Origin of the sequence: Qipengyuania qiaonensis, from assembly GCF_019711515.1 — a bacterium.
Taxonomy (GTDB): Bacteria; Pseudomonadota; Alphaproteobacteria; order Sphingomonadales; family Sphingomonadaceae; genus Qipengyuania; species Qipengyuania qiaonensis.
The window spans coordinates 1-53,372 of record NZ_JAIGNO010000003.1 but is presented as its reverse complement, the minus strand read 5'-3'; the positions used below and the strand labels follow the sequence as shown (position 1 = coordinate 53,372).

64 protein-coding genes (1 of these 64 running past the window's edge) are annotated in these 53,372 nt (G+C 62.2%); 36 read left to right on the top strand and 28 right to left on the bottom strand.

The window, feature by feature from the left end; genetic code table 11:
• The 8 genes in view from traC to K3174_RS05910 are tightly spaced (at most 31 nt apart) and all read right to left on the bottom strand, a layout consistent with a single transcriptional unit that may run on beyond the window.
• On the bottom strand, positions 1–707 hold the beginning of the coding sequence (gene traC / locus K3174_RS05945; protein ID WP_221556777.1) for a type IV secretion system protein TraC. It extends 1,837 nt beyond the left edge of the window; only the first 707 of its 2,544 coding nucleotides appear in the window; the start codon lies at positions 705–707; its stop codon lies off the left edge, out of view.
• The gene (locus K3174_RS05940) at positions 704–1,276 is read right to left on the bottom strand and encodes a hypothetical protein (RefSeq protein ID WP_221556775.1); all 573 of its coding nucleotides are present in this window, start codon (positions 1,274–1,276) and stop codon (positions 704–706) included. The genes traC and K3174_RS05940 overlap by 4 nt, the downstream gene beginning before the upstream one ends.
• Positions 1,273–2,145 carry a DsbC family protein gene (locus K3174_RS05935; protein ID WP_221556765.1) on the bottom strand — a complete coding sequence of 291 codons (873 nt, stop codon included), beginning with the start codon at positions 2,143–2,145 and terminating at the stop codon, positions 1,273–1,275. The genes K3174_RS05940 and K3174_RS05935 overlap by 4 nt, the downstream gene beginning before the upstream one ends.
• Entirely contained in the window at positions 2,142–3,458 is a 1,317-nt protein-coding gene (locus K3174_RS05930; protein ID WP_221556763.1) for a TraB/VirB10 family protein, read from the bottom strand. Before K3174_RS05930 ends, K3174_RS05935 begins: the two co-directional genes overlap by 4 nt.
• Entirely contained in the window at positions 3,458–4,273 is an 816-nt protein-coding gene (locus K3174_RS05925) for a type-F conjugative transfer system secretin TraK (RefSeq protein WP_221556761.1), read from the bottom strand. Before K3174_RS05925 ends, K3174_RS05930 begins: the two co-directional genes overlap by 1 nt.
• Positions 4,270–4,839: a type IV conjugative transfer system protein TraE gene (locus K3174_RS05920; protein ID WP_221556758.1), complete on the bottom strand. Its 570-nt coding sequence runs from the start codon at positions 4,837–4,839 to the stop codon at positions 4,270–4,272. The genes K3174_RS05925 and K3174_RS05920 overlap by 4 nt, the downstream gene beginning before the upstream one ends.
• Positions 4,840–4,851: 12 nt before the next feature.
• Positions 4,852–5,139, bottom strand: a complete 288-nt coding sequence (gene traL / locus K3174_RS05915; protein WP_006834208.1) for a type IV conjugative transfer system protein TraL — start codon at positions 5,137–5,139, stop codon at positions 4,852–4,854.
• A gap of 31 nt (positions 5,140–5,170) precedes the next feature.
• Positions 5,171–5,503, bottom strand: a complete 333-nt coding sequence (locus tag K3174_RS05910) for a hypothetical protein (RefSeq protein WP_221556756.1) — start codon at positions 5,501–5,503, stop codon at positions 5,171–5,173.
• Between the two features lie 367 nt (positions 5,504–5,870).
• On the opposite strand from K3174_RS05910, the gene K3174_RS05905 reads away from it, so the two are divergent.
• The 5 genes from K3174_RS05905 to K3174_RS05885 all read left to right on the top strand — a co-directional run bounded on the left by K3174_RS05905 (position 5,871) and on the right by K3174_RS05885 (position 11,146).
• The gene (locus K3174_RS05905; RefSeq protein ID WP_221556755.1) at positions 5,871–6,362 is read left to right on the top strand and encodes a hypothetical protein; all 492 of its coding nucleotides are present in this window, start codon (positions 5,871–5,873) and stop codon (positions 6,360–6,362) included.
• Complete coding sequence (locus tag K3174_RS05900) at positions 6,355–6,570, top strand: helix-turn-helix transcriptional regulator (protein ID WP_221556753.1); 216 nt, start codon at positions 6,355–6,357, stop codon at positions 6,568–6,570. Before K3174_RS05905 ends, K3174_RS05900 begins: the two co-directional genes overlap by 8 nt.
• Before the next feature lie 107 nt (positions 6,571–6,677).
• Positions 6,678–7,829 carry an NYN domain-containing protein gene (locus K3174_RS05895; protein WP_221556751.1) on the top strand — a complete coding sequence of 384 codons (1,152 nt, stop codon included), beginning with the start codon at positions 6,678–6,680 and terminating at the stop codon, positions 7,827–7,829.
• A 547-nt stretch (positions 7,830–8,376) separates the two neighbouring features.
• On the top strand, positions 8,377–9,714 hold the full coding sequence (locus K3174_RS16805; protein WP_425594421.1) for a DUF6946 family protein: 1,338 nt from the start codon (positions 8,377–8,379) through the stop codon (positions 9,712–9,714).
• Positions 9,715–9,913: 199 nt separating this feature from the next.
• The gene (locus tag K3174_RS05885; RefSeq protein WP_221556742.1) at positions 9,914–11,146 is read left to right on the top strand and encodes an NYN domain-containing protein; all 1,233 of its coding nucleotides are present in this window, start codon (positions 9,914–9,916) and stop codon (positions 11,144–11,146) included.
• A 367-nt stretch (positions 11,147–11,513) separates the two neighbouring features.
• On the opposite strand, the gene K3174_RS05880 is transcribed toward K3174_RS05885, so the two are convergent.
• Together K3174_RS05880 and K3174_RS05875 are read right to left on the bottom strand one after the other, a co-directional pair.
• Complete coding sequence (locus K3174_RS05880) at positions 11,514–12,704, bottom strand: copper resistance protein B (RefSeq protein ID WP_221556740.1); 1,191 nt, start codon at positions 12,702–12,704, stop codon at positions 11,514–11,516.
• Positions 12,704–14,527: a copper resistance system multicopper oxidase gene (locus K3174_RS05875; protein ID WP_221556738.1), complete on the bottom strand. Its 1,824-nt coding sequence runs from the start codon at positions 14,525–14,527 to the stop codon at positions 12,704–12,706. The genes K3174_RS05880 and K3174_RS05875 overlap by 1 nt, the downstream gene beginning before the upstream one ends.
• Before the next feature lie 93 nt (positions 14,528–14,620).
• Between K3174_RS05875 and K3174_RS05870 the strand changes: the two genes are divergently transcribed.
• From K3174_RS05870 to K3174_RS05835, 8 genes are all read left to right on the top strand, one after another.
• Entirely contained in the window at positions 14,621–14,896 is a 276-nt protein-coding gene (locus K3174_RS05870) for a metal-sensitive transcriptional regulator (RefSeq protein ID WP_221556736.1), read from the top strand.
• Positions 14,893–15,522: a DUF2231 domain-containing protein gene (locus K3174_RS05865; protein WP_345719595.1), complete on the top strand. Its 630-nt coding sequence runs from the start codon at positions 14,893–14,895 to the stop codon at positions 15,520–15,522. The genes K3174_RS05870 and K3174_RS05865 overlap by 4 nt, the downstream gene beginning before the upstream one ends.
• Positions 15,523–15,533: 11 nt before the next feature.
• On the top strand, positions 15,534–15,929 hold the full coding sequence (locus tag K3174_RS05860; protein ID WP_221556734.1) for a hypothetical protein: 396 nt from the start codon (positions 15,534–15,536) through the stop codon (positions 15,927–15,929).
• A complete protein-coding gene (locus K3174_RS05855) occupies positions 15,929–16,393 on the top strand; it encodes a DUF411 domain-containing protein (RefSeq protein WP_247711948.1) in 465 nt (154 codons plus the stop codon). The genes K3174_RS05860 and K3174_RS05855 overlap by 1 nt, the downstream gene beginning before the upstream one ends.
• A gap of 39 nt (positions 16,394–16,432) precedes the next feature.
• Positions 16,433–18,799, top strand: coding sequence for a heavy metal translocating P-type ATPase (locus K3174_RS05850; protein ID WP_221556732.1), 2,367 nt, complete (start codon positions 16,433–16,435; stop codon positions 18,797–18,799).
• 59 nt (positions 18,800–18,858) lie between these two features.
• Entirely contained in the window at positions 18,859–19,212 is a 354-nt protein-coding gene (locus K3174_RS05845; protein ID WP_247711975.1) for a potassium channel family protein, read from the top strand.
• Positions 19,213–19,836 (top strand): DUF305 domain-containing protein, encoded by a 624-nt coding sequence (locus tag K3174_RS05840; RefSeq protein WP_221556728.1) that lies wholly within the window; start codon positions 19,213–19,215, stop codon positions 19,834–19,836.
• A gap of 447 nt (positions 19,837–20,283) precedes the next feature.
• On the top strand, positions 20,284–21,519 hold the full coding sequence (locus tag K3174_RS05835; RefSeq protein WP_221556726.1) for a tyrosine-type recombinase/integrase: 1,236 nt from the start codon (positions 20,284–20,286) through the stop codon (positions 21,517–21,519).
• Here the strand turns inward: K3174_RS05835 and K3174_RS05830 are convergent.
• Complete coding sequence (locus tag K3174_RS05830) at positions 21,511–21,723, bottom strand: helix-turn-helix transcriptional regulator (protein WP_221556724.1); 213 nt, start codon at positions 21,721–21,723, stop codon at positions 21,511–21,513. The genes K3174_RS05835 and K3174_RS05830 overlap by 9 nt on opposite strands.
• Before the next feature lie 288 nt (positions 21,724–22,011).
• On the opposite strand from K3174_RS05830, the gene K3174_RS05825 reads away from it, so the two are divergent.
• Positions 22,012–23,205, top strand: a complete 1,194-nt coding sequence (locus K3174_RS05825; RefSeq protein ID WP_221556722.1) for a DUF932 domain-containing protein — start codon at positions 22,012–22,014, stop codon at positions 23,203–23,205.
• 70 nt (positions 23,206–23,275) lie between these two features.
• On the opposite strand, the gene K3174_RS05820 is transcribed toward K3174_RS05825, so the two are convergent.
• Complete coding sequence (locus tag K3174_RS05820) at positions 23,276–23,983, bottom strand: helix-turn-helix transcriptional regulator (RefSeq protein ID WP_221556720.1); 708 nt, start codon at positions 23,981–23,983, stop codon at positions 23,276–23,278.
• A 72-nt stretch (positions 23,984–24,055) separates the two neighbouring features.
• Between K3174_RS05820 and K3174_RS05815 the strand changes: the two genes are divergently transcribed.
• Complete coding sequence (locus tag K3174_RS05815) at positions 24,056–24,478, top strand: PaaI family thioesterase (RefSeq protein WP_221556718.1); 423 nt, start codon at positions 24,056–24,058, stop codon at positions 24,476–24,478.
• 3 nt (positions 24,479–24,481) lie between these two features.
• Here K3174_RS05815 and K3174_RS05810 read toward each other — a convergent pair whose 3' ends face one another.
• Positions 24,482–24,793, bottom strand: a complete 312-nt coding sequence (locus K3174_RS05810) for a putative quinol monooxygenase (RefSeq protein ID WP_221556716.1) — start codon at positions 24,791–24,793, stop codon at positions 24,482–24,484.
• Between the two features lie 258 nt (positions 24,794–25,051).
• Between K3174_RS05810 and K3174_RS05805 the strand changes: the two genes are divergently transcribed.
• The 3 genes from K3174_RS05805 (at position 25,052) to K3174_RS05795 (ending at position 29,485) form a co-directional block, all read left to right on the top strand.
• Positions 25,052–27,154, top strand: a complete 2,103-nt coding sequence (locus tag K3174_RS05805; protein ID WP_221556714.1) for a ParB/RepB/Spo0J family partition protein — start codon at positions 25,052–25,054, stop codon at positions 27,152–27,154.
• An 82-nt stretch (positions 27,155–27,236) separates the two neighbouring features.
• Positions 27,237–28,271 carry a DUF7146 domain-containing protein gene (locus K3174_RS05800; RefSeq protein ID WP_221556712.1) on the top strand — a complete coding sequence of 345 codons (1,035 nt, stop codon included), beginning with the start codon at positions 27,237–27,239 and terminating at the stop codon, positions 28,269–28,271.
• Between the two features lie 293 nt (positions 28,272–28,564).
• Complete coding sequence (locus tag K3174_RS05795; RefSeq protein WP_221556710.1) at positions 28,565–29,485, top strand: DUF2493 domain-containing protein; 921 nt, start codon at positions 28,565–28,567, stop codon at positions 29,483–29,485.
• A 64-nt stretch (positions 29,486–29,549) separates the two neighbouring features.
• Here the strand turns inward: K3174_RS05795 and K3174_RS05790 are convergent, their stop codons facing one another.
• A complete protein-coding gene (locus K3174_RS05790) occupies positions 29,550–30,428 on the bottom strand; it encodes a hypothetical protein (RefSeq protein WP_221556708.1) in 879 nt (292 codons plus the stop codon).
• Between the two features lie 284 nt (positions 30,429–30,712).
• On the opposite strand from K3174_RS05790, the gene K3174_RS05785 reads away from it, so the two are divergent.
• From K3174_RS05785 to K3174_RS05770, 4 genes are all read left to right on the top strand, one after another.
• The gene (locus tag K3174_RS05785) at positions 30,713–30,871 is read left to right on the top strand and encodes a hypothetical protein (protein WP_221556706.1); all 159 of its coding nucleotides are present in this window, start codon (positions 30,713–30,715) and stop codon (positions 30,869–30,871) included.
• 133 nt (positions 30,872–31,004) lie between these two features.
• On the top strand, positions 31,005–31,202 hold the full coding sequence (locus K3174_RS05780) for a hypothetical protein (RefSeq protein ID WP_221556704.1): 198 nt from the start codon (positions 31,005–31,007) through the stop codon (positions 31,200–31,202).
• Positions 31,199–32,380, top strand: a complete 1,182-nt coding sequence (locus K3174_RS05775) for a nucleoside triphosphate pyrophosphohydrolase family protein (protein ID WP_247711947.1) — start codon at positions 31,199–31,201, stop codon at positions 32,378–32,380. The genes K3174_RS05780 and K3174_RS05775 overlap by 4 nt, the downstream gene beginning before the upstream one ends.
• Positions 32,377–33,078, top strand: coding sequence for a uracil-DNA glycosylase (locus K3174_RS05770; protein ID WP_221556703.1), 702 nt, complete (start codon positions 32,377–32,379; stop codon positions 33,076–33,078). The genes K3174_RS05775 and K3174_RS05770 overlap by 4 nt, the downstream gene beginning before the upstream one ends.
• Here the strand turns inward: K3174_RS05770 and K3174_RS05765 are convergent.
• Genes K3174_RS05765 through K3174_RS05745 form a run of 5 tightly spaced genes read right to left on the bottom strand, consistent with a single transcriptional unit; the run spans position 33,048 to position 36,221 of the window.
• Positions 33,048–33,773, bottom strand: coding sequence for a thymidylate synthase family protein (locus K3174_RS05765; protein WP_425594420.1), 726 nt, complete (start codon positions 33,771–33,773; stop codon positions 33,048–33,050). The genes K3174_RS05770 and K3174_RS05765 overlap by 31 nt on opposite strands.
• 34 nt (positions 33,774–33,807) lie before the next feature.
• Positions 33,808–34,488, bottom strand: a complete 681-nt coding sequence (locus tag K3174_RS05760; protein WP_221556701.1) for a C1 family peptidase — start codon at positions 34,486–34,488, stop codon at positions 33,808–33,810.
• A 6-nt stretch (positions 34,489–34,494) separates the two neighbouring features.
• Positions 34,495–35,505 (bottom strand): ImmA/IrrE family metallo-endopeptidase, encoded by a 1,011-nt coding sequence (locus tag K3174_RS05755; RefSeq protein ID WP_221556698.1) that lies wholly within the window; start codon positions 35,503–35,505, stop codon positions 34,495–34,497.
• 3 nt (positions 35,506–35,508) lie between these two features.
• Entirely contained in the window at positions 35,509–35,886 is a 378-nt protein-coding gene (locus tag K3174_RS05750; RefSeq protein WP_221556696.1) for a helix-turn-helix domain-containing protein, read from the bottom strand.
• Positions 35,883–36,221 carry a hypothetical protein gene (locus K3174_RS05745; RefSeq protein WP_221556695.1) on the bottom strand — a complete coding sequence of 113 codons (339 nt, stop codon included), beginning with the start codon at positions 36,219–36,221 and terminating at the stop codon, positions 35,883–35,885. Before K3174_RS05745 ends, K3174_RS05750 begins: the two co-directional genes overlap by 4 nt.
• Positions 36,222–37,097: 876 nt before the next feature.
• Here K3174_RS05745 and K3174_RS05740 point away from each other — a divergent pair.
• Complete coding sequence (locus tag K3174_RS05740; RefSeq protein WP_221556693.1) at positions 37,098–37,427, top strand: DUF736 domain-containing protein; 330 nt, start codon at positions 37,098–37,100, stop codon at positions 37,425–37,427.
• A 68-nt stretch (positions 37,428–37,495) separates the two neighbouring features.
• On the opposite strand, the gene K3174_RS05735 is transcribed toward K3174_RS05740, so the two are convergent.
• Positions 37,496–37,720 carry a helix-turn-helix domain-containing protein gene (locus K3174_RS05735; protein ID WP_221556691.1) on the bottom strand — a complete coding sequence of 75 codons (225 nt, stop codon included), beginning with the start codon at positions 37,718–37,720 and terminating at the stop codon, positions 37,496–37,498.
• A gap of 289 nt (positions 37,721–38,009) precedes the next feature.
• Between K3174_RS05735 and K3174_RS05730 the strand changes: the two genes are divergently transcribed.
• From K3174_RS05730 to K3174_RS05680, 11 genes are all read left to right on the top strand, one after another.
• On the top strand, positions 38,010–38,276 hold the full coding sequence (locus K3174_RS05730; RefSeq protein ID WP_221556689.1) for a DNA -binding domain-containing protein: 267 nt from the start codon (positions 38,010–38,012) through the stop codon (positions 38,274–38,276).
• A 51-nt stretch (positions 38,277–38,327) separates the two neighbouring features.
• Positions 38,328–38,642 carry a transcriptional regulator domain-containing protein gene (locus tag K3174_RS05725; protein ID WP_345719594.1) on the top strand — a complete coding sequence of 105 codons (315 nt, stop codon included), beginning with the start codon at positions 38,328–38,330 and terminating at the stop codon, positions 38,640–38,642.
• Between the two features lie 13 nt (positions 38,643–38,655).
• Positions 38,656–39,204 carry a DUF2285 domain-containing protein gene (locus tag K3174_RS05720; protein ID WP_345719593.1) on the top strand — a complete coding sequence of 183 codons (549 nt, stop codon included), beginning with the start codon at positions 38,656–38,658 and terminating at the stop codon, positions 39,202–39,204.
• 117 nt (positions 39,205–39,321) lie between these two features.
• On the top strand, positions 39,322–39,585 hold the full coding sequence (locus tag K3174_RS05715) for a helix-turn-helix transcriptional regulator (RefSeq protein ID WP_221556686.1): 264 nt from the start codon (positions 39,322–39,324) through the stop codon (positions 39,583–39,585).
• On the top strand, positions 39,585–40,082 hold the full coding sequence (locus K3174_RS05710; protein WP_221556683.1) for a DUF2840 domain-containing protein: 498 nt from the start codon (positions 39,585–39,587) through the stop codon (positions 40,080–40,082). Before K3174_RS05715 ends, K3174_RS05710 begins: the two co-directional genes overlap by 1 nt.
• The gene (locus K3174_RS05705) at positions 40,079–40,636 is read left to right on the top strand and encodes a S26 family signal peptidase (RefSeq protein WP_221556681.1); all 558 of its coding nucleotides are present in this window, start codon (positions 40,079–40,081) and stop codon (positions 40,634–40,636) included. The genes K3174_RS05710 and K3174_RS05705 overlap by 4 nt, the downstream gene beginning before the upstream one ends.
• 37 nt (positions 40,637–40,673) lie before the next feature.
• The gene (locus K3174_RS05700) at positions 40,674–41,009 is read left to right on the top strand and encodes a DUF736 domain-containing protein (protein ID WP_221556680.1); all 336 of its coding nucleotides are present in this window, start codon (positions 40,674–40,676) and stop codon (positions 41,007–41,009) included.
• A gap of 4 nt (positions 41,010–41,013) precedes the next feature.
• Positions 41,014–41,766, top strand: a complete 753-nt coding sequence (locus tag K3174_RS05695) for a lytic transglycosylase domain-containing protein (protein WP_221556678.1) — start codon at positions 41,014–41,016, stop codon at positions 41,764–41,766.
• Positions 41,767–42,004: 238 nt separating this feature from the next.
• Positions 42,005–43,762, top strand: coding sequence for a DUF3363 domain-containing protein (locus tag K3174_RS17075; RefSeq protein ID WP_221556675.1), 1,758 nt, complete (start codon positions 42,005–42,007; stop codon positions 43,760–43,762).
• A 20-nt stretch (positions 43,763–43,782) separates the two neighbouring features.
• A complete protein-coding gene (locus K3174_RS05685) occupies positions 43,783–45,756 on the top strand; it encodes a conjugal transfer protein TraG (protein ID WP_221556666.1) in 1,974 nt (657 codons plus the stop codon).
• 9 nt (positions 45,757–45,765) lie between these two features.
• Positions 45,766–46,197 carry a ribbon-helix-helix domain-containing protein gene (locus K3174_RS05680; RefSeq protein WP_221556664.1) on the top strand — a complete coding sequence of 144 codons (432 nt, stop codon included), beginning with the start codon at positions 45,766–45,768 and terminating at the stop codon, positions 46,195–46,197.
• A 248-nt stretch (positions 46,198–46,445) separates the two neighbouring features.
• On the opposite strand, the gene K3174_RS05675 is transcribed toward K3174_RS05680, so the two are convergent.
• The 4 genes from K3174_RS05675 to K3174_RS05660 form a co-directional block, all read right to left on the bottom strand.
• Positions 46,446–47,585: an alpha/beta fold hydrolase gene (locus tag K3174_RS05675; RefSeq protein WP_247711946.1), complete on the bottom strand. Its 1,140-nt coding sequence runs from the start codon at positions 47,583–47,585 to the stop codon at positions 46,446–46,448.
• A gap of 42 nt (positions 47,586–47,627) precedes the next feature.
• Positions 47,628–48,731 (bottom strand): alpha/beta hydrolase family protein, encoded by a 1,104-nt coding sequence (locus K3174_RS05670; RefSeq protein ID WP_221556662.1) that lies wholly within the window; start codon positions 48,729–48,731, stop codon positions 47,628–47,630.
• An 86-nt stretch (positions 48,732–48,817) separates the two neighbouring features.
• Positions 48,818–49,045: a DUF4287 domain-containing protein gene (locus K3174_RS05665; RefSeq protein ID WP_221556659.1), complete on the bottom strand. Its 228-nt coding sequence runs from the start codon at positions 49,043–49,045 to the stop codon at positions 48,818–48,820.
• Positions 49,046–49,084: 39 nt separating this feature from the next.
• Positions 49,085–49,504, bottom strand: a complete 420-nt coding sequence (locus tag K3174_RS05660; RefSeq protein WP_221556657.1) for a DoxX family protein — start codon at positions 49,502–49,504, stop codon at positions 49,085–49,087.
• A gap of 67 nt (positions 49,505–49,571) precedes the next feature.
• Here K3174_RS05660 and K3174_RS05655 point away from each other — a divergent pair, with 67 nt between their 5' ends.
• Entirely contained in the window at positions 49,572–50,093 is a 522-nt protein-coding gene (locus K3174_RS05655) for a MarR family winged helix-turn-helix transcriptional regulator (protein WP_221556655.1), read from the top strand.
• On the opposite strand, the gene K3174_RS17140 is transcribed toward K3174_RS05655, so the two are convergent.
• From K3174_RS17140 to K3174_RS05635, 4 genes are all read right to left on the bottom strand, one after another.
• Complete coding sequence (locus K3174_RS17140) at positions 50,081–50,446, bottom strand: HIRAN domain-containing protein (RefSeq protein WP_221556653.1); 366 nt, start codon at positions 50,444–50,446, stop codon at positions 50,081–50,083. The two genes, K3174_RS05655 and K3174_RS17140, sit on opposite strands and share 13 nt — an antisense overlap.
• The gene (locus K3174_RS05645) at positions 50,424–51,281 is read right to left on the bottom strand and encodes an NmrA family NAD(P)-binding protein (RefSeq protein ID WP_247711944.1); all 858 of its coding nucleotides are present in this window, start codon (positions 51,279–51,281) and stop codon (positions 50,424–50,426) included. The genes K3174_RS17140 and K3174_RS05645 overlap by 23 nt, the downstream gene beginning before the upstream one ends.
• Before the next feature lie 66 nt (positions 51,282–51,347).
• Positions 51,348–52,031 carry a helix-turn-helix transcriptional regulator gene (locus tag K3174_RS05640; protein WP_221556649.1) on the bottom strand — a complete coding sequence of 228 codons (684 nt, stop codon included), beginning with the start codon at positions 52,029–52,031 and terminating at the stop codon, positions 51,348–51,350.
• Positions 52,032–52,044: 13 nt separating this feature from the next.
• Positions 52,045–52,743: a helix-turn-helix transcriptional regulator gene (locus K3174_RS05635; protein WP_221556647.1), complete on the bottom strand. Its 699-nt coding sequence runs from the start codon at positions 52,741–52,743 to the stop codon at positions 52,045–52,047.
• Positions 52,744–52,820: 77 nt separating this feature from the next.
• On the opposite strand from K3174_RS05635, the gene K3174_RS05630 reads away from it, so the two are divergent.
• Entirely contained in the window at positions 52,821–53,249 is a 429-nt protein-coding gene (locus K3174_RS05630; protein WP_247711943.1) for a VOC family protein, read from the top strand.
• Positions 53,250–53,372 lie beyond the last annotated feature (123 nt).

The window sequence follows — 53,372 nt, the reverse complement described above, 5'->3', positions numbered from 1 at the left end:
TCTTCGACCTCGAGCTCGATGTCGCGGCGGATGGCCTGGACATCGAGCGTATCATGCGGGTTCCACGCATGGATATCGGTCTCGTGCGCGGTGGTCGGCGAGGTGAGCTCGTCGATCAGCGCCAGCAGCCCGCCCGGGCGCAGCTCTTGCGCGTGGAGTCCGAGCGAATGGAGCATGCCCATCAGCCCTTCGCGGCATTCGGAGAGTTCGGCATCGGTTACGCTGCCGGGCACCGGCACGCCGAGCGAGACGATCAGCCGGACGTTGCGGGCATGGAAGGGCGCATGCGCCGAGCCCGAATTCCAGACGAGATCGTAAAGGCGCTTAGTGCGCGCCCTGGCGATAGCCTCGTAGATCCCGCCCTGCTCATAACGCGGAGCGAACCAGGGGCCGACCACGCTGCCGATCCGCGGTGACGCGAAGTTCAGGACCTGGAGGCAGGCGCCCTGCGGCAGGCCTTCGGAGAAGAACTGGCCGAGGATCTCGCCGGTCCGTTCGTCGGCCCCGATCAGCGGGGTGACCTCGAGCACGAAGCCCTTCGAGTGGGCGTTGCGGTAAAGCTTCGCCCCCTCGTCATAGACCCGGTAGGGTAGCCAGTCCGAGAGCATGTCGAGCCCGAAATGCGCCTGCGGCTTCTCAGGCCGAGCCGTGTCTGCAAACAGGCCTCGCGAGAGTGCGTCGCGCGCGGCAGCAAGGGATAGCGTCACCGGCTCTCTCCTTCGGTCATATCAGGGTGGGGGACCGGCTCGCGGGGAGGGGAAAACGAGCCAGGTCCCCCGGGTTCCGGCGCGTCAGCGCCGGGCATCGCCGGAACGGGCTGCGAGGGGATGAACAGCTGTTCCGGCAATGTGTCTGTTGGTTGGAAATCGGTTGCGGGGTTGCTCTCGCGCGTCGCGGCAATGGTCGATGCCAGCGAGCGCAGGACTTCGCGGCGGCCCTGCGGGGCGCGCCAGCCTGTCCCTGCCTGTTCGGGCAGGGTCAGGTGAACGACGCGCGCCTCATGGTCGCGGCCCGCCGCGTCACGGTAGGGCGTCAGCACCACCTGCAGGCGGCGAACCGCTTCGCCGGTCGGGGTCACCGTCCAATGCGCGTCTGTCGTGTCAGCCTTTTCGATGCCGGTCGCCCCGGCATCGATCGCGGAAGTCGGCGCGCAGGTCCCTTCGGGAGCGCGGCAGGCAAAGCTGCCTTTGACGTTGCCGCCAAGGCTGGCGCAGCCACTGGCCAGGATGAGCGGCGCAGCGAGCACCACGGCGCGAAGGATCGGAAGCCGGCTCATTGCGCCACTCCCTTGCCTTCGGCCACGAAGCGGCGGATCGCCGCGGCATCGCGGTAGCCATGCAGCACCGCCCCATCGCGGGCGCGCACGATGACCGGAGTTCCGGCAAACCCGTTGGCCTTCGCGAAGGCTTCGTTGGCATCGAGTGCCTTGGCGTCCTTGCAGGTCTTGGCACTCGCCGGAGCCTGGCCGGCATAGGCTGCATGGAGCGCCTTTGCCGGATCCTTGGCGCACAGCACGGCCTCGGAAATCTTGCGGCTTGCCGCGCCGAAGATCGAGATCGGTCGCTCTTCGACATGGACCTTTGCCTTGACGAGTTCGGCGGTCAGGCGCTGGCAGTAGCCACACTGGAAATCCGAGAAGACGACCAGGCGCTCGCCCTTGGGGTTGCCCCAGTGGATCGCGCCTGCAGCCGGAAGCGATGAGAGGTCGACATGGCTGGCGGCCGCCTGGAAAGGCGCTTCGTCGCGTACCGCCGGCGCGTCGCTGGCTACGCGCGCCGCACCGGCCGCGAGCAGGTCGGGATTGAGTTCGAGCAGGCGGGCGGCGGTCACGTCGCGCCGCTCTTCCATGTCGTAGAGACGGCCCACGAAGAGATAGCGGGCGGTCTCGTCGATGTAGAACAGCGTGTCGCCCGAAACGACTTCGCACCAGGGGCCAAGCGTGTCGCAGCTGATCGCATCGATCGGGGTCTTGGGCAGCCGCAGTTTCAGCGCCTGCGCGACCTCGCTCGCCATGCCGGCGGCGCTCGCAGGCATGGCTGTGACGGCCGAGACTCCGAGCGTCAGCACGGCGGCGGCGCTCGAAAGAGCAAGGGCAAGGTGGGCGGCGCGGGCCTTCAGGCCCGGCCGGTGGTTATTGTAGTTCATTTGGAGGGGCTCCTGACGTGGACGCCGTCGAGAAAGACGATCTCGACCTCGATGCCGGTCGGCATCTCGACGACGGGTTGGTATTGTTCGGCGCGTTCGATGAGGTATCGGCTGACGGTGTCGGCAGCCTCGCCGGCACCCTGGCCGAAGCCACCGGCGAGGATGTCGGTCGGCGACAGCGCTTCGCGCTGACCGTTGGCGCCGACCTGACCGGTGAAGATGCCGTTGGCGTTGGCGGAAAATCCGCGCCCGAAGCCGCCGACAATCCCGGCCAGCAGCGCCTGGCTGACAAGGCTGCCTTCGCGGCTGACCACGCGGCCGCGCACACCCGACTTTCCGGCAAAGGAGATGAACCCCTTGACCTCGCTGACCGCGAAGCGGCCACCGGGCTGCGCGCAGGTCATGCGCACCAGCTTGACGTAGACCTTCTCGGCCGAGAGATCACCGCGCGCCGCGCCATTGACGAGGCAGCCGGTGATGTCGGTGGTGAGCAGCTTGTTGCCGCGCATCACCGAGCGCGCCGGTCCGGTGATCCGGAGCACGACGGGAAGCGGATCGCTCTGGCTGGCAACGCCGGTCGAGGCATCGACACCCACGATGACCGTTGCCGGTGCGTAGCTGTTAGGCGGCAGGTAATCGCGGCTCGCTTCGAGCAGCAGTGCGGGCGCAGTCTCTGCCGCACGCGGCTTGCCGTCCTTGCCCGTCTCCGCGCCGAAACTCATCAGGCTGAGCTGTCCGCCCTGCGTTTCCGGCGCTCCTTGCGGAGGCTGGACAGCTCCGCCGGTGCCGACGCCGGGGCCATAGGCAGGTGGCGGTGGCAGGGGCGGTGCGGTTGCAGGCGCTTTCGCAGCGTCGCTAAGCTGTGACCTCAGATTGGCGTTCTCGGCCGAGATTGCGTCGATCGCTGCCTGGCCGTCGGAGCGCATCTGCGCGTTCTCGCTGCGCAAGGCTTCGAGCTCCTGTTCGATCTCGGGGCGCGGGAGCTGGGCCTGCTGGAGATCCTTGATCGCGCGGCCCTGTGCATCGAGACGGTTGCCGTAGCTCGCGACGAACTCGCGCTGTGAGAGGTTGCGATTGACGAGGCCGCCGGTGTCGATTGTCGCCGCACCATTGGCATCACTGCCGCCCTCGTCGCCATCGCCGCCGAAGATGAACATCCCGCCGCCGATGAGCGCGATGGCCCCGATCCCGGCGAGCAGCATCTTCTGGCGCTGCGCGATTTGCGAATTGAGGTTGCGCCGTCCGCTTTCACGCGCTTCCGGCGAGCCCGGCAGAGGCCTCTTTTCGGCGTCCTTCTGTGTTGCCTCGGCCATCAGTCGAGCCCTCCCTTGGCAAAGACAAGGAAGGCACTGGTCGCTTCACCGGGAGCGAGTGCATCGCGGCCATAAGCAAAGGCGAGCGCGCCTGCGGGACCCTCTCGCTCGGAGCCAAGCGCAAGGCTCTCCTTGCCGAGGTTGCGCACGAGGAAGCGCTGTCCGGTGAGTTCATCGCCCTGGTATTCGGCGACCAGCTGGACCTCGATCCCGCCGGTGCGGCGCGGAGCGGAGAGTTCAGCGCGAGCGGTGAACCCGGGCAGGACGGCATCGCTTGCCATCGCCTCGATCAAGCGGATCGCGGCGTCCTCGAGTCCGGTCTCGGTCTCCCATTCGGTAGCTGCGGATTTAGCGAGCGCGGGATTGGTGATGAAGAGCTGGGTCGCTTCTTCGCCGCCGAGGCGGCAGGCGAACTTGTAAACATAGCCCGCCTTGCTGGTCGCAAAAAAGCTGACCCGGGCAGCGGCAAACTGCGGAGGCACGGAGATATAGATGTCTCCGCGCACCGGCTCGTGCGTCACCTGGAAATCGTTGTAGGGAAAGCCGCTCGCGATCTTCGAGACATTGGCAAAGCCGTCATCGATGAGCGCAATCCGGGTGAGTTCGCCGCGGGCGAGTTCGCAGTCGATGGTCGCATTGTCGGCCGCTTCGACGAACTGGTCGGCATGTGCCGGGACCGGCGCGAGCGCGAAGGCGAGTACGGCGAGGCCGGTCAGCTTGAGCCCGGGATCGGGGCGTCTTGTCGCGCCGATCGCAAAACAGGCAAGACCGGTTCCGGCAAGCGCAGCAGCGAGGGGAGATGGGAGAAGGCTCATTGGCCGGGTTCCTCCTTGTCGGTGGGAAGTTGCTCGAAGCCGGCGAGCGCGAGGCTGAGACCACGCTTCGACCAGCGGAAACAGAAGGAGCGGCGCTGGCTCGCGATCACCTGCGCGCCGACGAAGGTCTTGAGCGTGCCGGTGACGGTCGAGGTCAGGGCCTTGGGGTCGACATGCATTTCCGCGATCACGAAGGCCTGGCTGATGTCCGAGCCGCGCTGTTCCTCGACGATTCTGATGAGCTCGGCCTTGAGGCGGCCGTGCGCGGCGGGATCGGCGAGCTTCAGGATGTTCGCCATCCAGTAGTCGAGGCTTTCGGGGGCCCGGTTGAGCAGCATCAGCGCCGTGTCGCGGGTGACGAGCTCGAGATAGGGCGCGTCGATCCCGCCGCTCGAGACGGTGATCCGCTCGGCGGTGATCGGCACCAGCACCACCTGCTCGTCGCGGGTGACCGAGGCGCCGAGGCTGACCAGCGTGGTGAGGCCCAGGACACCTGCCAACACGGCAAAGCGGTTGCGTTGCCGGAGGTAGGTCTGCGCCTGTTCGTGCGCGAATTCTGCTCGCATGGGTCGCCTCCCTCAGCCCGCCAACAGGCGGCAGTGGGAGGGCGGCGTGGCTTTCAGACCGAGAAAGCTCCCGGGCAGGTACCAGTACGCAGCATGCACCAGTGCCGAACCGGCGCCGCGTGCCTTTGCCTTCCGCAAGGCAAGCCAGGCCCCGGCGGCCAGGCCGATACCGATGAAGATATGCTGCGAGAGAATGCCCCAGGCGAAGGGAATGAGAATCCCTGCAAACTCGTCGATGGTCCAGAAGCCGATGAGCTCCGGGTCGTCGAGCCGCCGTGGAACGAGGTACCTGTCGGCCATGCCGCCCTCCTGTCGTGACCGGATCCGCTGATCAGATGATTGCGGTCACGACCGAGGTGACGATCGGCACGCCGGTGCCGACACCGATCCCGACGCCGACCGGCACCGCGACCTGGCCGAGCGAGAAGCGCCCGGAGGCGAGACCGATCAAACCGCCCGCAAGGCTGAGCACGGTGATGATCTTGCCGCCCGAGCCTTCGAGGAAGTCGGTGAACTTGGTCAACGCGGGGTCGAAGGTGGTGTCGGCGCCGGCAAATGCGGCACCGGCGCAGGCCAGCGCCACGCAGGCGGGAAGAATGTAGTCGCGGCCACGGGCACGGTTGAGCGTGCGCTGCTGGGCCGGAAGGGCAGTCTTGGTGGTCATGGATGGAAACTCCGAGGGATTGAACATCAGTCAGCGATGCGTTCGCTGTATGTTCTTTCCTCTCCCCGGAGCTGGGCTGTAGGAAATCGGGAACTGGATTTTGGGGCTGCCGACCAAGCGAAAAGCGACATCGGGTGGTGCGATGGACGGGATTCGCGCAGGTTGATCGCGGATCAGCGCAAACTGTGCCGAGTTTAGCGCGAAGCGTGCCGCGATGCGCGTGAACGCGACCGGAATTTGCGCGAATCACTGAAGGAAGCTGATTCGTTTCTCCCTCCATGTTCTCTAGATGTTCTTTTCGTTTTCCTACAGGCTTCCTTCGCGGTTAGCCGGTGAGTCGATCACCTCTAGAGATAAGGATTCGTCGATGACCAAGATGGCGCTCTTTGCCGAACAACAGGTTCGCGCCGACCTCGCCCGGCTGCTCTTGGCGGCCGTCGAAGCCAGCGGCCGTACCCGCTGCGACATCGCGCGCGATGCGCAGATCCATAAGGATGCCTTGCGCCGCGTCCTTGCCGGCGAACGTTCGGCAAGCCTCGGTGAAGCGTTGCGCATTCTTGCCGCGAGCGGAGTTGCGCCGCACGCACACCTGCTCCTCTTCCTCGTCAGTAGCGGCGATCACGCGATTGCGTGGTTGCAATCGGACCTCGCGCAATTCTTCGAGGACTTTTCCGGCGAACTGCCTTCAGCACTCGAGCGTGTCTTGGGCAACCAGGTTCATGACGTGAAGCCGCGTTGGGCCAAAGGCACCGCGCACCGGGTTGCGCGCTTGCTCTCCGACCACATCGATGAGCTTGAACGAAAGGATGCGCTACTCGGCGATGTCTTTGCCGGTGTCGAAGGAGGCCATCGTGGGTGAAGAGATCGACAAAGGAGCGACGGAAGCCCGCAGGGTCACTCGCCTCATTCGTTTGCCGGAAGTGCAGCATCGTGTCGGGCTGGGCCGATCGACGATCTATCGCTGGATGAGCGAGGGAAAGTTCCCGAAGCCGGTGCAGCTCGGTGGATACTCGGTGGCATGGGCGGAAGATGAGGTAGAGGCTTGGATTGCTACCAGATTGGAGTGAGTCGAACAGTCGGACAGAACAGGCGGGTTCGATTACCAACATCTTGAATTTCCTATCCGTCTGGTTTTGGCAAATTCGTCCTGTTAGTGCTCGTTCGCAATTCCAAGGTGACCAATCTCGATGTCACTTTGTCGATATTCGCGAGGGCAACGGTGAAAAGAATCTCAGGTCATTCAATCGATCCCGCACACACGAGCAAGTTAAAACCCGTTCCATTGAAGATTTGCTATTATATTGATGGCTATGGTGCGAAAATATCTTCCGAGGTATTGTACGATATAGGCGATAAACGTCTCCATGAGCATTTGCGAAATCAAGATGGTATAAGTGCTGCAGCCGATGAGCAATTGTATGACAAGCTTTATACCCCTCCAACTCCAGAAATATTTGCCGAGATTTTAAGCTATAGCCTAGCTCTCATTGAGCTCTACGTCATTTCGACAATCGAAGATCGCATGAGGGCGCGAGGCACGCCCGTCTATCCGAACGCTCTATTGGTCAATAAGTCGAACCCATTGAATTTAGAGATCAATGGGAAGACGTGGAATATCTTGGAAACTTTCTACCCGATCCGCGAAGATGAGTTCTTGGCTGAAAATTATCTAGATATCTCAAGCGATGGAACCATCTATTCTACCGGCAAGGTCGATCGCGATAAGCAAGTTGCAATTCTTAAGCGCGAACTGGAGAACTGTAGAAGGTTCGGGGATACATCGAGGATTACTTGGCTGGAGAAAAACGTTGAGTCCGTTCGAGATGGAAAATTTCATTATCGAAATCGGGATGGATCTATCGGTCGGCCTGTGGACTTTGAATTCAGCGAGGTCTTCTACGATGCTGTCTCAGATCGAATTGGATACTATTCGCGATTGGGAGAAAGCAAAATTCACTGGAGACAAGATCTAAGTGATTTTGGAGAGAAGGGTGTAGATTGTGATTTGATTATGCAGGTCATGGATGATCTATATCAAGACAATGTAGATGTCTTTGTATTCATGACCAATGATATGGATTTTTTCCCTCTCGTCGAGCGATTGGTTGCAAAGGGTAAGTCAGTCTTCATATGTGGTATTGAAGGGCGGGTTTCATATCGATTGATCAATGCAGTCGGAGAGAAGTCATTCTTTAACCTGAAAGAAGAGCCCATCCTACAAAATCTGCCAAATGTCTTCATGGCGTTGGATAAGCCTGAACTGCGTGAAGTTGCTTTGCAGTGGGCATGGTTGGCTCTGCGGCGAGAGGTCGTCGGAGAGGCATAGAGGCCTCATCGAGGGCTATTGCATCAAAGCGAAAAAGACGTCTGGTCCGCAAAAGGCTGTGGGGCAGTTCTCGGGAAGTGTTCGTTGTGGAACGCCCGCCAACCCAGCTGATGAGGCCACTCAGCTGCCTGCTTGGAAATGCAACGATTTATCCCGCATTTTCTGGTTTTCGAGAATTGCGGGATAAATATGGCCAGTCCGCCTCAACCCTCGTCAAGCGCGACGGATAACCTTCTTGCGAGAACCGCAAAGCGTGCAGGTATCAACCTGGCGCTGGAAACCCGGTGACCCGGCCAATTCCCGCGTCTTGTGATTGGCGTGCTGCCTCACTGACAGTCCTAAACGATCGGCAATGCAGTCATCGCAAACTGCATCCGGACGTAAACGCTCGACGAACGCTCGCACCTGTTCAAGAACCGTCTCTGCCATCGCTCAATTGCTACCCCGCAGACAAACCCAGATCAATTGTTGGAATCAGCATCTCTTTGCCTTGCACAGCATTTTGGTCGGATGACGCTCTGGCTCATTCAATTTTGTTGCAAACGAGATGCGTAACTCGAGTATCCTTGGGTTGAGGAAGGGTGCAAGCGGGGAAGGTGAGCGACTGGCAATGCAAGACGAGAATTCGATCCGGAGGGTTCACGTGCCGTTGCTCCGACCGGAGGACGCAATCCATCACCTCGGTTCGCCGACCCATTGGCAGCCGGGAAGGTCAGCCAAGTCTGTGGTCGACCTATGGTTTGCTGCGAACGCGTTGCCGTCGTCCGTAATGGCTGCGTTGAGCAACGATGCCGTGCTGCGCGATTGTAGATTGCTGGATGCCTTCCTTGAGCGATCCGTCGATCTCGGTGACGGTCAACGGCCAAGCCAGACAGACCTCATGGCTATCGTTCGCCACGAGAGCGGGCTTGGCGTTATTGCCATCGAGGCGAAAGTCGACGAGACCTTTGGTCCAACCGTCGCGGAGTGGCTGGCTGACCCAAAGGGTGATCTTCCTACCAGGACGGCTCGACTCGATCGGCTGTGCGGAATGCTTGGTCTCGATCCTGCCACAGCCGGGTCGTTGCGGTATCAGCTTATTCACCGGACAGCATCGGCAATCATCGAAGCAAAGCGCTACCACGCGCATGACGCGGTCATCTTGGTGCAAAGCTTCTGCCCGCGCCGTTCGTGGTTTGATGATTTCAGCGCATTCGCAACTGCCTTAGGTTTCCCTCCTCATCAGGTGGGAACGGTTAGCGCGCCGAAAATTCGTGATGACGTTGCGCTTCGTGTTGGGTGGGTCGCGGAGCCAAACAACGGTCCGCACACCAGGCTCGGTACGGCCAGGACAGTTCCCATGCTGACTGATCTGGGTCGGGTCCAGCTGTCAAAGTCCTTCTTCATGCGGGACATGCTCTATTCCGAGGTCGCAATGATCCACGGCCTTAACAATGCACCAGACGATCCAGACCTGGCGATAAAGGCGGGCAAACGCCTTTGCGAGGAATTGCTCGAACCCCTTCAAGACCATTGGGGCAGGATTGCGATCCGATCTGCGTATCGCTCGTGTGAGGTGAATGGCTTTTGCAACGCAATGCAGCGCAAGAAGAAGGCCGGCTACACCTGTGCTTCGAACGAGAGCAACTTCGCGGGGCACATCTGGGATCGCCTCGACGAGAACGGTCACATGGGGGCGATGGCTTGCGTGGTCGTTCCTAGTTTCTGGGCCAAGCACCAAGAGCAAGGCGATTGGCGGATCCTCGCTCGATGGATCTATGAGCATCTGCCTTACTCGACGCTCTATTTCTTTCCGACCTATTGGGCATTCAACATCGGCTGGCATGAAAGTCCGGAAAGGATAATCAAGAGCTACGCCGAGCCAGCGGGTACATTCACTCCGTGACAGGGAGTGAGCGGTTCTATCAACCGCCCTTCTCATGCCGAGTTGCTAGTTCTCGAACGCAAACCACCGGTGTATGCTGAAGGCGCACCGAGTCGAGATTTAATGCGTAGCCTGTTGCTAGGCATTTCTGGGACGACGAAGTGTAGGAAATCAAACGAATTGTTCGGTTGCTTTCTTCATTTTATGTTGGAGATTTTATATGCTGGCGAAGTGCGCCATCTTTGTCGATTTCGACAATGTTTTCACGACTTTATGGGAATTAGATCGCGAAGCGGCACTACGGTTTGCTTCAGAGCCGGGGGACTGGCTTCAAGTGTTGGCGAACACGCATGTCATCAGTGATCCAAGGCGCTGGCTTGTTGCCCGCTGCTACCTGAACCCGGCGGGCTTTGCCCGCGCCCCTGGAGACACCAACGACAGGTTATACTTTTCACGCTTTCGGCCAGGCCTGGTACGCGCAGGCTTCGAGGTCATCGATTGTCCGGCAGTATCCCGAGGAGGCAAAAATGCCGCGGATATTCGCATGGTTGTCGATGCCCTGGAGTTGCTCGATCATCGAACACACTTCGATGAGTTTGTCCTCGCTTCCGGCGATTCCGATTTTACGCCGCTCCTGCAAAAGCTTCGTGCTGAGGACCGCCGGATAACGATCGTCTCCCCGGGGTATTTGTCGGCAGCATATACCTCTATCGCCGATCGCATTGTTGGCTTCGAAGCGATCACAGAACTCCTAAGAGCAGATGCAGACCTAGCGTTAGGGGGCGTCGACAAATCTGGTCCAAGCCAAGTCGAGACCGAGCAAGAAGATAGTCGAGCCGAATTCAGTTCATTGATCCGGACGCGTTATCAAGAGGCAAGTGCCCCCTTGAATCTCGCCGCCCTGGCGCTCGATGCAGCGCGAAAATGCGTCGATGCAAAGCAATCAGGATGGTTCGGAGCCGGAAGCTTCACTGCAGCGGTTGTGGCCTTGGACTTACCCAATGTGCAGTTCTCGCAACATCACATGTGGGATGCCGAACGACATCAACCGCCGTCCGCTGACAGGACTGATGAGAGCGCCGGCTTGCCAGCCGACGTCGGCCTGCTTGCTAGAGAACTGGACCTGCCGAGAATTGATCGGGCTGACTGGCCCAAGGTTTTCGCCGTACTGGCACAATACGCCATGACCCATGAGTTCAATCTAACCGAAGCAACGCGATGGTGCCGTGATGCGCTGGCGGGCGAAGGCGTTGAGGTCGGTCGCAATTCGCTTGCGTACGTGATGCGCGGTGCTCAGTTTGGGGGCGTTAGGCTCGATTCCGAGTTGGCGCCCAGTCCTGAGGCTATTGGGGCGGCTTTTCGCGGTGCAGTCCTCGATCGTGCATCCTCACTCGGCCTGCCACTTGGAGAGACTGCCGAAGAGGCGATTGGAAATTGGCTTGGTGTGAATTGAGTAAGTTGGTCGAGGTCGCGCGAACAGGAGACAGTTCAAATGGGCATATTTTCATCTATCTTCAGAGGCCTCTCACGAGGCGCCGTGATCGTACATCGCAGGTCATCTAAGATCGACAAGATCAACGCTTGGAAGGCGGCCAAGAAGGTGCGCGGCGACTGGATCCCGCATGATGAATGGGTAAAGCGGAAGCGGCGCCGCTAGCTCGTTTTATGGGGAAATGCGTCAGGGTGACAGACGGGAAGATTCTAAGTTTCGAGTCCCGAAAAAGCTACGTGATCATTCAAATAAGATGTTCATTAGCGGTCCTAAATTAAACACATCGAAAATGAAGGCCCGCCATTGCGCCCTCACTAAAAGGCGGTGTTCAAAACCAGAACCGGACGCCAACAACGTAATTGGTTACACTCGGATCCTCGCCCGCGAGGCGGGCATAGTCGGCGCTCTGGCCAACCTTCCATTCCTGTTCGATGCCGACATAGGGCGCGAATTCGCGGGCGAATTCGTAGCGCAGCCGCAGTCCCAGTTCGACCGAATCGAAACCGGCTCCGACACCCAGCTCGGGAATGTCCTGCGCCGATAGATTCACCTCGCCGCGTGGTTGCAGGATCAGGCGCTGGGTAATGCGCTGGTCGAGCTCGGCTTCGATACGCGCCGTCAGATCGCCCTTGGTGGACAGGAAAGCGGCCGCGTCGACCTCGAACATGTAGGGCGCAAGTCCCTGCACGCCGAGGACGGCGTGGGTGCGTTCCGGGCCGGTCAGGTCCTGCCGAACGCCGACTTGCAGGTCCCACCATGGGCCGATCGCATGGCTCCAAAGCCCTTGGATTTCGGCGGACTCGAGCTTCTCGCCGAAGGTGCCCTCGCCCTCGCTTTTGAACCAGAACTTGTCGAGATCGCCGCCGTAGTAGCCTTGCACGTCCCAAAGGTAGCCATCCCCACCTTCCCGTGCGCGATATTCGGCGCGGTCGCCCTGGAACCAGAAGACGTTCATGCCGCCGTTCTCGACGCGCAGGGCATCGCGCGAGGCGCGCATTGCATCTGCGCCCCAGATCGCATCGGCGGCGCTCGGCGGCCCGGATCCCGCCGAAGCCGGAGACGGTCCTTGGGGAATGGGGGTCATGTCCATGGTGCCATGATCCATGGCTCTGTGATCCATCGCCTGATGGTTCATCGGTGTTTGGCCGGACGACTGCATTCCTTCATGGCCCATCGCCGCGTGGTCCATGTTTTCCATGGTAGAATGGTCCATCGCCGGCATCTGGCTATGATCCATCGCTGAATGGTCCATGGTGGAATGGTCCATCACCTCCGTCTGGCTATGGTTCATCTGCGAATGATCCATGCCGGCGTGGCTTTCGTGTCCTGGGGCGGATTGCGCAGTGGGCGCACAGGCTCCTTCAGGCACCGGATGGCCCATGGCGCGATGGCGTGCGGCTTCCTTTTCGCATTCGGTCTGGGCAGGAGATTGCGCAACCGGCATCGCGTGCCCGGAATGGTCCTGTGCGATAGCGGGGGTGGCGGCGCTCGCGAGGAGAATGGCGACGATCAGGCGCATCAGTCTTCTCCCACCCGCTTCACATCGGGTGCCGAAGGCGGCTTTGCGACCGTCACGATCTGAAACATGCCCGAATGCATGTGGTAGAGCAGGTGGCAGTGGAAGGCCCAGTCGCCCTCCTCATCGGCAGTAAGGTCGAAGGTCGCGCTGCCGCCGGGCTGGACGATCACCGTGTGCTTCTGCGGCTGGCGATCGGCAGGCGCGCCGTTGACCAGCTCGAAGAAATGTCCGTGCAAATGGATCGGGTGGGCCATCATCGTGTCGTTGACCAACTTCACCCGGACCCTTTCGTTGTAGGCAAAACGGATCGGATCGTCGCTCACGGCGGTGAATTTCTTGCCGTCGAAGGACCACATGTAGCGTTCCATGTTGCCGGTCAGGTGAATTTCCATCTGCCGTGACGGGCGGCGCAGATCGTCGTTCGGTTCGAGCGCCACGAGATCCTTGTAAGTCAGAACCTTATGGGGAACGTTGTCCAAGCCGAGGCCCGGATCGCCCATGCGATCGACCGGATTCATCGACACCATGTCGATGCCGGGGCCGACCTTCACGTCAGGCGGCAGCAGGGACGTATCACGCATGTCCATGCCGCTCATATCCATGTTCGCCATCGAATCCTCGGTCGCGCCGTGCGATGTCATGTCGTGGCCCATGGCCGCATGGTCCATCCCGCCCATGTCGTCGCCACCGCCATGGTCCATTCCGCCCGAGCCATGATTCATGCCCATGTCCGCCATCGTCAGCAGTGGCGGATCGCGCAAGGCTGGAATCGGAGCCCGCGCGCCGGGACGCGAGGCGAGGGTCGCCACCGCCATGCCCGACCGGTCCATGCTCTCGGCCACGATCGTGCGGGCTTCCCCGGTCGGCTCGACAACGATGTCGTAGGTCTCTGCGGCGCCAATCTGGAATTCTTCGACCTCGACCGGGCGCACGTTCTGCCCATCGGCGCCGACCACCCAGAACTTCACGCCGGGAATACGGACGTTGAAGAAGGTCATCGCGCTGCCGTTGATGACGCGAAGCCGTACCCGCTCGCCAGGATTGAACAGAAATTCGAGGCCCTCTTCCGGACCGCGCCCATTGGCGAGATAGGTGTAGGTCGAACCGGTCACGTCGAGAATGTCGGTCGCCATCATGCGCATGCGCGCCCACATCCGCCGGTCTTCGCCCGAAAGCGGATAATCGTCGGTCCAGGTGTTCTGCTGGTAATTGAAGTAGCCTTCGCCCTTCTTCAGCTTGTCCATGATCGTGTGCGGGTGAAGCGGGGTGAATTCGCTGAGGAGCAGCACGTAATCGCGGTCCGCCTGCACGGCATCCGTGCCGGATGGTTCGATCACGATCGGGCCATAATGCCCGGCCTGCTCCTGCAATCCGGAATGGCTGTGCCACCAATATGTGCCATGCTGGCGAAGCGCAGGGATGTCGTAGACGAAAGTCTCGCCCGGCCTGATTCCGGGGAAGCTGACGCCGGGAACGCCGTCGTATTGAAACGGCAGCAGCAGTCCGTGCCAGTGGATCGAGCTGTCCTCATCAAGAGTGTTCGTGACCGCGAGGCGAACCGGCTGACCTTCGCGCAGGCGCACCAGCGGACCCGGCACGCTACCGTTCACGGCGACTGCGTGTCCGCGGCGGCCCTGCACGACGCGCGGGCCTTCGCCGATTGTCAGCGCGATGTTGTGGCCCGACACTTCGTCGAAGCCGGGGCGGATCGATCCACCGCGGTGCAGATCAGCACCGCGGGCCCAGGCGGGCAGGGCCAGCGCGCCTGCGCCAAGCGCCCCTGCTCCTAACAGTCGACGACGCGAAACCAGCAATTCACTCATGGGTCTTGCAACTCCTTCTGGCCTTGTCATATATACCCCCCAGGAGTATTGCAAGATACCCCGCAGGGTATTCCGGTAGATGGAGCATCTAACGTGTCAGCAACCGATGGTTCCCGCATCGTCAATCGGCTTCGCAGGATCGAGGGACAGGTGCGTGGCGTGGCGCAGATGATCGAGGATGATCGTTACTGCATCGACGTCCTGAACCAGGTCCAGGCGATCAAGGCTGCTCTCGGCCGTGCCGAGAGCGAAATCTTGAAGCGCCATGCGGCTTGCTGCGTGGCTGAAGCGATCGCCAGCGGTGACGCCGACGAACAGAAACAGAAGTTCGGCGAACTGGTCGACCTTTTCGAGAAGGCCAAGCGGTGAACTCCGTTCTGCGCCTTTTGGCCAGCCTGGCCCTCATCCTCTCGGCAACGGTTGCGTTCGCACACGGTGAGGAAAAGCATGGGGAGGAGGACACGCGCTCAGCTGCAAGCGAGGCGGTCCGTGCTCAGCCCGATCATGATATGGAAGCGATCGGCAGCGCCGCAGTTTCCGACGAAACCACGCAAGGCCATGATGCCGAGCAGGTTGAGAGTGAAGGCATAACCGGAGCTCTCAAGAGCCTGCATCCGGCAACCGTCCACTTTCCGATTGCACTCTTCATGATGGCTGCGCTTACCGAGCTGTTCGTGATGGCGCGCCGTACTCCCGAACGCGAAGCGGCCGTGAAGATCATGACCTACGGCGGCGCTGCGGGAGCGGTCGGTGCAGCTCTGTTCGGATGGATACACACCGGACTGTGGTTCGGCGGGGATACCGTCATGCAGCTTCACCGTTGGAACGGGATGCTGATCGCGGCCCTCGGCTTGGCGGCAGCCTGGATTGCTTACCGCAATCCGCAGTCCCGCATTGTTCTTCGCCTGACGCTTTTCCTGCTTGCGGCGTTGCTGATCGTTCAGGGCTACATGGGCGGCGAACTCGCTCATGGCCTCAATCACCTCAAACTCTGAAGGAGCCTGCCATGCGTCTCAATTCTCTCGCCTTCGCCGGTAAGTCGTTGCTTGCGCCCGCGCTCCTGCTTCCGTTGGCAGCGTGCGGAGAAGCAGCTGCTCCGGTGGAAGAGGAAACTCCGGCAGCCGAGGCGGCTGCCGCAACCCCGGCTCCGGTCGCTTCCGAAGCGATTTCCGAGGCGGTCACCGAGCCAGTCTCCGAGCCGCGATCTGATGCGCCAGTCGCCGCGTCGAGTCCGCAGACTGTAACCACCAGCGCGCCCGCGCCTTCCGCTCGCAAGGTCGCGCCGGCAGCCGTCGCAACTCCCACGCCGACGGCCACCGCAACGCCCGCCGCTGATCCGCATGCCGGCCACGACATGTCCACCATGTCCGACGAAGACATGAAAGCAATGGGACACAACTGATGAGCCAACACAGAAATCTGACCCGTCGCCCGCTTCTCCCCATACTTGGCACGATGTTGCTCGCAGCCTGTACGGGCGCGGCGCAGGCAGCCAGCTTCACCATGTATCGCGATCCCAGCTGCGGATGCTGCGAAGCCTGGGCCGCGCACATGCGGCAGGGCGACCGGCATGAAGTCGCCACGGTCGATCACCCCGACATGGCGTCGGTAAAGGCGCAGACCGGCGTGCCCGATGACCTTCGTTCGTGTCATACCATGATTGCGGATGGATACGTCATCGAGGGCCACGTGCCCGCCGCGGACGTCGAGCGTCTGCTCGCGGAAAGGCCCGACTGGGTAGAAGGGCTCGCGGTCGCCGGTATGCCGCTCGGGTCGCCCGGCATGGAAGCGGGGGGCAAAGTGCAACCCTATCAGGTCATAGCGTTCGGCAACGGCCGCCGCGAGGTGTTCGCGTCCTATCCCTGATTTCAGTCATACGCACCTGCGAAGCAGAGGAGCCAATCCATGAGCTGTTGCGACACCCACCACGCAGGCCAAGGCCAAGGTGAAGCTACCGCCATCGACCCTGTCTGCGGCATGAGCGTGACGATCGAGGGTGCTACGCATATCGCCGAGCACGACGGCGCGACGCACTACTTCTGTTCGGCGCGGTGCAAGGACAAATTCGTTGTCGATCCGGAACACTATCTGTCCGGAGCGCATCTCAAGCAGGTTGAGGACGTTCCCGAAGGGACGATCTACACCTGCCCCATGCATCCCGAGATCCGGCAGGTAGGACCGGGAAGCTGCCCCATCTGCGGAATGGCGCTGGAGCCCGAGACGGTGAGCCTCGAAGATGGACCCGACCCCGAACTCGTCGACATGACCCGCCGGCTCTGGATCAGCGCGCTCTTCACCCTGCCGTTGTTCGTCTACGCGATGAGCGACATGGTGCCCGGGATCAGCTTCGACCGGCTGATCGAACCGGCACGCGCGCAATGGGCGCAGCTGGCGCTCGCCACACCAGTGGTTCTGTGGGGCGGCTGGCCTTTCTTCGAGCGCGCGTGGCAGTCGCTGAAGACCCGTAATCTCAACATGTTTACGCTGATCGGCTTCGGCGTTGCGATCGCATTCCTGTTCAGTCTCGTCGCAACGCTCCTGCCCGACATATTCCCGCCCGCCTTCCGCGATCACTCGGGGCGCGTCGGCGTCTATTACGAGGCGGCGGCGGTCATCACCACGCTCGTCCTACTTGGCCAGGTGCTTGAACTCAGGGCGCGGGGCTCGACCTCGAGCGCGCTGCGTGCACTGCTCGAACTCGCGCCGCCGACCGCGCTCAAGATCTTCGGCAGTGGCGATGAACGCGAAGTCTCCCTCGACCAATTGGCGAGCGGAGACATGCTCCGCGTCCGCCCGGGTGACAAGGTGCCGGTCGATGGCGAAGTGACCGAAGGCGCGAGCGCGATCGACGAGTCGATGATCAGCGGTGAACCATTGCCCGTGTCCAAGAAGGCCGGCGACCAGGTGATCGGCGGAACGGTCAACCAGACCTGCGGCTTCGTTATGCGCGCGGGCGCGGTCGGCAAGGACACGATGCTGTCCAAGATCGTCCAGATGGTCGCCGAGGCTCAGCGCAGCCGGGCACCGATCCAGCGTCTGGCCGATCAGGTCGCGGCCTGGTTCGTGCCTTCGGTGGTCGTGGTCGCGGTCGTTACCTTCATCGTCTGGGCAATCTGGGGGCCTTTCCCGGCGCTAGCCTATGCGCTGGTCAACGCGATCGCCGTTCTCATCATTGCCTGTCCATGCGCGCTCGGCCTCGCAACGCCGATGTCGATCATGACCGGGACCGGCAAGGGCGCCCAGCACGGCATCCTCATTCGCAACGCCGAGGCGCTGGAGACACTCGAAAAGATCGGCACGCTGGTGGTCGACAAGACGGGTACTCTCACCATGGGCAAGCCCGATCTCGTCGCCGTCACTCCCCGAGTAGGCCTCGACGAGGCCGAGTTCCTTTCCGCCGTCGCCGCGGTCGAAGCGGGGAGCGAGCATCCGCTCGCCCATGCAATAGTTGAAGGTGCCAAGGCGCGTGGCGTAGCGTTCGAGGCAGCTTCTGATTTGTCGTCGACTACCGGCGAGGGTGTCGAGGCGCGCGTGGGACCGCAGAAGGTCGCTATCGGCAACGAGAAGCTAATGCGGCGGCTCGGTATCGATGATGCGGAATGGCTCGCGTCCGCAGAAGCCGGACGCTCCCAAGGCCAGACCGTGATGTTCGTGGCCATCGATGGCGCACCGGCAGGGCTGATCGCGGTCGCCGATCCGATCAAGCCGACCAGCGCTGCGGCCATTCGGGCGCTGCACGAGCGCGGGATCGAGGTGGTCATGCTGACCGGCGACAGCCGCGCCACCGCAGAAGCCGTGGCCCGCCAGCTCGGTATCGACGAGGTCGAGGCAAACGTCTCGCCCGAGGACAAGCATCGCAAGGTCGAGGCGCTCAAGGCCGCAGGCAAGCGCGTTGCGATGGCCGGGGACGGCATCAACGACGCGCCAGCGCTGGCGGCTGCGGATGTAGGCATTGCGATGGGAACAGGCACCGACGTGGCGATCGAAAGCGCCGGTGTCACGCTGGTCCGCGGCGACCTGACCGGCGTGCTCCAGGCGATCGTGCTGTCGCGCGCCACCATGCGCAATATTCGCCAGAATCTCGTATTCGCGTTCGGTTACAATGCGCTCGGCATCCCGGTGGCGGCCGGCGTGCTGTTTCCCGCCTTCGGCCTGCTTCTCAATCCGATGATCGCGGCCGCGGCGATGAGCCTCTCGTCGGTATCGGTAATTGCCAATGCCTTGCGGCTGCGCGGGCTGAAGCTTCCGACATTGGGCGAAGGTCGGACATGATCGCGGCAACGGCAATCGGAATAGTGCTTTTCCTTGCGTCGCTGACCTTGCATCTCGCGATGTTGCGCTTGGCCAAGAAAGTGTCGCCGCCCGGACTCGCGCCGGCCGGCTTGCGACTGACGGGCGGTTCCTTGCTCGTCCTTATCAGCCACATGCTGGTAGCTGTCGTATTCGCAGTCGGCTTCGCATCGGCAGCCTCGCTCGGACTTGGCGGGTTCGCCAAGGAACAGGCCATGTCGGCGATGGATTACTATTACTTCGCCCTGATCACCGTCACGACGGTGGGTCTGGGCGATATCTATCCGACCGATCACCTCAGGGTGATTGCGGGCATTGCGTCGCTAACGGGTTTTATCCTCATCAGCTGCACTGCCCAGTACGTATACAAGACGATGAGCCAACAGGAGGTTTGAATGGCCGACAACCAAAACGCGGATCACCAGCTGCACGGTGGTGGAAGCAACTACTGGCGCTTCATGGCGATGGTAGCGACCTCTACCGCGATCATGTTCGGCCTGATGTACTTGAATACCTATGAGCTCGATCACGTGTTCTGGAGCGAGACGCGATTCTGGATGACGTTCGTTATGGGCGGCATGATGATGATCGTCATGCTTCTCTTCATGTGGGGCATGTACAAGGACAAGACCAAGAACTTCGTCATCCTGGGCGTAGGCGCGCTGGTCTTTGCGGTGGCGCTATGGCTTGTCCGCAGCCAGGCGACCGTCAACGACGAAGAATACATGTCGGCGATGATCCCGCACCATTCGATCGCAATCATGACGAGCGCGCGGGCCGAGATCACCGATCCGCGTGTTCGCAAGCTGGCGGACTCGATCATCGAGGCTCAGGTCAAAGAAATTGCAGAGATGAAGTTGCTGATCGAAGACATCGAAAGGAACGGTGAGATGGGCGACGGCACGCCACTCACCGCGCGGACGACCGATCTCACACCAGAGTTATTGCAGGAAGCCAAACAGGCGGTCGAGCGTCCTATCAGGCCGGAGGTGCGCGACGAGGTTACGGTGGGCGAATAGAAGCTTCGAGAAGGTTTATCCCGCAATTTGCGAAAACGTGAATTTGCGGGATAAACACGTGATCGGACTGCTGTGCGGAGATGGTTCGCTGACCGTTCTTGCTGACTTGCAATGACGATATCAAAGCGGGATTAGTGCTAACGCTGAGTCCTGAAAAAGGCATCGAACCAATGCATTAGACGGTTTTTGAGGGCCTTTTGAGGGCTTTTTGCCGAAGCCCAAATTCCTAACTGTCGGATAACACGCGGAAAAGTTGCTAGAATGTGATGCCTCTTCTGGGCACCATCTACCCTTCTCAGGACGTCCCAAAATGTCTCAGAAGTGGCTGTTTTCCGGCACTTTTTCGTGGTATAGGTTTCTCACTGAAAACCGCTAGAAACCATCACTAACCATCAACTTGATGGTCGATTTGATGGTCTCGACGGAGGTGATTGAGGAGAGACCATCATGGCGTTGTCAGCGGTTGCGATCAAAGCCGCCAAGAGTCGCGAGAAGCCCTACAAGCTCGCCGACCGCGACGGCCTTTATCTCGTGGTTTGGCCTACCGGCGCCCGCAGTTGGAAAATGAACTACCGCTATCTGGGCAAGCAGAAGACGCTCACGTTCGGACAATGGCCAGTGGTGGGACTCGCCGATGCACGCAAGAGGTGCGACGCGGCCCGTGAGGTGCTCGCTCGTGGAGAAGACCCAGGTGAGCAGGCGAAGCTTGAACGGATCGCCGCAAGCGTCGCCTCCGCGAGCAGCTTCGAGGCGGTAGCCGACGAATATCTCGCAAAGATCGAGAAGGAGGGCCGCTCTCCTGTTACCATGAAGAAGAAGCGATGGCTGATTGGCTTCATCGACAAGTCGATGGGCAAGCGACCGATCAGCGCCATTTCGGCTCCAGAGCTGCTGCTCACCCTTCGCAAGATGGAGAAGAAGGGGAAGTATGAAACGGCACGACGGCTCCGGAGCACATGCAGCCAGATCTTCCGATATGCAATCGCCACCGGGCGCGCGGAACGGGACGTGACCGTCGACCTGCGAGGGGCGCTGATTGTTCCGAAGACGACCCACCGACCGGCGATTACCGATCCTTCAGAAGTTGGCGGTTTGCTGCGTGCGATTGCTTCGTTCGATGGCCATCCCACCACGAAGGTTGCGCTTCAATTGATCCCGCATGTCTTCGTTCGGCCCGGAGAATTGCGCCACGCGGAATGGGCCGAGTTCGACATTGACGGCAAGGTATGGACGATTCCCGCCGAGAAAACGAAGATGCGCCGTCCGCATGCGATCCCTCTATCGCGCCAGGCGCTGGAAATCATCGCACTGGTCGAACACGATGCCGCCTACAGCCGCTACCTGTTTCCCTCGCTCCGCTCCGTCCAACGACCCATGTCGGAAAACACCGTGAACGCCGCCCTGCGCCGGATGGGGTATGCCCAAGACGAGATGACCGGCCACGGCTTCCGCGCAATGGCGGCGACGCTCTTGAACGAAATGGGTTTATGGAACCCCGACGCGATCGAGCGGCAACTCGCGCACCAGGACAGCAATGCCGTTCGTCGCGCTTACGCACGCGGAGAGTTTTGGGACGAGCGTGTCCGCATGATGCAGCACTGGTCAGATTATCTCGATCAGCTGCGCGATGGAGCGACGGTTTTGAAAGGCGACTTCGGTCAGCGAGCAACGATTTCAAGCTAGGCGATCAAGCTCTTCGGTATCGTAGCCCATTGGGTCGGCGATCCAGCGTCTCACCTCGGACTCCCGCCACCCCGTACCTCGGGCGCTTATCGGGATCTGGCGAGGAAACGTGCCCTCGTCGATCTTGCGGTATAGCGTCGAACGGGTGAGTCCGGTTTGGTCCAGAACGGTTTTGAGTCGGATAATACGATCAGGGTTCGACATGGGATGCCCTTCCACTTCCTGCGAGTTGGCGGCGCTCCCTGAAATCAAATGAGCAGACCGAACGCGAAGCGCAAGACGCGTTTTGCTGTCATCGCAGTCATGCGCAGGCGCGGCGGTAGATGCTGATCCCGAGCGTGTTCGTGGCGATGTGTGTCGCCTCGAAGCGGCTGCAGGCGCGTCTGGGCGCCCCGTTTCGCGGCCTCAGAGAGTCAGAGTGCAGCGGCTGTCGCCGTGACGGTTCGAGTGTCGGGAGAGAGGCTCCCGGCCGGATCGTCGCGGAGAAAAGTCATGACACAAGCCCAAGTTCTCGACGCGAGCCCCGAGCGGAGCGGCGGCTACAGAGTGGATGTGGGCCGCGGCCAGCGGATCGGTCGGGTCTCGTCCGAGTGGTTCAGTCGCCCCGCGGATCAGCGCTTCACGTCGCTCGACGAGTTGATGACGGCGGTGAAGGGCCGTGCCGAGCGCAGCCGGACGCGGACGGTGGAGAGCGCGGCGATCCGGGTCGAAGCCCATCGCGACGATCCCGAACGGCTGGCGCTGGTCCTTCCCGATGCGGACAAGCCGCTGGCACCGACCCATTGGAGCTTCGGCCAGCTCGCCAGCCTGGTCGGCGCGCCTGCGGCCTATATGCGCCAGCTTCCCGCACCGCTCGCCGCGATCAACCTGCAATATGGGCTCACCAGTCACCGCGCCGAGCAGGTCAAGACACTGGAGACTGAGGATGGCCGCACCGAACTGCGCGCTGTTACCGGTCCCGATTACGGTCGTATCTACGATCACGAACTCGTCGCGGCTGTTCAGCGGATCGCAGGCAACGGCACTGGCGATACACGCTGGAAGGTGCCGGGCGTGCTCGACTGGTCGACCGGCGTCTACAATCCGATGGTCGATATCACGTCCGACACGACCACGCTCTATGCCTCGGATCGCGACGTCTTCTTGTTCCTTGTCGACGACACGAACCCGATCGAGGCTGGCAAGCTGCCCGACGGATCGCCCGATCTGTTTTTCCGAGGCTTCTATTGCTGGAACAGCGAGGTGGGCGCGAAGACGCTCGGCATCGCGAGCTTCTACCTTCGCGCGGTCTGCCAGAACCGCAATCTCTGGGGCGTGGAGGACTTCCAGGAGATCAGCATCCGGCATTCCAAATATGCCGCCAACCGCTTCGCGCACGAGGCGGCGCCGGCGTTGACCCGGTTCGCCGACAGCTCGCCTCAGCCTTTTCTGAACGGCATCCGGGCCGCGCGCGAACGCATTGTGGCGCGCTCTGACGAGGACCGCACCGACTTCCTGAGGAAGCGCGGCTTCGGAAAGGCGGAGACGGCAAAGATCGTCGAGACGGTGCTCGCCGAGGAAGGCCGGCCGCCGGAGTCCGTGTTCGACTTCGTGCAGGGCATCACCGCCTATGCGCGCAACAAGCGACAACAGGACGCACGGCTCGACCTCGAGACCCGCGCCAAGAAGTTGCTGGAGAAGGTCTGAGAAAGGGTGGGGAGCGGACTGTCTGGAATTTGGCCGCCGGAGGCAAAAGCTGCCGTTCGCCATCGTTGACTTACCTGTTCTGCGATGCACGATCATGTTTTTGCGGAGCAAGGATTCGTGCTCTTAGGTATGCGTCCAGATTCCGATCGGGATCGTCAGCAAAGCGGTCGCCCGTTTCTTCCAGTGCGTTTATCCGGTCGAGACGAAAGGCGCGAAAGTCGTCGCGCAACTCACACCAGCCTGCAAACAGCCAGCCTTCAGTGAACGCCCAAATGGCAAGCGGCCTGACCCGGCGGTTCGAAAGGCTTCCCTCCCCGTTCTCATAGTGCAAATGCAAAGTGGTCCGCCGACGGATCGCCCGGCGAACGACCTTCATTATGGGATTGGCAGGACCGTCCCGCCTGCTTGCGAACAACGGCGCTCTTTCAAGTTTGCGCGCGTCTGGATCGGGCAGGGACGCCTGAATTTTTGCGCGAACTTCTCGCGCGGCTTCTGCCAGCGAGCTATCGCCCGCCACTTCCACGAACGACAGGCCGACTGCAAGCGCATCCAGCTGTTCGAAAGTGAAAGTCATCGCCGGAAGGTCAAATCCGGGCCGCAACAGATAGCCGACGCCTGCCTCCCCTTCGATAGGCAATCCTGATGCCTGCAGGTGCGCGATGTCGCGATAGATGGTGCGCACGCTAATCTCGAAATAGTCCGCAAGATCTTCGGCAAGGCAAACGCCTCGAGCGCGGAGTTCACTAACCAGTCTGAATAGACGTTCGGCACGGCGCATCGGGCACTCCTGACACAAGGCTGTCAGGAGCGCTACTTTAAACACAAGCGCACCAACCGACAGGAGACTGCGATGTCGATCCCGACAATCCTTGATCGCTTTCCGACGCCACCCTGCGCTAAATTGCTGGGCCTCGACATTTTGGAAGCGGAGCGCGACGGCGGGAGGGTGAAAATCGCCTTCACCGCCAAGCCGGAATTCCGCAACGCCGCAGGCAATGTGCAAGGCGGCTTTCTATCGGCCATGCTCGACGATTGTATGGGCCCTGCGGTGTTGATCGCCACCGATGCGCGGATATACCCATCGACGATCGACCTGAACGTGCAGTATTTGGCGCCGGCCAAGCCAGGAAGGCTGATCGGCAAAGCCCGTGTCGTCCAATTGGGAAAGACTATTGGTTTTGTTGAAGCCGAGTTGGCCGATGCGGATGGCAAGACCCTGGCGCGCGCAACCGCAAGCCTCAGACTTTCCGCTATCCAAAAGGCTGTGGCCTGACCCTTAGCTCTCGATCCTTCGCAATGCAGTGAATTTGGGCTCGCCGGCCAGAAACGTCATGAGAATATTGAGGTCTCCGCGTTCAACGCGCCATGCCATGTAAGCCCTTTGAGCCTCCGCCGACTCCCAGACTTCATAGAAGAACACCTGGTCAGAACGGGCTTCGTCAATGAGGATGTCGAATTCGATGTTGCCCGCCGCCGATCTGCTGAGCGCCAGATTTTCCGTGGTATACTGGAGAAATTCATCCCGCTTTTCCGACTTGATTGGGAACTCAGCCAGCATCACCCGTCTGTCGTTGAACTGCGTTGTCATTTTTGCCTCCGTCTTGTTGGGAAGGCATAGTGCACCAGTGCTGCTGACAGCATTATGTCAGTAGCGAATGACGACTACGAAAATTTTCAGGGTTTATGGCGAACGTCTAAGACCAACGTCGGAAGCAGTCACCGCTACTCTGCTTCCTTGCGCCTGATTGCAGCGCAGCCCTCAAAGAGTGAGAGGGCGGCGCTGTCGCTTCGTGACGGTTTGAGATCGGGAGAGAGGCTCCCGGCCGGCCCGTCATGGAGAAGACCCATGACCAAGTCAGTCAAGACCATCGCGCTCAGCCCCTCGCGGGACATTCCGTTCGACACGCTGGTGCTGAGCCAGGCCAATGTCCGCCACGTCAAGGCGGGCGTCTCGATCGAGGAGCTTGCCGAGGACATCGCCCGGCGTACGCTGCTCGCGAGCATCACCGTGCGCGCCGTCACCGATGCGGACGGCAAGGAGACCGGCATGTTCGAGGTGCCGGCGGGCGGGCGCCGCTATCGCGCGCTCGAACTGCTGGTGAAGCAGAAGCGGCTGCCCAAGACCGCGCCCGTACCCTGCATCGTGCGCGAAGGCGGGTATGCCGAAGAGGACAGTCTCGCGGAGAACATCCAGCGCGCTCCCTTGCATCCGCTCGACCAGTTCCGCGCCTTCCAGGCGCTGCGCGAGAAGGGCATGAGCGAGGAGGAGATCGCTGCCGCGTTCTTCGTCTCGGCCAATGTGGTCAAGCAGCGGCTGAAGCTCGCGAGCGTCGGCGAAGCCCTGCTCGATGCGTTCGCCGAAGACGCGATGACGCTCGATCAGCTGATGGCGTTCACCGTCAATCCCGACCATGAGCGGCAGGCGCAGGTCTGGGACGCGGTGCGCGGCAGCTACAACGATCAGCCCTATCAGATCCGCCGCATGCTGACCGAGCATTCGGTGCGGGCGTCGGACAAGCGCGCGCTGTTCATTGGCATGGATGCCTATGTCGAAGCGGGCGGTGCGGTCATGCGCGACCTGTTCGAGAGCGACGATGGCGGCTGGCTCGAGCATGTCGGGCTGGTCGAGATGCTCGTTACCGAGAAGCTCAGCGAGCAAGCCGAAGCCATCCGCGCCGAGGGCTGGAAGTGGATCGAGGTCGGCCTCGATTTCCCCTACGGCCATACTTACGGGCTGCGGCGCATTTCGGGCGAGCGGCCCGAGCTGACCGAAGAGGAGCAGGCGACGCGCGATGCATTGCAGGCCGAGCTCGAAACGCTCGAAGCCGAATATGCCGATGCGCCCGAACTGCCCGACGAGGTCGACGAACGGCTCGGCGAGATCGAGACCGCCATCGATGCGATCGACGATCGGCCGGTGCGCTACGACGAGGACGACATCGCCCGGGCGGGCGTGTTCGTCAGCGTCGATCATGCCGGGCGGCTGCGGGTGGATCGCGGTTATGTCCGGCCCGAGGACGAGGAGAAGGTCGAGCCTGAGGATGACGGTGAGATCGATGCTGTGTGGTCGAAGGCCAGCACTGCCAACAGTCAGCGCCAGTCCGAGGACTTTTCGGGTGGCGAGGATGAGGACGACACTCTGCATCCAATACCCGACCGGCTCGTCACCGAACTCACCGCGCATCGCACGGTCGCGCTGCGGCTCGCGGTCGGCGGCAGCTACGGGACGGCGTTCTGCGCCTGCCTCCACGCGCTGGCGCTCAAGCTGTTCTACAGCTACGCGCCCGACAGCTGCCTCGAACTCGATGCCAAATGCGTGTTCTTCGGCAGCCAAGCGCCGGGTCTCGGCGAAACGCCCTACGCCGAGGCGCTGACCGAACGGCACGAGGCGTTCGCGGGCGCGCTGCCCGACGACAGCGAGCAACTGTGGGACGCGATCCTCGCCATGCCGGTGAAGCTCCGGAACGCACTGTTCGCGCATTGCGTAGCGATGACGGTCAACGCCGCGGTCGAGGCCTACAACCGCAGGCCGCGTGCGCTCGCCCACGCCGAGCGGCTCGCGACCGATATCGGGCTCGACATGGTCGATGCGGGCTGGACGACCACTGCCGAGAATTATCTCGGCAAGGTCACCAAGGCACGGATCGTCGCGGCGGTGCGCGAGGCGAAGGGCGAGGAAGCCGCCGAGGGTATCGAAGGCCTGAAGAAGGATGCCCAGGCCGAACGCGCCGAGGAACTGATCGCGGACACCGGTTGGCTGCCCGAGCCGCTGCGCACCGCGCCGGTCGCGTCCGAGTTGGACGATACCGACGAGCAAACCGCCGATGAGGCCGAGAGCGAAGTGCAATCGGCGGAGGACGACGGCACAGGGTCCGTGGCGGATGACGAGCCATTGGGCGATGATGAGGCGGTCGAGGGCGATACCCCCTACGCCGTCGCCGCCGAGTAGGTTCCCGCTCCCCGGACCTGCTCACTTCGAGGGTCCGACGCCCCCAAGCGTCGGACCCTCTTTCCGTCTGAAGGAGGATGCGATGCACCAGGCATCCGACCTCGCGCGCCAGCTTGCGCGCAACGCCGAAAGCGTCTGCCGCCATTATCTGCCGGAGGGTCGCCGTCAGGGCCGCTACTGGCTGATCGGCGATGTCGAAGGCACGCCGGGCCGCAGCATGTTCGTGCGGCTGACCGGCCCCGAATCCGGCAAAGGCGCTACAGGCAAATGGACCGACGCCGCCACCGGCGAGCATGGCGACCTGCTCGATATGATCGCCGCGAACAGACGGCTCGGCTCGCTTGCCGAGACGCTCGAAGAGGCGCGGCACTTCTTGTCGCTTCCCGTTCCCGAACCATCCGACACCGCGCGGCGCACGCCCGCACCGACCGGCTCGCCTGAGGCAGCACGGCGGTTGTGGGCGATTTCGCGGCCGATCCACGGCACGCTGGCTGAGACCTATTTGCGCAATCGTGGCATCGTCGATTTGCGCAACTGCGGGTGCCTCCGCTTCCATCCCAATTGCTGGTATCGCGCCGACCGGGACGATCCGCCCGATACGCCCGAAGCGTTTCCAGCATTGATAGCAGCGGTGCGCGACAATGACGGCACGCTGACCGGCCTGCACCGCACCTGGCTCGATCCGTTCGGCACATCGAAGGCAAACATCGCGACACCGCGCCGCGCGATGGGCGATCTGCTGGGGCACGGCGTGCGGTTCGGATCACCGGGCGCAACCATGATCGCCGGCGAAGGGATCGAGACGATGATCTCGCTGCGGCAGATTCTGCCCGTCATGCCGATGATTGCAGCGTCATCGGCTGCCCACCTCACTGCGGTCGCGTTTCCGCCGATGCTGCGCCGCCTTTACATCGCCCGCGAGAACGATTCCGCCGGTCACGGTGCATACGACGACCTTGAGTCGCGAGCGCAAGAAGCCGGGATCGACGCGCTCCCGCTCGATGCCAAGCTGGGCGATTTCAACGACGACCTCCGCCAGCTTGGGCTTGATGCCATGCGGGCAGATATCCGGGTCCAGCTAACGCCTGAAGATGCCGAAATGTTCATCGGTCGATGACCGGAATGAGGAATGGGTGGATGTCCGAGTCCCTGTCAGGACAGCTCCTAATCGCCAGAGCCGCGCCCCGGCCTTCCAGAGCGGGCGAGAGAACCGGAGCCGGCCCGGTCCGGCAACGGCTGCGCGCAACTTTCTTCCCCGCCGCTGCGCGGCTCCTCGCGCGACAAGAAAGCCGCGCTTCGCCGTCCTCCGCTGCGCTGCGGCCCCTTGGGTGCCAGACCGCTCCGCCCCCGCTCCCGGCTCGCCCGTGAAGGCCGCGAGAGGCGCGGTCTTCGAGAAACGGAGCAACCACCATGACCGATCGCGACGACCCAGCCGACCAATCGCAAACCGCCCATATCCTCAATGAGCTCCAGCTCTACGGCCACCATCCCTATGAGGACGAGCCCGATCCCCGGCCGCTGCCCGAAGGCGACCGCGTTGCCGGGGCCATCGCCGATATCTTCGATGCGCTCATCGGCACACTCGTCGAAACCCGGCTCGAACCCGATTTGGGCGACCTTCTCTGGTCCACGGTCAATCTGTTCCATCGCTCGGCCGAACGGGTCGAGCGCGAGCTCGACGACAACGAACAGGCGCAGCGCCGCTCGCAACGCGAACAGGACGGCTCCGAGGTCGCCTCGGTCGAACTGGAAAATCTGATCGCCCAGGGGCTGACGCTGATCGAACGGCGCGACGCGCACGAACTCATGCGCGATGTCGCGTCCGATCTCTACCGCACCCACACCGGATCAACCTGGCGTCCTCGCCACGGCAGTCTCGTCAACCGCCGCGCGCTGACCGCCGCGGTCGTCGACAGCCGCGACTTCATCGCCGCCCGCCGCCGCTCCGAAACCGAGGTCATGGTGCCCGCCGGAACCAAGGTCGCGTTCACCGGCGGCAAGGACTGCAACGATACCGATGCGATCTTCGCCGCGCTAGACCGCGTGCATGCAAAGCATCCCGACATGGTGTTGCTCCACGGCGGAGCGCCGTCCGGCGCCGAACGCATCGCTGCCTGCTGGGCCGACAACCGCAAGGTCTGCCAGGTTGCGTTCAAACCCGACTGGAACCGCCACGGCAAGGCCGCGCCGTTCCGCCGCAACGATGCGCTGCTCGAAGTGCTGCCGATCGGTGTCGTGATGTTCCCCGGCACCGGCATCCAGGACAACCTCGCCGACAAGGCACGGAAGCTCGGCATCCCGCTGTTCGATTTTCGCAAGCGCGGCGAGTGAGCGCCGCCACTTCACGAGCGGTCAGCAGCGCTTTTGGCTAGCCAGCGTCACCCTCCCGAGAAAATCAGTCGAAGAGGCGCGAGCGCGCGTCTGGCCCATCTTCCGTTTCGATCATCGCTGCAAAATCCCGATCTGTGAGCCGCCGCAATGTCGAGGATGCGATGAACTGACTTGCGAGAGCAAGATCGATCATTGCCAACCTTGTGAGATCGGCTCGCTTATAGCGCGACCCGACGTAGGGCGGGAGTTTGGCGACTAGTTGTTCGATCAGCGGATCATCACGGTGTGGCTTCAGCGATGCCAAGAGTTTCGCGCTCTCAACGTTATTGTGACCAATGGCTTTCAGCTCTTTCTCGGTCACTCCGAGATGAGCGAGCGCCGCCTTGAGCGACAATTCGACGGTCATACAGATCGACTGGGTAAGGGCCGCGAGATCGAAACCGCCGATTATACTGTTGGTTGTCACTTCGAGGTGGGACAACGCCAAGGTCCACATCTCGATCGCATCAGGCGAAGAATGCGTCACTTCATCACGACCGTAGGTGAGATCGAAAATGTCGGCGAATGAAAACGCGGACTTGAGCGCGATGTCCTGATCCTGGCGGCACCAGTTTGCAAATTCAGCATGGCTGCTGAAACCCAGGCCTTCGTGAATAGACACGGTGCAGGTTCCGAAAACGACCGGCACGGTGACCTTGCGAACCTGATCCACCGAGGCGACGAGACCGGTTCCCATGCCCGGCCAGGTCTTCTCAGCGCCGGGGAATAGCCGGGCGTAGTTGGCTAGGACTTCGTCGACCTGCGGATTGCCGCCGACTCCGATCACATATTCGGGGCCCAGGATTTCCATCGCTACGTGATGCGCTCGAGCGTGCTGGGCGACGCCCTTCTTCGCAAGTTCGAGGTCAAGGCGATAGATATCTTCGTCGGTCCAAGTAGCCATGCCTATCGCTTTAGCGGATCAAGAGCTTGTTCCAAACCGTTCCGTAGCTCGCGATCTGTCCTCGCGCGGCGACATAAGCGGCTCTGACACGCTTGCGGCGACCACCCCGCTCTCCCTGGCTTACTCCTACCCTCCGCATGGCCTTGTGACGATCAACCCGCAGGGGGTCCGCTAAGCGAAGCTTGCGGCCTCCAGCTTTGCTTGTCGGTGATCGCGGCCCCGCGATGGCCGCCCGTGCGCCTGTCGAGCGGGGACGGTCCCCGCTCCGAAGCAGGAGCAGTCCCATGTCGCTTTCCACCGCCCAGAGATACGCCTGGAGCCTCGCCCAGACGCTGATGACCTGCGTCGTTCTCGTCCACACCAGCGACGGCTACGCGGTCATGACCGATGCCGACTACGATGGCGATCCGAGCCTGATCGTTCACGTTTACGATCCGTTTTGAGTACGCCCGGCTGACCTTGCCACAACCCGGATCGGCAAGGATGCTCACAGCCGATCTTCGTCACTAAGCCCAACCAAGTCGAGGTTGAAAAATTGAGCTTTCAATTTTCATTAAAATATGCTTTTATGTTTTCATGAAACAGAAGGGCGACGTCGATGACAGCGGGGACGAGCATCTCCAGGTCCAAGTGCCGACCGAAACCAAGCGCGATCTTGGGCAGCGCGCACTCGATAGTCGCGAGCCGATTCGTATGATCGTGTTGAGAGCCCTCGCGGCCTATGGCGTGGTCGTGCCCGAAGGCGCGATCACGGACCGACGGAAACGCACATGATCAAAGACGAATTTGAGGCGCTAACAGTCGATCATTATGCGAGCGAGGCAGCGCGGACCGACCAGCGCAAAGGTTCCGGCACTGTCGGGTTCACTATGCTAGGCCTCTTCGGCGAAACTGGCAGTCTACTCGCCGAAGCCAAGAAGAAACAGCGCGATGCCGCCTCCTATCTTGGCTATGCCGAAGCCGTCGCTGAAGAAATCGGTGACGTTCTGTGGTATCTGGCCGCAATCGCCCGGCGCCATCGCTTGATATTGAGCGACATCGCGGCCGCTGCGCTCGAGAGAGATGGCGAATACGCCGCGGGCGCAAACGGAAGTCTTAGTCTGCACGCCCTACAACCAGCGCACATTCCACTCGCCAAAGCGCCCATGCCAGAATTCGAACACAGCCTGCTCGCCCTGGCTGGCGAGGTCGGACTTCTCGCGCGGGAAATCGAAGGAGGTAATTCAACTCGGCACCGCACCGAAGTGGCCGAACGGCTCATCGCTGTAATGCGTTGTGTCATTCGCGCATCGACCGACTCAGGCATTACCATTGAGGCGGCTGCGATCAAGAACTTGCAGAAGATCTTTGATCGATGGCCGCGCGAACGCATCTACCCGCCTGCCTTTGATGCCGACAAAGACACCGAGGAGCAGCTCCCCCGATCGATGCAGATCGATATCTACGAGCGCAACGTACGGGGTCGCGATTATGTCTTCCAGCGTTCGCGCGGGGTCTATGTCGGCGATAGGCTGACCGACAATGCCATCGAAGCCGACGACTATCGGTTCCACGATGTCTTTCACTACGCCTATGTCGCGGTGCTGGGCTGGTCACCAGTGATCCGCGCTCTGCTTCGACTTAAACGAAAGAGTGACCCGAAGCTTGACGAAGCCGAGGATGGTGCGCGCGCCATCTTGATCGAGGAAGGGGTCACTTCCTGGCTTTTCGGTCAAGCGCAGCAACTCAATTTTTTCGAAGACGTCAAACGAGGCGGACTTCCGCTGGACATGCTCAAGCATGTCCGCCAATTCGTCGCCGGTTACGAGGCTGACCGCTGTCCGCTGTGGCTCTGGGAGGAAGCAATTCTCCAGGGTTATGCTGCTTTCCGCTTCCTCCAGAAAAACCGACGGGCGCGAATCACGATCGATTTCGACCGCCGTCGCTTGCGCATTAAGGAATTGCCGCAATGACCCCCAAGACCTTCGTATCGGCATTGGCGGCAGCGAAATTGCCCTCGGTATTCAACCCATGGCGCGACCGCTGTTCCATCCATGACCGCCGCGATGCTGCGGCGCGGCGCCGGTCCAACCTCCAGGGCATGCTGGAAGCTGCGCTCGATGCGCATGTCGAAACGATCTGGATTGCCCGCGATCTTGGGTATCGCGGCGGACGTCGCACTGGGGTGCCGCTGACCGACGAGGTGCATCTTACCCATGCATCGGCACTGATGGGCGGTATCGCGTTGGAGCGTGCCACGCAGGGGCCGGAAATTGCCGAACGCACTGCCGCAATCGTATGGCAGGTGCTTGGCCGTATCGGACAGCCAGTCATGTTGTGGAATGTCTTTCCCTTTCATCCGCATGAGGCGGATGATCCAATGTCCAATCGCTGCCATAGCCGCGCCGAGCGTGAAGCGACCTGGCCTCTGCTACAGGCGCTGGTATCGATGGTGCAGCCCCGCCGTATCGTTGCGATCGGACGCGATGCACATCTCGCGCTGGCTGAACTGGATACAGAAGTTACTGCGATCCGCCATCCAAGCTATGGCGGGCAACGCGAATTCATCGACGGAATGTACGGCCTCTACGGGATCGCAGACGACCCGGTCGGTTTACCAGAACTGCCGCTCGGACCTCGCTATGCAGCGACGGCCAAGGCCTTGGCTTGATCGCAGGCCGCGAGCAGAGCTGCAATATCTCCACGGTTCCATTTTCCGTTCTTCACATCGATCGTGGCATGCGTCGAAAGGATCGTGAGCGGCCCCATCGCGATGCCCGACTCCTCAGCCACGAACTGCTGCAGACGGCCAAGGCCGATCAGATTGCCGAGTAGCTTTTCAATATAATAATGATTGCGATACATCGCGGTGAGCGCCAGCCGACGGCCGTCGCCATCGCCAATCAACTTGAAGCTCGCGAAACTAAGGCATTGTCCGCCATAAGGCGACCCATCGACATCGCGCAGCGGATCAAACACGCTGAGTTCAAACTTGTTGAGCGCCCGCACAGTCGGGTCTTTCAGCCGCCCGATGATCTCGGTCAACTGGTTTAGCGGCTCGCCTTCCGGCTGCGGAAGTTGCATCATCCGTTCGAAATAATAACCGGACCAGCTCTTCTTTCCCGGCGAACGGACCTTGGGCAGAACATTGTCCGTAAATCGCGTGAAGAACGTCGGCGAACCGTAGCGCCGATAAAGCGCCGCTGGAAAGATCGTGTTTGCGACCGTCTCGATGCGCTTGGTATCGCGGTCTTTAAGGAAGGCGTCGACCAGCGCGACCACTGGATCGGATAGATCGGCGCGAGCCAACGGGTCGGCAACATCGATCAGGACATTATGCTCGTGATGCCCAGGCCTTGCATTCACCAGGCGGACGGCTTCACGCCAAGCCGAGACGCAATCAGGCTGCGGCGGCACGGGTAGATACATCGATATCCTCCGTCAGAATTGCCGTCGCGAATAGGCGCGGCTTCAGGAATTTCTCAGTCAGCCAGGCATGGCCGTCCACACCCCAGCTGGCGCCCCAGCTGTTGCGGATGAGGATTGCGTTCTGGCCGGCGGCATGGCCGTGGCCCACCGCCACGATTGCATGCCGCAGGCTTGGATCGGGTTTCTCGTCATTGGCCGGATCGACCACGCCTTCATTGGCCGGTGCGAAAAACGACTGCGACAGGGTCGAAAGCAGCATCACCGGCTTCTTGCTATCGAGGGCCTCGACAATCGGGCCGAGGTCGATTGCGGCGGGCCCTCCTTTCCTGCCGAAACGTGGGCCGACGTCTGATGGCGGCGTCCAGTGGTCGGGATCGTCCGGCACGGCATCGAGATAGGGCCATCCGCTTTCAGCAGGTTGGCCGTCGAGCCGCAGGGTCTCCAGTATAGCTGAAAGCGTGGCACCCTGGTCATGCCGCCGCCCTGTGCGCTGCTGCGCTCGGAAGAAGACATATTCGCAAGACAACGGCATCCATCCCTCGCGTAGACTGGCATGGGTATCGCTCGCCGCGAAGGCAAGACAGGTCGGTCGCGCTCCTTGATCGCGCACAGGCCCTAGGAATGGCCGGAGGTCGGTCTTTATGTCGATCATGGGAAGTCAGGCGGCCTCGAGCAAATGGCGCCGTTCCGCTCGGGAAAGACCTTCCTGTTCCGGCCCGGTGAAATCAAAATCGATCGTCAGGCTCGCATTGGCCGTGGCCGGTTGCCACGGCCGCCTCTCGTTGAGCGACATCCGTCCTCGCTGAGCTGCCTCCGGCGCTGCGGTCACCCGCCGGACCACTGGTCCGCCGATTGCTTCCGCATCGAGTGCCTCGCGCTCATCACGCACCACCGCAAATCCGCTCGCCATCAACTGGTCGAGATCCCACAGATATCCGCCTCCGGCATGTTCCTTCAGGCGCAGCACGAAGAGGTCATTGCGGCTGCCATCGATCCGCGTGCCTTCGTCGCGTTCGGTCAGCAGCCAGACATCGCCGCGATAATCAGTGGGGCGGTAGTCATCCAGCAGGTCAACCTTCAGGCTGCGCGGCTTGGTATCGATCAATTCGCGCATGACGGCATCCGAAATGAGTTTGTATCGAAAGAGCGTTCTGCAGGTCGCTTCGTAGCTGGCCCCAATCCGTAGAGAGAGCTGATAGGCGATGTTGGGCCGACGCAGTTCATCAACCGTCCAGCCCTGCCGCGCGCAATGAAGCGCGATTAGCCATTTGGGCATCATGAATGCGATGGCGAACGCGTCGGCTTCGGTTTCCTGAAACTGATTGCCCGGTTCGGGGCTCATCGGCATGCGCCGTAAAATGCTTTCATCATCCAGGCTGGGTTCGTGCCGCATGAAGAAATGGCCCAGCTCATGCGCGGCGGTGAAGCGTTGGATGCTCATTGGCCGTTCAGTGGTAACGAGCACTCCCGGGGCGGGCGAACTAAGATAGGCTCCCAACAAGCCCTTGAGCGGCCGTAATAGCAACGGAAGATCGAGCGCATGTATCGCGCCGAAGACATCGACGTTGCCGCCATGCCGTCCGATCAGCGCCTGCGTGTCAAGACGGCGATGAAGTCTGCCGGCTGCCATCGCGCCCGCGCGAACCGCACTTTCATAGTCGCTCGCCATGGATTAGGCCTGCTCCCCAGCCGAACGCGAGCGTAGATACTCGGCGAAACGGCCAAGCTCCGCGCGGTCCTCGCTCGAAAGATCCGCCACACGACGCGCCAGATGCGCAACGTCAGGCGGAAGACTTGCCGAAGCTTCGTCCTCGCCCGTGAAATAGGCGACCGACTGCCGGTAGAGCTTGGCAAGGCGCGTGAGCTCGATCGCCTCGACACGGCGCTGGCCATTCTCGATATCCGTCAATGCCGTGCGCGGAATCTTGAGATAGCTGGCCACCTCGTCCTGCTTGAGGCCGAGATATTTCCGCGCGTCGCGCAGACGATTGCCGAGGCGTTGACGTTCCATAGCGTCATCGCTTTCTTGGCTGACAGCCACATTGCTCATGGCTTGGCTCCTTTCTTCTTGACCCAGACCCTCTCGATTCGAGGCACGACATGGGCGAGCGCCTCTTCGATCGAATCATATCCTCCCGTTCGCACGATGTTGTCGCGAAGCTCGAAGCCGACCACGGCCTCTATGGCGCAAAGCGTGTCCACAACCGAAAGCGAATCGAGCGGGATTGCTGCCTTCATGACTCCTGCCTGATCTTTAGGCAGGGCGATGCCACGGAGCTGCGCTTCAATTCCCGCTACAGTAAGCAACTCGTCGGTCAGCGCCGTGATCACATCGGCCTTCGGAAAGGCCGTTTTTGCTGGCGCATGAGGGGCAATGGTCGCCATATAAGCCTCGCATGATTAAGCTACATTCCGATTCTATAATGTCGGAATATCCGACATGCAACCCATTTTGTCGGTGCGCTACGCTGGCAGGCATATGCGGAGGCTCAAAGGCCGTTAATCGCCATCGCCACTTCCGAAGTAGACTTCCCGGTCCGTCGATCTTTGGTGGCGCTCGGCGTTCATCGGTTCGACTTCTGCTTTCGGGAAAATGGCGAGGAAGGCCGACCGACTTAGATCGGGGCGCTTAGCTGATGGGCGATCCGGCCGGGCTGCAATCGGTCGCAGCCAGCGTGTCTGCGAGCAGTTGTGCGGGGTTGAGCAATCGGGGCCGCCATCAAGCGTTGCTTGGCGAAAGTCTCGACTATGCGGTTCCAGTACGCGTCGAGCGCAGTCTCGCCCAGACTGAAACGCTCATTCTCCTCTCCCCTCAGGGACGCGTGACTGTCCCCAGTTGCCGCCTATCCGGACAGAAGATGCGTTTTTCCTCCCTTCGTTACATCGGTCTCCAACATTCCTGCCGCACCGTAGGTTCTTGCCCGTGTGGTAGCACTCGCTCGTCATTAGGCAGGTCCGAGTCGCCATTCGAACGTTTTCTTCAAGACAGCTCCCGAGCACCGACCTCACGGTCTCTCTCTTGGCCTGATCTGGCCGGGATCGGGCGCTGCGCGCCCTTGATCGCCTGGGACGCAACGGCGGAGCAGCAACTTTCTTCCCCTGCGCTGCGCGCATTCCTCGCGAGGCAAGAAAGTCGCCTCCCGCCGTCCTTCGCTCAAGCTGCGGCCCTGCGGGTGCGTCGGCGCTCATCCCGGCCGGACGACATGCCATCGAGACCGCGATGGTCGCGGAGCTCGAAACACCGAAGAAAGGAACTTAATCATGGCTACCATCGGAACCTTCAAGCAGACGGCCTTGGGCGAATACACCGGCGAGATCGTCACCCTCTCGGTCCAGGCGAAGAACGTCCGGATCGTCCCCGAGGAAACCCGCCCCAGCGAGAACGCCCCCTCGCACCGGGTGTTCGCCGGCAAGGCGGAGATCGGCGCGGCCTGGTCCAAGAGTTCGAACGAGGGCCGCGACTATCTCGGCCTCAAGCTCGACGATCCGAGCTTCACCGCTCCCATCTACGCCAACCTCTTCGACGACGAAGGCGGCGAGAGCTTCTCGCTCATCTGGTCCCGCCCCAACGACCGCCGCAACGACGGCTGATCCGGCCAGACGCCCCGCCCGGGTTCGCCCGGGCGGGGCTTTTGCTGTGCTAGTTTGAGCAGCGGGGCTTACTCGCTTTCGCTTTTCGGACGCTTCAACAGATCGGCGGCTTCAAGCCCCAGTTCTCGCGCGAGCCGGTCGACGACGTCGATCCCGGCGGCATAGACGCAGCGTTCGAGCGAGCTGATATAGGTGCGATCGATGTCGGCGCGGTGCGCAAGTTCCTCCTGCGACAATCCCGCCGCCTTGCGATGACGCTTCAGATTCTCGGCCAAGACCTCGCGGATATCCATGCCTGCGAGAGGCCACGCTTGCAGAGTATTCCGCCACGGAGTATTCTCTACAAACGACTGGGGCGTGGGTATTGGCGCTCTGCCGATAAGTGGTCACAGTCCGGAGCTCGGCTCTGTTCAGCGACCGCGGAATCGTCGATGAAGTGCCGGATCGATGGTGTGTCGATCGAGATTCGCAGGCAGATCGGTGGGTTGAGGTGATGCCGTTTGCGCACCGCTAAATGCGGATCGCGCGCCTATCCGGGGGATAGGTTGTTGTATTTCGCGGGGTTTGGGAAGGGGTTCGACAATGCCGTCCGTCTGCCGTTTCGACGATCTCGCACCCGATCTTTCCACGCTCACGTCCTACGACGAAACTCATCTAGTAGATTATCTGCGTTTGCTTGATGCCGACGACGAAGGCGCGGATTGGCGCGAAATCGCGGTTGTTCTGTTCGAACTCGACCCGGTGGCCGAACCGCAGCGCGCGCAGACCATGTATGCGAGCCATCTCGCCCGCGCGCGGTGGATGACCGAGGTCGGCTACGCGCATCTTCTCGGCCCACGGACGCGCTAAACGGTTCATTCCACTCGCAAACTAAGTGCTTCTACTCGCTCCCGATCGCGCATGGCATCGCGCGATCTTGGCTCTGTTCGGATGCACTGGCAGGGATCAGCGTGCGACCTTCGAGGTCGCGCGCAATGCGGCCGGGAGAATGCCATGCCGACGCCGACGCAGCGGCGCGCAGGGCGCAAGAGGGGCACATCCCCAGCGCTTGGTCGCGCCGAACTCGCCGCAGAGTTTCTGAAGCGCAATCGCAACTACCGAGCGGAGCACGCACAGATGCAGAAACGCATCGCGCGCGGCACCGTCGCCAGGGACACCGCCGAGGCGGCGTTCGCCCGGCGATGGGGGTTATCCTTTTGCGGCTGCGCCGGATGACCTTCACGAGCAAGTGGTCTGGCGGCCTGAACTGACCGCTGTCACCGTCATTCTCGACGCTGCTCCAGATGGGTTCGACGGTGCAGATAGCCTCGATCCGGACACGCTCGGCACGCTGCTGATCGACCAAGTGGGCATCGACGGTCGCCACATCATCGTCGCCGATGCTTCGGGCGATCACTGGCTGTGGCTGCGTGACCCAACGCCCGGGACGCCGCTCGCCGCGATCGTGCCGCTCGACAATGATTTCAGCACGCGGATGGCTAGCCTCATGCGCTTTCACCGCCGCCTGTTCGGTCGAGAACCGGGTCCGCCGCCGCGCGGCTGGCCGCTCAGCGCCTACCGGCTCGCGCGCCTCCACCGGATGCTGCGCGCGCTCGACATGCGCCAGGACGGCGCAACCTATCGCGAGATCGCCGCGGAGCTGGGCCGCGAGGATGACGCCAAACTGCCCGCGACCGAATGGAAGGTTTCGGCCGGACGGTCGTTCGTCATCCGGCTCGTGCGTGATGCCACCGCCATGATGAACGGTGGCTACCGCAAGCTGCTGCGCATCCGCTAAATTCACCGCTCCGAAGGGGTGGTCACATCGGTGCGACCGCATATTGTCGTACTCCAGCCTCCCGCGTTCGCTCCACCACAAACGCCTCCTGCCGCCCATGACCGCAGGAGTGCTCCCTTGCCCGATACGACCAACCTTCCGCCCCGCTATCTGAGGACGCCCGAAGCGGCACGCTTTCTCGGCTTGTCGGGCCGCACCCTCGAAAAGCACCGCTATTTCGGGACCGGTCCCGCCTATCGCCGGATCGGTGGACGGGTGATCTATTCGGTCGACGACCTCCAGGCCTGGGCCGATCTCGGCATCAAGCACTCGACCAGCGATCCGGGGCAGAACGATCTGTTGCCGCGCGAGGGTTCGGCCTTCGCTCGGAGCCGCAAGTGATGCGCGCTTCCAACGCCTTGCGCCAGCTTGCGGATGACGGGCTGACCCATGTAGAACTCACCTGGATCGAGAAGCGTATCGAACATTGGATCCGCTTCGGGCGCGTCGAGAACGATCGTATTGTCGATCGCCGTCGCCGCATCGTCAGCTTTCGTCCCGGGGTGGTGTTCGCGTTCGTCCGGTGGGCCGCGAACGATTACGGCACGATCATGTCGCGCATCGATGTGGTGCGCGCCGTTGCTGCCGAAGAGCCGTTCACGACGCTGCCTTTCGTGCGCCCGGGTGGCGAGATCCTGCTCTCCATTCAGGGCTGGCCGAAGGTTTCCAAGGTGCTCGCGGCGATCGATGCCGCCGACGAAGCGGGTGTCGATCCGTGCGATGCCGCGCCCGATCACTGGCGGCACGTCCACAACCGCATCGCCGCCGGACTGGAGCCGCGCGCCTACACTCTGGAGCGTCACCAAGCGTGGCTCAAGCGCGTAAAGGTCGAAGGATGACCCGCCGCTTCTACATCCGCGCGACCGCCATGGTCGCGTCGCTGTTTGTCGGCGGTTATGCAGTCACTACGATCACCGACCCAATGCCGCGTATCATCTGGAACGCCAGCGCGAGCGTTCCGATCGGGTTCTATCGCATCACGCCCGATCGCGATCCGCCGGTCGGTGCGCTGGTCGCGATCGCGCCGCCCGAACGGCTCGCGCGTTGGATGGTCGAACGCGGCTATCTCGGCGAGGACGTGCCGCTCCTGAAGCATGTCGTCGGCAAGCCCGGCGCGCGTGTCTGTCGCGACGGCAGCATCGTCAGCGTCGATACCCGGCCCCTCGCGACCACGCGCGCCAATGACCGGCTCGGTCGCCCGCTGCCGGTCTGGCATGGGTGTCGCACGCTGCGCAACGGCGAGCTGTTCCTCCTCAATCCCGACCATCCGGACAGTCTCGACGGTCGCTATTTCGGGCTGCTGCCCGCCAACGCGGTGCTCGGCCGCGCGCAGCCGATTCTCACCCGCGATGCGCCCGGCGCGCCGCTCGAATGGCGTTCCGGCAACCCCTGATCCCCCAACCGATCCCAACCCACGAAAGGATATTTACATGCAGATCGGCAGCTTCATCCGCACCGCCAATGGCTACGAGGGCATGATCGAGACCGCGACGCTCGATCTTCGCATCGCGCTCGTTCCGGCCGAACGCAGCGATATCGACAAGGCGCCCGACTGGCGCGTCCATCGCGGCTCGGATGCGGAAGGGCCGGAGATCGGCGCGGGTTGGAACGAGACCGGCGAGCGCGCGGGCGATTACGTCTCGCTGCGCATCGACGATCCCGCCTTTGTGCAGCCCATCCGCGCCGCGCTCTTCCGCAGCGAGGCGGACGAAAGTTCCTGGGTGCTGCGCTGGACCCGACCGCAACCGCGCCGCGAGCGGGACTGAGCCGATGAGGTTGAACGGCTCCTTCTTCGCAGTTCTGCTGTTGGCGGGCCTCGCTGCGCCCGGCATTGTCGTCGCGCAGGACGAGCCTGTGAATCGTGCGGCCATGAGTCATCCCTATTCAGGCCATGTGGCCGAAGCCGCGCATCGCTTCGGCATTCCGGAAGCGTGGATATGGGCGGTGATGCGCGTCGAGTCCGGCGGCAGGCGCAATGCCGTCTCGCGTGCGGGAGCGATGGGTCTGATGCAGATCATGCCCGGCACCTGGGCGCAGCTGCGTGCGCGCCATCGGCTCGGCTCCGACCCATTCGATCCGCGCGACAACATCCTGGCGGGCGCGGCTTACCTGCGCGCGATGTACAATCGCTACGGCAATGTGACCGCGATGCTCGCGGCCTACAATGCGGGACCAGGCCGCTACGATCAGTATCTGCGCGGCCGCCCGCTGCCCGCCGAAACGCGCGCCTATCTCGCCGGTCTTTCGTCGATCTCGGGCACTTCGGGCGACGTGCAGGTCACTGCCGCGGCACCTTCTGACCCGCACGCCTGGCGCCAGGCCGGGCTGTTCGTCCGCACCGCAAGCCCAGCCGAACTGTCCGCACAACCACTATCGAACGACGTCATTGTCGCATCAGACAATGTCCGGGAATCCCAGCCCGAACGCGAGCCGACCATCCGCGATGATGCGGCTACGCCGACATCACCCGCGTCGTCGGACACGCTGTTCGTTCGCCGCGCTGGCGCGGGCCGACCGCAATGATCTCGCCCGTCCACCTCGCATTGTGTCCTCAAGTGAAGAGAGGAGGAGAAGCTGGAAAACCGGGTAGGAAACGATTGCAAGATACAAGGTGCACCCCGTTTCGCCGGAAAAGCGCGGCTTTTGCTTGGCTTACCATGGGGGCGTCGGTCGACGAGCGTGCCGCTCGGAAGGAAAAAGGCAACAAAAACAACGCCTCGAATGGCACCGTCCCTCATTTTCGGCGGAAAGTGGTGGTGTCGTGACCGAAGACAACGACTTCAGCATTCGGCCGGGCAAGGCGACGCGCGGCAAGGCGCAAGGCCGGAACACGCGCGGACTGGTTGCCGAGGTGCTGCGCGTTGCCGCCCTGCATGGCGGGACCAAACGTTCTGGCTGGGGCGGACCACGTAAGCGCGGGCAATCGAGCTTCGGCAAGGGTCGCACATCCTTCGCGCGCGGACGCCTGTTCGGCTCGGGCCGAAGGGTGCTGGTGAAGGCGCTGCCGGTGCGCCATCGGATCGGCGGGCGGCGAATGGCGCCGCTGACCGCGCATTTAGCCTATCTGAAGCGCGAAGGTGTCACCCGCGACGGCTCGCCCGCAGGCCTGTTCGATGCGAACGGCGACGAAGCCGACGACCTCAACTTCGCCGACCGCTGTAAGGACGACCGGCATCATTTCCGGATCATCGTCTCGCCCGAAGACGCGTCAGAGCTCACCGATCTTCGCGAATACACCCGCGACCTCGCGCGCCAGATGGAAGCCGATCTCGGCACGCGGCTAGACTGGGTCGCGGTCGATCATTGGAACACCGACAATCCGCACGTCCATCTGCTGGTGCGCGGTGTCGATGAGCGCGGCGAGGATCTCGTCATCTCGCGCGACTATATCGGCCACGGCCTGCGGTCGCGCGCCGAGGAACTGGCCCTCGCCGAGCTTGGACCGAAACCCGAGCATGAGGTGCAGCGCGCACTTAATCGCGAGGTGACCGCCGAACGCTGGACGCGCCTGGATTACGCAATCGACCGCGTCGCCGACGAGTTGGGCGTGATCGATCTGCGGCCCGAGCGCTCCGGTCCTGACGATCCGCGCCTGCGCCGTCTGATGATCGGGCGCCTGCAGCATCTGGAGACGATGGGGCTCGCCGCTGAAGGTGAGCCTGGCCAGTGGGCGGTGGCCGACGGCGTGCGTGAAAAGCTTCGTGAGTTAGGCACACGCGGCGATATCATCCGCAGGATAGGTCGGGCGCTCAAAGAGCAAGGTCAGGATCGGGCACTCGATAGCTACGCCGTCGTCACCGGTGCGCCGGAAAAGCCCATCGCCGGACGGCTGATCGACAAGGGACTTCACGACGAACTGACCGGCTCCGCCTATGCCGTGATCGACGCCACCGACGGGCGCACCCACCATGTCCGGTTGCCTGGCATCGAGGCGCTGGAGCACAGCCCGGACCTGGGCGGTATCGTCGAGCTACGCGCGATCGAACGGCGCGATGGCAAAGGCTCGATCCCCTTCCTTGCCACACGGTCGGATTTCGATCTCGAAAGTCAGGTCAAAGCAAAAGGTGCGACTTGGCTCGACCATCGACTGATCGAGCGCGGCAAGGCTATCGTCGATGCTGGGTTCGGTGCCGAGGTGCGCCGCGCGATGGACGCGCGTACCGATCATCTCGCGACCGAGGGACTGGCGCGCCGCTTTGGCGAACGCACGGTGTTCGAACGCGGCCTGCTCGACCGGTTGCAAACGCGCGAACTGCACAGCGTCGCCACGAAGATCGCGAGCGAAACCGGGCTGGCCTACCGACCGGCGCAGACTGGCGACCAAGTCGCCGGCACCGTCCGCCGACGCCTCGGGCTTGCTTCCGGCCGTTTTGCCATGATCGACGACGGCTTGGGCTTCCGCCTCGTCCCTTGGTCAAACGGTCTCGAACGCCAACTCGGTCGCGAAGTGGCGGGCGTGGTGCGCAGCGGCGGCGGCCTCGACCTCATGCTGGGCCGCAAGCGCGGCCTCGGTCGGTAGTCCGGGAAGAGGAGACGATCATGTCAGCGACCAAGATACTGTGGGGCCAGATCATCGCCGTCTTCCTGATCGTGCTCGCCGGGGTTTGGGGCGCGACCCAGTGGACCGCCGCGGCGCTGACCTATCAGCCCGAACTCGGGCCGCCATGGTTCGTCGCGTTCGATCAGCCGGTCTATCTGCCGCCCGCCTTCTTCTGGTGGTGGTTTTCGTTCGACGCCTATGCGCCCGAAATCTTCCAGACCGGTGCGTTCATCGCCGCTTCGGGCGGCTTCGCCTCGATCGCGGTGGCCATAGCCATGTCGGTCTGGCGCGCGCGTGAGTTGAAGAATGCCGAGACCTACGGTTCGGCGCGCTGGGCAGCCGAGCGCGAGGTGCGCGCCGCGGGCTTGCTCGGCAGCGATGGTGTCGTATTGGGCAAGCTCGGTCGCGACTATCTGCGCCACGATGGCCCCGAGCATGTGTTGTGCTTCGCGCCGACGCGGAGCGGGAAGGGCGTCGGGCTGGTCATCCCATCGCTGCTGACCTGGCCAGGCTCGGCGATCGTTCACGACATCAAGGGCGAGAATTGGCAACTTACTGCCGGTTTCCGGTCGCGACACGGGCGGGTGCTTCTGTTCGATCCGACCAATGCCGCCTCTGCCGCCTACAATCCGCTGCTCGAAGTGCGGCGCGGCCAGTGGGAAGTGCGCGACGTCCAGAACGTCGCCGACGTGCTGGTCGATCCCGAAGGGTCTCTCGAGCGGCGCAACCATTGGGAGAAGACATCGCACTCGCTGTTGGTCGGCGCGATCCTGCACGTTCTCTACGCGGAAAGCGACAAGACGCTTGCCGGAGTGGCCTCCTTCCTCTCCGATCCATCCCGCACGATCGAGCAGACACTGGCCGCGATGATGGCGACGTCGCACTTCGGTGAGGCGGGCGTGCATCCGGTCGTCGCCAGCGCCGCGCGCGAGCTGCTGAACAAGTCGGACAACGAACGCTCGGGCGTGCTCAGCACCGCCATGTCGTTCCTCGGCCTCTACCGCGATCCCGTCGTCGCGCAGGTCACGCGCGCCTGCCAATGGCGTATCGCCGATCTGGTCGAAGGCGATCGACCGGCAACGCTTTATCTGGTCGTTCCGCCCAGCGACATCTCGCGGACCAAACCGCTGATCCGCCTCATCCTCAACCAGATCGGGCGAAGGTTGACCGAAGAGCTGACCCCGAAGGCGAACCGCCACCGCGTGCTGCTGATGCTCGATGAGTTTCCGGCGCTGGGGCGACTCGACTTCTTCGAATCCGCACTCGCCTTCATGGCGGGCTATGGTCTGAAAAGCTTCCTGATCGCTCAATCGCTGAACCAGATCGAGAAAGCCTACGGTCCCAACAACGCGATCCTCGACAACTGCCATGTGCGGGTGAGCTTCGCGACCAATGACGAGCGGACCGCCAAGCGCGTATCCGACGCGCTCGGGACTGCGACCGAACTGCGCGCGATGAAGAACTATGCCGGCCATCGCCTCTCGCCATGGCTCGGCCATCTGATGGTGTCGCGACAGGAGACCGGGCGGCAACTGCTGACGCCCGGTGAGGTGATGCAACTGCCACCCGACGACGAGATTGTGATGGTGGCCGGCTTGCCGCCGATCCGCGCGAAGAAGGCGCGCTATTTCAGAGATCGGCGGTTTGTGGAGAGGATTTTCGATGCGCCGATACCTGCGGCAACATCGACCCGGCCTGACAATTGGACTGGCAAACAGGTTGCGGCCGACCCCAAGCAGGTGGCACGCATCGTGCGCGATGCCGAGGACGCCGCCAATGGCGGGCTGCGCCGCGAGCCCGAATTGCCCGAGCATGTCGATATCGCGAAGGATCAGGAAGTGTCGTCTGCCGATGAGTTTGCGATCGTCGAGGACGATCCCGACGAGGTCGCGCGCACATCGGCTCTGCGGCGGCGAATGCAGGGACTGGCGCGGCAGGCCTCGCTCGATCCGAACGACGGCATCGATTTGTAGGAGCTGGAAATGCGAACCCGGCTCAATGTGTATTTTCCGCCCGCACTGGCGAAGCAAGTCAGCGAGCTCGCGCTCCGCAAGCGCATCTCCCGTTCCGCGCTTATCGAGGCTGCGGTAACGTCCTATATGTCGCCCGATGGCACCGACCGTCTGGAAGCGGCGTTCGCACGGCGGCTCGACCGGTTGTCGCGGCAGGTTCAGCGTCTGGAACGCGATACCGGTCTCACGACCGAGGCACTGGCGCTGTTCGTGCGGTTCTGGCTGTCGGTTACGCCGCCGCTGCCCGAGGAGGACCAGGCGGCGGCGCAGATCAAGGGACGCAAACGCTACGAGGGTTTCGTCGAAACACTCGGGCGTCGGTATGCGAGCGGTAAGAGCCTACTCGACGAGGTACAGGAGGACGTCTGGCCTCAGCCGTCTGTCGAAGACCCGGTAGAATGAAGTTGCCGATAGCACTTGGCTTCCTTCAAGAACGGCAGCTTTGCGCCCTCATGTCGGTCATTGGGCAGGCACCGTTGGTATCCCAAAAGCTGCTGTACCATCGCCTAGGTCTCGCGGGGGTTGAGCCGCGTGCCGAGCAAGCGCCCCTTGTCACCGTCGTCCGAGAGGCGAAGCATGATGAGTGGACCCAGTTCCAGCTCGCCTAAGTGCTCTCTGGGAAGCGCCCTGACGTTGAGGCTTCGGATACATTAATGGCGTTCGGCTGCGGGAGACGCGGTCCGCGAGCTGTAGCCTCCGTCCGCACTGAGTGGTCTTACCTGCTCCAGCAGCGCCTTCAGCGTCAGCCCAGGCTGCTCGACCATGGGAAGATGCGCCGAATGTTCGAGCAGAATGGTCTGCTTCCGGGGTGCGCTGAGGCGAGCCATCCATTCCTGCGTGATCGATGAGGGCGTCACATAATCGTGGCGGCCCAGCAGCATTATCACCGGGATTTCGAGTTCCCGGGTGGTTGTGAAGCTCAAGTCGGCCAGACGCGGAAACAGCGTCTCGACCGTGAATGCAGCACCGTCGGACCAGGCCTGCCGGTCGGCGGCGTTGTACTCCGGAGAGAGGCGTGGCGCGCGAAGGTAGAAGTCGGCGTCCTGACGGTAGGCCGCGAGCGCACCGTAGCGGATGGCGTGCTTGCGCCACCCGTCAGCCTGCTCGATCGTGAAGGTGCCACCGTCAGGGTAGGGCCGAAGCTCCTCGACCTCTCGTGCGGCATCCAAGTCGCCGCGGATGCGAGCCTGCTCGATCGTCCACGCCATGCCAACGCGCTCGTTTTCCTTGAAATCGATGATCTGGCCCATCCCCACGTAGGCGTGGAGAAGGTCCGGACGTCTGGCGGCCACGGCCAGGCCGACCGCCGAGCCCCAGCTGTGGCCGAGCACGAAGATCTTGCGCTTCCCATATCTGGCACGGAGCTGTTCGATCAACTCGATCGCGTCGTCGCGATAACGGTCGAGCGTCAGAGTGGGCGCGATGACGTCAGGGTCGTTGAGCAAATACGACCTGCCGGCACCGCGCTGGTCCCATTGCACCACCGTGAAGAAGTCCTCCCATGGCCGCTGGAACGACCAGGCGATCGGCATCTCGACCGCGCCCGGGCCGCCGTGGATAAAGAGCAGGATCGGATTGTCGCGATCGGCTCCGCGCACGTTTACGACCTGGCGCGTACCACCGAGGGTGGCGGTGAATGTCTCCTGCACCCCGTCCGGTATGACGATACGGCCGATGTCGGCGACGATCTCGCGACCCTGGGCGTATGGGTCAGGCGCGCTCTGCGCCGAGGCATGCGATCCGGCAAGCAACAGGGCCGAAGCAAGGATGGACCGGAAACCATTCATCATTCTTCTCTCAAACTCTCTCAGAACGCTGTTCATTTTGCGAAGTCAACGCGGGCTGGGCTGGGTCGCCGTCCTTGTCGTGAGGCCACGCCTTTCCAGCCAACTTGCGAGCAGCCCGAAGTATTCACTCGCGTCCGGCCGTTGTCCGTCGAAGGCCGCCGGGTCGATCTGCTCCTTCGGGTCGACGCCCAGCATCATCATGTGATCGGCCCCGGCCACGACATGGACGGAGACGTTCGGACGCCTGGCAGCGGACCCGTCGAGCGCGGCTATCGACGCCCCGACGGGGATCCAGGGATCGGCCTGACCAAAGATCATGAGCGTCGGAACCCTCGAACCGTCCAGCGCGCGCAACGGATCCGCCTCGATCTGCCCGAGCCATGTCGGATCGTCGATGTTCCCCTCCAGGTAGATGTGCTTCCACCACGGCCGGAGCCGCGCGGCCGCGACGAAGCGCTCTGCGCTCGCGCGATCCAGATGCCCCCGCGTGTAATCGTCGACAGCGCGCCGAGCGTCGATCGCCTCGTCGATGTCGCCCTGACTGTACCCCTTGATCCGGAGAATGTTCTCGACGGCGTAGTTCATCTGGACGTCGGCCGCGGTGATCGGGGCGGAAACCGAGATTGCGAACGCGGCGTCCGGCATCCTGGCCGCAGCGAGCAGCGCTATCCATCCTCCTTGGCTGAGACCCCAGAAACCGATGCGGCTCGGGTCGATCTGCGGCAGGATCGCAAGCCGTGCGCGGGCCGCGACCGCGTCGCTCGCGAGCACATCGAAGTCGGTGCTGCGCGGATCGTCACCGCCTGAAGCTCCGCTTCCGCGGCGGTCGAACACGAATACGGCCATACCCAGGGGCGGTAACATTTGTTTGAGGTGTTCATAGAGCGCGGCGTCCTGCGAAGGGCCCGCCGCGCTATGCAGGACCACCGCGACCGGCAGTTCGCGCGCACCCTCCGGCACATACAGTATGCCACTGAGTGATGTTCCCAGATTGTCGAACGTAAGTGACAATAGCTCTATTCGAATGGTCGGTGGCACCGCCCAAGGTACCGCTGCCGGCGTTTCAGGCACTTGAGCCTGTAGCGGGGTCGAAAAGCAGGTCGCCGATAGCATGACGAGGCCTGCCAACCGTTTGAATGCGATTATCATTCTGTCCTTCCACGTCTGCAGTCGAAGGATGCGATGTGCGAGGGGCTGCGATCTGCCCTCACGGTCCATACGAGCGTCCGCCGATTCTAGTCGCCAGGCTTCCGCTTCCCGGACAGGAGCGCATATACTGCCATCGCATGGCCGTGCCCAAGGTCATGCTCCGCCTTCAGCCAGGCAACCACGTCGCCGGCCTTCGTTCCCGGCTTGAGCTTGCCGTTCTCGGCCAGCCCGTTGGCCTCGGCGGCCTTCCTGAGACCGTCGGCATCGAGACCGGTCTTGTTTTCGATCGTATCCAGATATGCTTGGAACGACATCGTTCACTTCCTTCTGCTGTAGCGGTTGACCAGCTCGTTCTAGCGGACCCTCCAGGGGAACTGCCGACGCAGCGCCGGATCGCGGAGCCATAGCCCGCCCCACATCGCGAGACCCAGATAGATGCCGAACAGCGAATGGGAGAGCAGCGGCGCGTCGACCCTGAATTGGGTCGCCATCGCACCACCTAGCACGCCGGTCATCAGGATGGCGCCCAGAACGCTGGTTCGTGGCCATAGATACAGCGCAACGCATGCAAGTTCGAGGATGCCGATCGCGAAGGCAGCATCGCGGGGCCAGCCTAGAGGTTCGAGCGTATCGCCGGCAACATCGAGTCCAAGGAGCTTGGGTGCGATCGATGCCCCGAGCATGAACAGCGCGAAGAGCGCCGTCAGCGCCCGGCCGGCCCACACAACCCCGCCCTTTCCGTTGGGTGGCTCTTCCGGATCGTATTCGTTCATCAACGGGGTCCTTGCTCTTCGTCACATCGTTGTTATCTTGATGTCGAGATAAATCGGAGATGTCTCGATGTCAAGACAATCAGTTTCGTTCGGTGACCGGGTGGCCGAGCGACGCGAGCAGTGGGACAGGGAGCTGCCCGATCTCGACACCAGCCCGATGGCCGTCCTCGGACGCGCGCGCTGGATCGTCCATGCTGTCGGCGCGCCGATCGAGAAAGTCTTCGCCGGCCATGGACTGGACCGGGGAGAATTCGACGTACTCTCGACCCTCCTTCGATCGGGCCCGCCCTATCGTCTTCGACCGACCGAACTCTACAGGTCCCTGATGATCTCATCGGGCGGTCTCACCGACCGTCTGAGCCGTCTGCAAAGGGCTGGACTGGTGCGACGCGAGCCCAGTGCCGACGATGCGCGCAGCATGCTCGTCCAGTTGACGCCGAGGGGTCGAAGGAAGACCGAGCAGGCCTTCCGCGACGACATGGCGCTCGAGATGCAACTTCTGGCCGGATTGAACGATGGGGAACGTGAAAGGCTCGGCGAGCTTCTCGGCAAACTGGCCCTGAGCCTGGAGCAGACTCATCGAACCTGAAGCGCACTACATTCGATACGAATCATCACGACAAGAGGGTCGAATGGCCTGGCACGCGGCGCGATCGAAACGATGGACGCGGAGAGGCCGGTTCCTTCCATGAGTTGATCGGTCAGCCACTCGGCATCGCGGCGACGAAGGTATCCGATCTGGATATCCCGGCACGAATAGACTGCTATGGCGCCGACGTGCTTAGGATTGTCTGGCTCCGCGGTAAGCGCGACCGCCTCTCCGGCGCGGCACCGACGCAGCTCCTCCTGTCGGCTGCTGCCATCGTGGTTCTCGAACTGGCAGCCCGCTACGGCAAGGCGGACTGAGGTCGTGCCGATCTCAGTCTCGCTCGACGAGGGCATCGATGTAGTCCTGTAGCGTGGTCGAGCCGCGGACGGGTTCATTCGGCATCTCATAGTCGCCATCGGCCGTGATCGCGGTCATCCGTGCGTAGGAATGCGCGGCCTCCTCCGAGAACCCCAGAGACCTGTACGTTTCCTCCCAATGGTCGCGGGGCGTTACTGCCACCTCTACCTTTCGGCCCAATGTATGAGCGAAAGCGTCCGCGACGTCGCGCGAAGAGTACCGAGTCGGCCCTTCGACATGGACGATCCCCGTTTCTTCGACCGGAGCCGTCAAGAGATCGGCGGCGGCGTCGCCGAGATCGGCGGGCGCGACCATGGGCAGCTTGAGGTCCGCCGGATACATCGTGGGCAATGTGCCTTCGCGAACGGTTTCGAGCATCGCATCCCAGTTGCTGAAGTAATAGGCGGCGCGAAGAATGGTGGTCGGGACCCGCTGGTCGCGCAGCCCCTCTTCCATCGTGTGAAGGGTGTTGAGGTCGCCCAACTGCTCGCCCGGCTGCGCACCGTAGGTCGACTCGGCGACGATCTTCTCCAGTCCGGATCCTTCGACAGCTGCAAGCAGGAGTCGTGCGGTTTCATTTTCCGCGCGATCCGTATCGGTGTCCGGCTTGGCGGGAGGATTGAGCAGGAACAGCCTCTTGCCCTTCCTGAAGACATCCCGCATCGCATCGACATCATAGAGATCGGCGACCGCGATCGATGCGCCTTTCTCCTTCAGGGCCGCAGCGTTGGCTGCATCGCGGGTGATGGCGATCACCTCGTGTCCGTCCCGCAACAGGGCTTCCGCAACGGCAGAACCCACGTGCCCCGTCGCTCCCGAAACAATGAACATATGCAAGCGCTCCTTGGCCTTTTGTCTTGGCTAGACCCCGTGACTGACAATTCGTGTCAGGAGCGTTCAAGACTGCATGCCCGGCTCCAGTTTGCGGTATTCCGCGAGGAGGCGTCGATGCGGCCTGTCGAAGCGTTCGGGCTGCTCATGAAGTCCGGATATGCGATCCAGGCGAAAATGCCGGAAGTCCTGCCGACCGTTGCACCAGGCAGCGAGCATGGCACCATCATCGAAGAATCCGATCGCGACGGGCATTCCGCTGCGATGCGACCGAGTTCCCTGTTGATCGACGTAGTCGAAGGTGATCATGTGCTCTCGGCGGATCGCCTGACGGATCTGCCCTACCATCTGGCCGATCGCTCCGAGCTCGGGCTGCACGACAAGTCCATTGGCCTGCATCGATCGCGCAAGATCGGGCGGCGTGACGGAGGTGATCTTCGCGAGCGCGTGTTCCGCTGCACAGGACAGGCCCGTATCGCCCCGACGTGTCGCATACCGCAGCCCGAATACGATCGCATCGGCTTCGTCCGCGGTGAACATCAAGGGCGGCAGAAAGTGATCCTGGTCCAGGACGTAGCCGATCCCCGCTTCGCCCCGGATCACCGCTCCCCGATCGATGAGGACGAGGATATCGCGGTAGATGGTGCGCTCGGACACCCCGAACCTGTCCGCGATCACGCCCGCGGTCACCGGCCCTCGCCTTGCTCGAAGCATTTGCATGATGGCCAGAAGGCGCTCGGAGCGCGTCATGTCACCTCACCGGTCATTGAAGCGCCGATGCCTCGAAATACTCTCTCAGCAATCGCCCATTCTGGGCGTCGAACTGCTGATCGAGGGTTTCACAGACCGAAATCCTGTCCGATCGAAACGCGCGGTAACCGCTGCGCAGTTCGCACCACGAACAGACCAGCGTGACGTGGCTGTAGAGATAGAGGCCGAGTGGCCAGATGGTTCTTTCGGTGCCTTGCCGATCGCCATCCATGTAGGCGATACGAAGCTTGCGGTTTCCGCGGATCGCTGTGCGCAGTTCGGGAAGATGCGGTCCGAGGTCGACCGCATCCTCAAGCGGATGGGGAACCAGCAGCGAAGCCTTCCAAAGTTCGCTTCCAACCGAGGTCGGAAGGACTGCTCGAATCTTCGCAAGAACGTCAGCGGCGGCTCTGGAAAGGTCCGGATCGCCCCGTTCGATCACCATGCGCGCGCCGAGCGTGACAGCTTCGATCTCTTGGGGGTCGAACATCAACGGCGGAAGATCGTATCCCGGTCTCAGGACGTATCCAACGCCTGCCTCTCCGTCGATCGGAACCCGCCCGGCTTGAAGGGTCGCGATGTCGCGGTAGATCGTCCGCGGTGCCACCTCGAGTTCGGTGGCGAGCATCATGGCCGTCGTCGGGCAATCCCGGCGTCGCAGGATCTGGACGATCTGAAGTAGTCTGTCGGCGCGCTTCATTGATGCGGACATGCATAACGCTGCTGACACGAGCTGTCAGGAGGGTTCTCTATCACAAATCGCGACAGCAACGGAACGAAGGATCACAGATGACCCCGTATCAAGAAACGATCATCGACCACCTCAATATCGGCGTATCGGACATCGAGCGCTCGCGTGTCTTCTATGAGAAGGCACTGGCGCCGCTGGGCCTCGAACTGATGCTGTCAATACCACCTGAGCAGGCCGAAGAAGGCGGTGAGCAGCAGAAGACCGGCGGCGCGATGTGCGGGTTCGGCCGGGCGCACAAGCCCCTGTTCTGGATCGTCGGCAACGCCAAGGTGGGCGAGGCGACGCATTTCGCCTTCATCGCCAGATCGCGTCAGGAGGTGGACGACTTCTACGAAGCCGCACTCGCCGCCGGTGGCACCGACAATGGGGCTCCGGGAATTCGGCGGTACCACGAGGATTACTACGGCGCGTTCGTTTACGACCCGGATGGCATCAACATCGAAGCCGTGTGCAATGCGCCCGAGTGAAAACCAAGACCCGGGGGCGTGCCATCGATCTGAGTACGGCACGCCCTGTCCGTCGTCAAAACATTTGGCACACTTCGGGGCGTAATTTTTCGGAGTGTGGGCCTCGTCCGGTTGGTGATATTA

What these genes read in the sequence shown, in the direction of transcription:
- K3174_RS05940 (WP_221556775.1), bottom strand. Translation starts at nt 1,276, where the DNA reads ATGAGCCGGCTTCCGATCCTTCGCGCCGTGGTGCTCGCTGCGCCGCTC.
- K3174_RS05935 (WP_221556765.1), bottom strand. Translation starts at nt 2,145, where the DNA reads ATGAACTACAATAACCACCGGCCGGGCCTGAAGGCCCGCGCCGCCCAC.
- K3174_RS05930 (WP_221556763.1), bottom strand. Translation starts at nt 3,458, where the DNA reads ATGGCCGAGGCAACACAGAAGGACGCCGAAAAGAGGCCTCTGCCGGGC.
- K3174_RS05925 (WP_221556761.1), bottom strand. Translation starts at nt 4,273, where the DNA reads ATGAGCCTTCTCCCATCTCCCCTCGCTGCTGCGCTTGCCGGAACCGGT.
- K3174_RS05920 (WP_221556758.1), bottom strand. Translation starts at nt 4,839, where the DNA reads ATGCGAGCAGAATTCGCGCACGAACAGGCGCAGACCTACCTCCGGCAA.
- traL (WP_006834208.1), bottom strand. Translation starts at nt 5,139, where the DNA reads ATGGCCGACAGGTACCTCGTTCCACGGCGGCTCGACGACCCGGAGCTC.
- K3174_RS05910 (WP_221556756.1), bottom strand. Translation starts at nt 5,503, where the DNA reads ATGACCACCAAGACTGCCCTTCCGGCCCAGCAGCGCACGCTCAACCGT.
- K3174_RS05905 (WP_221556755.1), top strand. Translation starts at nt 5,871, where the DNA reads ATGACCAAGATGGCGCTCTTTGCCGAACAACAGGTTCGCGCCGACCTC.
- K3174_RS16805 (WP_425594421.1), top strand. Translation starts at nt 8,377, where the DNA reads ATGCGTAACTCGAGTATCCTTGGGTTGAGGAAGGGTGCAAGCGGGGAA.
- K3174_RS05885 (WP_221556742.1), top strand. Translation starts at nt 9,914, where the DNA reads ATGCTGGCGAAGTGCGCCATCTTTGTCGATTTCGACAATGTTTTCACG.
- K3174_RS05880 (WP_221556740.1), bottom strand. Translation starts at nt 12,704, where the DNA reads ATGCGCCTGATCGTCGCCATTCTCCTCGCGAGCGCCGCCACCCCCGCT.
- K3174_RS05875 (WP_221556738.1), bottom strand. Translation starts at nt 14,527, where the DNA reads ATGAGTGAATTGCTGGTTTCGCGTCGTCGACTGTTAGGAGCAGGGGCG.
- K3174_RS05860 (WP_221556734.1), top strand. Translation starts at nt 15,534, where the DNA reads ATGCGTCTCAATTCTCTCGCCTTCGCCGGTAAGTCGTTGCTTGCGCCC.
- K3174_RS05855 (WP_247711948.1), top strand. Translation starts at nt 15,929, where the DNA reads ATGAGCCAACACAGAAATCTGACCCGTCGCCCGCTTCTCCCCATACTT.
- K3174_RS05850 (WP_221556732.1), top strand. Translation starts at nt 16,433, where the DNA reads ATGAGCTGTTGCGACACCCACCACGCAGGCCAAGGCCAAGGTGAAGCT.
- K3174_RS05845 (WP_247711975.1), top strand. Translation starts at nt 18,859, where the DNA reads ATGTTGCGCTTGGCCAAGAAAGTGTCGCCGCCCGGACTCGCGCCGGCC.
- K3174_RS05840 (WP_221556728.1), top strand. Translation starts at nt 19,213, where the DNA reads ATGGCCGACAACCAAAACGCGGATCACCAGCTGCACGGTGGTGGAAGC.
- K3174_RS05835 (WP_221556726.1), top strand. Translation starts at nt 20,284, where the DNA reads ATGGCGTTGTCAGCGGTTGCGATCAAAGCCGCCAAGAGTCGCGAGAAG.
- K3174_RS05830 (WP_221556724.1), bottom strand. Translation starts at nt 21,723, where the DNA reads ATGTCGAACCCTGATCGTATTATCCGACTCAAAACCGTTCTGGACCAA.
- K3174_RS05825 (WP_221556722.1), top strand. Translation starts at nt 22,012, where the DNA reads ATGACACAAGCCCAAGTTCTCGACGCGAGCCCCGAGCGGAGCGGCGGC.
- K3174_RS05820 (WP_221556720.1), bottom strand. Translation starts at nt 23,983, where the DNA reads ATGCGCCGTGCCGAACGTCTATTCAGACTGGTTAGTGAACTCCGCGCT.
- K3174_RS05815 (WP_221556718.1), top strand. Translation starts at nt 24,056, where the DNA reads ATGTCGATCCCGACAATCCTTGATCGCTTTCCGACGCCACCCTGCGCT.
- K3174_RS05810 (WP_221556716.1), bottom strand. Translation starts at nt 24,793, where the DNA reads ATGACAACGCAGTTCAACGACAGACGGGTGATGCTGGCTGAGTTCCCA.
- K3174_RS05805 (WP_221556714.1), top strand. Translation starts at nt 25,052, where the DNA reads ATGACCAAGTCAGTCAAGACCATCGCGCTCAGCCCCTCGCGGGACATT.
- K3174_RS05800 (WP_221556712.1), top strand. Translation starts at nt 27,237, where the DNA reads ATGCACCAGGCATCCGACCTCGCGCGCCAGCTTGCGCGCAACGCCGAA.
- K3174_RS05795 (WP_221556710.1), top strand. Translation starts at nt 28,565, where the DNA reads ATGACCGATCGCGACGACCCAGCCGACCAATCGCAAACCGCCCATATC.
- K3174_RS05790 (WP_221556708.1), bottom strand. Translation starts at nt 30,428, where the DNA reads ATGGCTACTTGGACCGACGAAGATATCTATCGCCTTGACCTCGAACTT.
- K3174_RS05785 (WP_221556706.1), top strand. Translation starts at nt 30,713, where the DNA reads ATGTCGCTTTCCACCGCCCAGAGATACGCCTGGAGCCTCGCCCAGACG.
- K3174_RS05780 (WP_221556704.1), top strand. Translation starts at nt 31,005, where the DNA reads ATGAAACAGAAGGGCGACGTCGATGACAGCGGGGACGAGCATCTCCAG.
- K3174_RS05775 (WP_247711947.1), top strand. Translation starts at nt 31,199, where the DNA reads ATGATCAAAGACGAATTTGAGGCGCTAACAGTCGATCATTATGCGAGC.
- K3174_RS05770 (WP_221556703.1), top strand. Translation starts at nt 32,377, where the DNA reads ATGACCCCCAAGACCTTCGTATCGGCATTGGCGGCAGCGAAATTGCCC.
- K3174_RS05760 (WP_221556701.1), bottom strand. Translation starts at nt 34,488, where the DNA reads ATGATCGACATAAAGACCGACCTCCGGCCATTCCTAGGGCCTGTGCGC.
- K3174_RS05755 (WP_221556698.1), bottom strand. Translation starts at nt 35,505, where the DNA reads ATGGCGAGCGACTATGAAAGTGCGGTTCGCGCGGGCGCGATGGCAGCC.
- K3174_RS05750 (WP_221556696.1), bottom strand. Translation starts at nt 35,886, where the DNA reads ATGAGCAATGTGGCTGTCAGCCAAGAAAGCGATGACGCTATGGAACGT.
- K3174_RS05745 (WP_221556695.1), bottom strand. Translation starts at nt 36,221, where the DNA reads ATGGCGACCATTGCCCCTCATGCGCCAGCAAAAACGGCCTTTCCGAAG.
- K3174_RS05740 (WP_221556693.1), top strand. Translation starts at nt 37,098, where the DNA reads ATGGCTACCATCGGAACCTTCAAGCAGACGGCCTTGGGCGAATACACC.
- K3174_RS05735 (WP_221556691.1), bottom strand. Translation starts at nt 37,720, where the DNA reads ATGGATATCCGCGAGGTCTTGGCCGAGAATCTGAAGCGTCATCGCAAG.
- K3174_RS05730 (WP_221556689.1), top strand. Translation starts at nt 38,010, where the DNA reads ATGCCGTCCGTCTGCCGTTTCGACGATCTCGCACCCGATCTTTCCACG.
- K3174_RS05725 (WP_345719594.1), top strand. Translation starts at nt 38,328, where the DNA reads ATGGCATCGCGCGATCTTGGCTCTGTTCGGATGCACTGGCAGGGATCA.
- K3174_RS05710 (WP_221556683.1), top strand. Translation starts at nt 39,585, where the DNA reads ATGCGCGCTTCCAACGCCTTGCGCCAGCTTGCGGATGACGGGCTGACC.
- K3174_RS05705 (WP_221556681.1), top strand. Translation starts at nt 40,079, where the DNA reads ATGACCCGCCGCTTCTACATCCGCGCGACCGCCATGGTCGCGTCGCTG.
- K3174_RS05700 (WP_221556680.1), top strand. Translation starts at nt 40,674, where the DNA reads ATGCAGATCGGCAGCTTCATCCGCACCGCCAATGGCTACGAGGGCATG.
- K3174_RS05695 (WP_221556678.1), top strand. Translation starts at nt 41,014, where the DNA reads ATGAGGTTGAACGGCTCCTTCTTCGCAGTTCTGCTGTTGGCGGGCCTC.
- K3174_RS05685 (WP_221556666.1), top strand. Translation starts at nt 43,783, where the DNA reads ATGTCAGCGACCAAGATACTGTGGGGCCAGATCATCGCCGTCTTCCTG.
- K3174_RS05680 (WP_221556664.1), top strand. Translation starts at nt 45,766, where the DNA reads ATGCGAACCCGGCTCAATGTGTATTTTCCGCCCGCACTGGCGAAGCAA.
- K3174_RS05675 (WP_247711946.1), bottom strand. Translation starts at nt 47,585, where the DNA reads ATGATGAATGGTTTCCGGTCCATCCTTGCTTCGGCCCTGTTGCTTGCC.
- K3174_RS05670 (WP_221556662.1), bottom strand. Translation starts at nt 48,731, where the DNA reads ATGATAATCGCATTCAAACGGTTGGCAGGCCTCGTCATGCTATCGGCG.
- K3174_RS05665 (WP_221556659.1), bottom strand. Translation starts at nt 49,045, where the DNA reads ATGTCGTTCCAAGCATATCTGGATACGATCGAAAACAAGACCGGTCTC.
- K3174_RS05660 (WP_221556657.1), bottom strand. Translation starts at nt 49,504, where the DNA reads ATGAACGAATACGATCCGGAAGAGCCACCCAACGGAAAGGGCGGGGTT.
- K3174_RS05655 (WP_221556655.1), top strand. Translation starts at nt 49,572, where the DNA reads ATGTCAAGACAATCAGTTTCGTTCGGTGACCGGGTGGCCGAGCGACGC.
- K3174_RS17140 (WP_221556653.1), bottom strand. Translation starts at nt 50,446, where the DNA reads ATGCCCTCGTCGAGCGAGACTGAGATCGGCACGACCTCAGTCCGCCTT.
- K3174_RS05645 (WP_247711944.1), bottom strand. Translation starts at nt 51,281, where the DNA reads ATGTTCATTGTTTCGGGAGCGACGGGGCACGTGGGTTCTGCCGTTGCG.
- K3174_RS05640 (WP_221556649.1), bottom strand. Translation starts at nt 52,031, where the DNA reads ATGACGCGCTCCGAGCGCCTTCTGGCCATCATGCAAATGCTTCGAGCA.
- K3174_RS05635 (WP_221556647.1), bottom strand. Translation starts at nt 52,743, where the DNA reads ATGTCCGCATCAATGAAGCGCGCCGACAGACTACTTCAGATCGTCCAG.
- K3174_RS05630 (WP_247711943.1), top strand. Translation starts at nt 52,821, where the DNA reads ATGACCCCGTATCAAGAAACGATCATCGACCACCTCAATATCGGCGTA.